42 protein-coding genes and 1 pseudogene (2 of these 43 only partly in view) are annotated in these 57,671 nt (G+C 51.2%); 22 read left to right on the top strand and 21 right to left on the bottom strand.

All coding sequences use genetic code 11. The features are described 5' to 3' along the window. Nucleotides 1-1,072, bottom strand: the 5' portion of a protein-coding gene (locus HH215_RS22210; protein WP_169281888.1) for an alkaline phosphatase family protein. The gene continues 83 nt to the left of window position 1, outside the view; 1,072 of the gene's 1,155 nt are visible here — the first part of the coding sequence; the start codon lies at nt 1,070-1,072; its stop codon lies off the left edge, out of view. Next, entirely contained in the window at nt 1,069-2,157 is a 1,089-nt protein-coding gene (locus HH215_RS22205) for an ABC transporter ATP-binding protein (RefSeq protein WP_169281887.1), read from the bottom strand. Before HH215_RS22205 ends, HH215_RS22210 begins: the two co-directional genes overlap by 4 nt. Before the next feature lie 193 nt (nt 2,158-2,350). Between HH215_RS22205 and HH215_RS22200 the strand changes: the two genes are divergently transcribed. Further along, nucleotides 2,351-2,896 carry a GbsR/MarR family transcriptional regulator gene (locus HH215_RS22200; protein ID WP_169281886.1) on the top strand — a complete coding sequence of 182 codons (546 nt, stop codon included), beginning with the start codon at nt 2,351-2,353 and terminating at the stop codon, nt 2,894-2,896. A 93-nt stretch (nt 2,897-2,989) separates the two neighbouring features. Here HH215_RS22200 and HH215_RS22195 read toward each other — a convergent pair whose 3' ends face one another. The 5 genes from HH215_RS22195 to pdxR (HH215_RS22175) form a co-directional block, all read right to left on the bottom strand. Next, on the bottom strand, nt 2,990-3,667 hold the full coding sequence (locus HH215_RS22195) for an ABC transporter ATP-binding protein (protein WP_169281885.1): 678 nt from the start codon (nt 3,665-3,667) through the stop codon (nt 2,990-2,992). Nucleotide 3,668: 1 nt separating this feature from the next. After that, nucleotides 3,669-4,703 (bottom strand): ABC transporter permease, encoded by a 1,035-nt coding sequence (locus HH215_RS22190; RefSeq protein ID WP_169281884.1) that lies wholly within the window; start codon nt 4,701-4,703, stop codon nt 3,669-3,671. Between the two features lie 200 nt (nt 4,704-4,903). Further along, on the bottom strand, nt 4,904-6,031 hold the full coding sequence (gene nspC, locus HH215_RS22185) for a carboxynorspermidine decarboxylase (RefSeq protein WP_169281883.1): 1,128 nt from the start codon (nt 6,029-6,031) through the stop codon (nt 4,904-4,906). Between the two features lies 1 nt (nt 6,032). Beyond that, nucleotides 6,033-7,271, bottom strand: a complete 1,239-nt coding sequence (locus HH215_RS22180) for a saccharopine dehydrogenase family protein (RefSeq protein ID WP_169281882.1) — start codon at nt 7,269-7,271, stop codon at nt 6,033-6,035. Between the two features lie 589 nt (nt 7,272-7,860). Further along, nucleotides 7,861-9,291: a MocR-like pyridoxine biosynthesis transcription factor PdxR gene (pdxR, locus tag HH215_RS22175; protein WP_169281881.1), complete on the bottom strand. Its 1,431-nt coding sequence runs from the start codon at nt 9,289-9,291 to the stop codon at nt 7,861-7,863. 204 nt (nt 9,292-9,495) lie between these two features. On the opposite strand from pdxR (HH215_RS22175), the gene HH215_RS22170 reads away from it, so the two are divergent. Together HH215_RS22170 and HH215_RS22165 are read left to right on the top strand one after the other, a co-directional pair. After that, a complete protein-coding gene (locus HH215_RS22170) occupies nt 9,496-10,044 on the top strand; it encodes a pyridoxamine 5'-phosphate oxidase family protein (RefSeq protein ID WP_169281880.1) in 549 nt (182 codons plus the stop codon). A 284-nt stretch (nt 10,045-10,328) separates the two neighbouring features. After that, nucleotides 10,329-14,972: pseudogene (locus HH215_RS22165) on the top strand (S-layer homology domain-containing protein); the annotation flags it as partial. A gap of 18 nt (nt 14,973-14,990) precedes the next feature. On the opposite strand, the gene HH215_RS36895 reads toward HH215_RS22165, so the two are convergent. The 3 genes from HH215_RS36895 to HH215_RS22155 all read right to left on the bottom strand — a co-directional run bounded on the left by HH215_RS36895 (nt 14,991) and on the right by HH215_RS22155 (nt 17,589). Continuing rightward, a complete protein-coding gene (locus HH215_RS36895) occupies nt 14,991-15,905 on the bottom strand; it encodes a DUF1796 family putative cysteine peptidase (RefSeq protein ID WP_310735495.1) in 915 nt (304 codons plus the stop codon). 129 nt (nt 15,906-16,034) lie between these two features. After that, nucleotides 16,035-16,784: an SDR family NAD(P)-dependent oxidoreductase gene (locus tag HH215_RS22160; RefSeq protein WP_169284524.1), complete on the bottom strand. Its 750-nt coding sequence runs from the start codon at nt 16,782-16,784 to the stop codon at nt 16,035-16,037. Nucleotides 16,785-16,833: 49 nt separating this feature from the next. Further along, the gene (locus HH215_RS22155) at nt 16,834-17,589 is read right to left on the bottom strand and encodes an SDR family NAD(P)-dependent oxidoreductase (protein ID WP_169281878.1); all 756 of its coding nucleotides are present in this window, start codon (nt 17,587-17,589) and stop codon (nt 16,834-16,836) included. Nucleotides 17,590-17,741: 152 nt separating this feature from the next. Here HH215_RS22155 and HH215_RS22150 point away from each other — a divergent pair, with 152 nt between their 5' ends. The 4 genes from HH215_RS22150 (at nt 17,742) to HH215_RS22135 (ending at nt 22,684) form a co-directional block, all read left to right on the top strand. Further along, nucleotides 17,742-19,016, top strand: coding sequence for a helix-turn-helix domain-containing protein (locus tag HH215_RS22150; RefSeq protein ID WP_169281877.1), 1,275 nt, complete (start codon nt 17,742-17,744; stop codon nt 19,014-19,016). Nucleotides 19,017-19,429: 413 nt separating this feature from the next. Then, nucleotides 19,430-19,945 carry a hypothetical protein gene (locus tag HH215_RS22145; protein ID WP_169281876.1) on the top strand — a complete coding sequence of 172 codons (516 nt, stop codon included), beginning with the start codon at nt 19,430-19,432 and terminating at the stop codon, nt 19,943-19,945. 22 nt (nt 19,946-19,967) lie between these two features. Continuing rightward, nucleotides 19,968-20,498, top strand: a complete 531-nt coding sequence (locus HH215_RS22140; protein ID WP_169281875.1) for a GNAT family N-acetyltransferase — start codon at nt 19,968-19,970, stop codon at nt 20,496-20,498. Between the two features lie 38 nt (nt 20,499-20,536). Next, nucleotides 20,537-22,684 (top strand): ABC transporter transmembrane domain-containing protein, encoded by a 2,148-nt coding sequence (locus tag HH215_RS22135; protein WP_169281874.1) that lies wholly within the window; start codon nt 20,537-20,539, stop codon nt 22,682-22,684. Nucleotides 22,685-22,864: 180 nt separating this feature from the next. On the opposite strand, the gene HH215_RS22130 is transcribed toward HH215_RS22135, so the two are convergent. Beyond that, nucleotides 22,865-23,416 (bottom strand): GNAT family N-acetyltransferase, encoded by a 552-nt coding sequence (locus tag HH215_RS22130; protein WP_169281873.1) that lies wholly within the window; start codon nt 23,414-23,416, stop codon nt 22,865-22,867. 112 nt (nt 23,417-23,528) lie between these two features. On the opposite strand from HH215_RS22130, the gene pdxR (HH215_RS22125) reads away from it, so the two are divergent. The 5 genes from pdxR (HH215_RS22125) (at nt 23,529) to HH215_RS22105 (ending at nt 35,368) form a co-directional block, all read left to right on the top strand. Beyond that, complete coding sequence (gene pdxR / locus HH215_RS22125; protein ID WP_169281872.1) at nt 23,529-24,959, top strand: MocR-like pyridoxine biosynthesis transcription factor PdxR; 1,431 nt, start codon at nt 23,529-23,531, stop codon at nt 24,957-24,959. A 228-nt stretch (nt 24,960-25,187) separates the two neighbouring features. Next, nucleotides 25,188-27,614, top strand: coding sequence for an RNA polymerase recycling motor HelD (gene helD, locus HH215_RS22120; RefSeq protein WP_169281871.1), 2,427 nt, complete (start codon nt 25,188-25,190; stop codon nt 27,612-27,614). 119 nt (nt 27,615-27,733) lie between these two features. Continuing rightward, entirely contained in the window at nt 27,734-28,186 is a 453-nt protein-coding gene (locus HH215_RS22115) for a helix-turn-helix domain-containing protein (protein WP_169284523.1), read from the top strand. A 512-nt stretch (nt 28,187-28,698) separates the two neighbouring features. Beyond that, entirely contained in the window at nt 28,699-34,569 is a 5,871-nt protein-coding gene (locus tag HH215_RS22110) for a DUF7601 domain-containing protein (protein ID WP_169281870.1), read from the top strand. A gap of 19 nt (nt 34,570-34,588) precedes the next feature. Continuing rightward, nucleotides 34,589-35,368 carry a class B sortase gene (locus HH215_RS22105; protein WP_169281869.1) on the top strand — a complete coding sequence of 260 codons (780 nt, stop codon included), beginning with the start codon at nt 34,589-34,591 and terminating at the stop codon, nt 35,366-35,368. A gap of 121 nt (nt 35,369-35,489) precedes the next feature. Here the strand turns inward: HH215_RS22105 and HH215_RS22100 are convergent, their stop codons facing one another. Further along, nucleotides 35,490-35,897 (bottom strand): transposase, encoded by a 408-nt coding sequence (locus HH215_RS22100; RefSeq protein ID WP_169281868.1) that lies wholly within the window; start codon nt 35,895-35,897, stop codon nt 35,490-35,492. A gap of 198 nt (nt 35,898-36,095) precedes the next feature. Here HH215_RS22100 and HH215_RS22095 point away from each other — a divergent pair, with 198 nt between their 5' ends. Further along, entirely contained in the window at nt 36,096-37,547 is a 1,452-nt protein-coding gene (locus HH215_RS22095; RefSeq protein ID WP_169281867.1) for a DHA2 family efflux MFS transporter permease subunit, read from the top strand. 105 nt (nt 37,548-37,652) lie between these two features. Here the strand turns inward: HH215_RS22095 and HH215_RS22090 are convergent, their stop codons facing one another. Continuing rightward, complete coding sequence (locus tag HH215_RS22090; protein WP_169281866.1) at nt 37,653-38,264, bottom strand: TetR/AcrR family transcriptional regulator; 612 nt, start codon at nt 38,262-38,264, stop codon at nt 37,653-37,655. Nucleotides 38,265-38,492: 228 nt separating this feature from the next. On the opposite strand from HH215_RS22090, the gene HH215_RS22085 reads away from it, so the two are divergent. Next, complete coding sequence (locus tag HH215_RS22085) at nt 38,493-39,983, top strand: DHA2 family efflux MFS transporter permease subunit (protein WP_169281865.1); 1,491 nt, start codon at nt 38,493-38,495, stop codon at nt 39,981-39,983. A 332-nt stretch (nt 39,984-40,315) separates the two neighbouring features. On the opposite strand, the gene HH215_RS22080 is transcribed toward HH215_RS22085, so the two are convergent. Next, complete coding sequence (locus HH215_RS22080) at nt 40,316-40,468, bottom strand: hypothetical protein (protein WP_169281864.1); 153 nt, start codon at nt 40,466-40,468, stop codon at nt 40,316-40,318. A 173-nt stretch (nt 40,469-40,641) separates the two neighbouring features. Between HH215_RS22080 and HH215_RS22075 the strand changes: the two genes are divergently transcribed. From HH215_RS22075 to HH215_RS22065, 3 genes are all read left to right on the top strand, one after another. Beyond that, nucleotides 40,642-42,732, top strand: coding sequence for an alpha/beta hydrolase fold domain-containing protein (locus tag HH215_RS22075; protein ID WP_169281863.1), 2,091 nt, complete (start codon nt 40,642-40,644; stop codon nt 42,730-42,732). Nucleotides 42,733-42,857: 125 nt separating this feature from the next. After that, the gene (locus HH215_RS22070; protein WP_169281862.1) at nt 42,858-43,718 is read left to right on the top strand and encodes an NAD-dependent epimerase/dehydratase family protein; all 861 of its coding nucleotides are present in this window, start codon (nt 42,858-42,860) and stop codon (nt 43,716-43,718) included. A gap of 24 nt (nt 43,719-43,742) precedes the next feature. Next, nucleotides 43,743-44,642 (top strand): DMT family transporter, encoded by a 900-nt coding sequence (locus HH215_RS22065; RefSeq protein WP_169281861.1) that lies wholly within the window; start codon nt 43,743-43,745, stop codon nt 44,640-44,642. 477 nt (nt 44,643-45,119) lie between these two features. On the opposite strand, the gene HH215_RS22060 is transcribed toward HH215_RS22065, so the two are convergent. The 5 genes from HH215_RS22060 to HH215_RS36475 all read right to left on the bottom strand — a co-directional run bounded on the left by HH215_RS22060 (nt 45,120) and on the right by HH215_RS36475 (nt 51,389). Further along, nucleotides 45,120-46,148, bottom strand: a complete 1,029-nt coding sequence (locus HH215_RS22060; RefSeq protein WP_169281860.1) for an NADH:flavin oxidoreductase/NADH oxidase — start codon at nt 46,146-46,148, stop codon at nt 45,120-45,122. A gap of 44 nt (nt 46,149-46,192) precedes the next feature. Further along, nucleotides 46,193-46,912, bottom strand: coding sequence for a 3-ketoacyl-ACP reductase (locus tag HH215_RS22055; RefSeq protein WP_169281859.1), 720 nt, complete (start codon nt 46,910-46,912; stop codon nt 46,193-46,195). A 385-nt stretch (nt 46,913-47,297) separates the two neighbouring features. Next, entirely contained in the window at nt 47,298-48,281 is a 984-nt protein-coding gene (locus HH215_RS22050; protein WP_169281858.1) for a GNAT family N-acetyltransferase, read from the bottom strand. A gap of 13 nt (nt 48,282-48,294) precedes the next feature. Next, a complete protein-coding gene (locus HH215_RS36480; RefSeq protein WP_254450596.1) occupies nt 48,295-49,641 on the bottom strand; it encodes an ATP-binding protein in 1,347 nt (448 codons plus the stop codon). Continuing rightward, nucleotides 49,524-51,389, bottom strand: a complete 1,866-nt coding sequence (locus HH215_RS36475; RefSeq protein WP_254450183.1) for a sensor histidine kinase — start codon at nt 51,387-51,389, stop codon at nt 49,524-49,526. Before HH215_RS36475 ends, HH215_RS36480 begins: the two co-directional genes overlap by 118 nt. A 147-nt stretch (nt 51,390-51,536) precedes the next feature. Between HH215_RS36475 and HH215_RS22040 the strand changes: the two genes are divergently transcribed. The 5 genes from HH215_RS22040 to HH215_RS22020 all read left to right on the top strand — a co-directional run bounded on the left by HH215_RS22040 (nt 51,537) and on the right by HH215_RS22020 (nt 55,070). Next, complete coding sequence (locus HH215_RS22040) at nt 51,537-52,040, top strand: MerR family transcriptional regulator (RefSeq protein ID WP_169281857.1); 504 nt, start codon at nt 51,537-51,539, stop codon at nt 52,038-52,040. Continuing rightward, a complete protein-coding gene (locus tag HH215_RS22035; RefSeq protein WP_169281856.1) occupies nt 52,041-52,484 on the top strand; it encodes an SRPBCC family protein in 444 nt (147 codons plus the stop codon). Between the two features lie 2 nt (nt 52,485-52,486). Further along, complete coding sequence (locus tag HH215_RS22030; RefSeq protein ID WP_169281855.1) at nt 52,487-52,930, top strand: SRPBCC family protein; 444 nt, start codon at nt 52,487-52,489, stop codon at nt 52,928-52,930. A gap of 239 nt (nt 52,931-53,169) precedes the next feature. Continuing rightward, the gene (gene rbsK / locus HH215_RS22025) at nt 53,170-54,129 is read left to right on the top strand and encodes a ribokinase (RefSeq protein ID WP_217362235.1); all 960 of its coding nucleotides are present in this window, start codon (nt 53,170-53,172) and stop codon (nt 54,127-54,129) included. Then, the gene (locus tag HH215_RS22020; protein ID WP_169281854.1) at nt 54,126-55,070 is read left to right on the top strand and encodes a nucleoside hydrolase; all 945 of its coding nucleotides are present in this window, start codon (nt 54,126-54,128) and stop codon (nt 55,068-55,070) included. The genes rbsK and HH215_RS22020 overlap by 4 nt, the downstream gene beginning before the upstream one ends. 70 nt (nt 55,071-55,140) lie before the next feature. On the opposite strand, the gene HH215_RS22015 is transcribed toward HH215_RS22020, so the two are convergent. Beyond that, nucleotides 55,141-56,706, bottom strand: coding sequence for a response regulator (locus HH215_RS22015; protein WP_169281853.1), 1,566 nt, complete (start codon nt 56,704-56,706; stop codon nt 55,141-55,143). Between the two features lie 2 nt (nt 56,707-56,708). Further along, nucleotides 56,709-57,671, bottom strand: partial view of a sensor histidine kinase gene (locus HH215_RS22010; RefSeq protein WP_169281852.1) — the 3' portion only. It continues 879 nt past the right edge of the window; 963 of the gene's 1,842 nt are visible here — the last part of the coding sequence; its start codon lies beyond the right edge, outside the window; it ends in the stop codon at nt 56,709-56,711.

Raw genomic sequence — 57,671 nt, 5'->3', positions numbered from 1 at the left:
CAATGTTCTCTAAACGCGCTTCTTCAATGGTTGTGCTTCGATTGATCTGGTAACCTGTGCATACCATGAATCCGTTCATTTCATCCACGTTAGAAGGGTGATACCCGTGTAAGCTCTTCATAGTCCGATATTTGGGCTGCTCCGGGGGAACGATATCTTCACCGCATACCGTAGCGTTCAAATCCAGGATTCCGATCGGCTGATATTCCGAACTAGATGCTCCTTCCAGCTCATAGAAATGATTCACTTCAGGAAATTGGCCGAAATAATCCATGATTTCTCTGTTTTGACGATTGTCTAACGTGCTGTAAAACAGCAACGATCCGCTTCCGTCCCCGACAAATCGAATTTGATCGTTTAATAAGTTTTCCCGCCAGCGACTTTGCTCCAAAATCTCATTGGGATAGAAGAACGTTTCAACATCGCTTTGGCCATGGTCGGAAAAGATAAACAAGTTGTAGGATCGCTGATTTTTCTTTAACAAGGCATCTATTCGACCGATATATTCCAACAGTCTCTCAACGTAAAGGGTTGCCTCTAAAGAGTCTTTCCCATGTTTATGAGACAGCGCATCGTAACCGACAAATCTTGAAGCAATAAAATCATAGGCGCCGGATTCGATTGCCTTGATCGTTTTATGCAAAGCCAAGTCATCGATTTGGTCTATCGCCTCGGCGTTTAGAAGCTGTTTTTTGCTGCTGGATTCCGTAACCAAATGATGAATATAAGGATTGCCGGAAGTTAGTGGCCAGTGGATACAGCAACTCGTTAATCCATGCGCGGCCAGCGAACGAAATAAGGTTTTCTTGTGCAGCTCCTCATTGCAAATGAGCTCGTGATCGCCGTACAGCGATATTCTTTCTATCGTTCGGAAATGGGACAACATATTATCGATTACGAAATGTTTATCATGGTTGCTTCCGGTTATTGCCGTAGCATGAGCGTTGAATGTAACCGACGGAAACGTGGTGACCAGTTTGTGGCAAATTGAAAAGTTATTCTCTATAAATGCCTTGGAATAGCGTTCAAAGAGGGTATAGCTCAAACCGTCCAGCGAGATCAGAACGTTCATGGAAGCCTCCTTACGTTTTTCTGAGTCGTTTTGTCGAATACGATGACATGGTTTGGCTTCATCCCGACGTTAAGCTTCTGTCCCTTCGCGTAAGTTTCCGTAAAGCTTTTTTTCACTAAAAAGTCGCGCGTCTTGTACTTCAAGTGCAGTAATACATCCGTACCTATAATTTCAGTGAACAAAATTTCCATTTCTAATGCATTCGAATTGTCGTCTGCAAGGAAACAATGTTCGGGTCTGATTCCGGCTACAATTTCGGGGTGATCCTGCATGACCTGAATCGGCAAGTTCGTTTCTAGCAATACTCCCTCTATATCCAAGTAGGTCTGTCCATTTCGCTCAATCAGACGAGCATCCAAGTAATTGATGGGAGGCGAACTGATAAAATTGGCGACGAACATATCCACGGGGCACTCGAGGATATCCATCGGGGTTCCGATTTGCCTGAACGCTCCCTCGGCCATAATGGCGATTCGATCCCCAAGCGTGACGGCCTCCACCTGGTCGTGAGTGACATAGATAAACGTAGAATTCAAACGTTCGTGAAGCTTTTTAATTTCGATTCTCATTTCGTTTCTTAATTTCGCATCCAGATTGGATAAGGGCTCGTCCATCAAGAAGACTTTCGGCTCTTTAACGATGGCTCTGCCGATCGCAACCCGCTGTTTTTGACCGCCGGATAATTCGCTGGGGAATCGTTTCAACAAGGGAGTGATTTGCAGAATATCGGCCGCCGTCTTGATCCGTTGTTCTCTTTCGTTTTTCTTCACCTTTTTTATTTTCAAACCGTAAGCCATATTCTCGAATACCGTCATATGCGGATACAAAGCATAGTTTTGGAAAACCATCGCCACCCCCCGATCCTTAGGCTCCATATCGTTGATGCAAACGTCCCCGACATAGACTTGACCTTGCGTAATGTCTTCGATGCCGGCTATCATTCTCAGCAAAGTGGATTTTCCGCATCCGGAGGGGCCCAGCAGAACCAGAAATTCTTTATCTTTAATGTCAAGATTGATTTGATCCAAAGTGTGTTTATCGTTCGTATATTTTTTGGACAATGATTTCAAAGTGATACTCGACATAATAAACATCCCTCATTTTTTAATATTCAATTTCTTTTGAATATTTGGTATGATCGTCGTATAAATTCGCGATAACTGCATTACGTACAAAAAAACTTGTACATTCAATGTAAATCATATGTGTTAATTGGGTGTTAACCTAAAATGCCGTATTTGTAAATCTGATCATACAATTGAAAAAGGACGTGTCCGAATGAGGCAGATGGCTACTCAAGCTCAAGAAGAATCCCCGCGGCGCATCATCGAATTGCGCGACCAGGTCATCGACGCTATCGCGAGAACGATGGATCTTTACGGCGCCAATTATTCTTTTGGCAAGCTGTACGGCATTATGTTTTTCGAGGATAGACCGATGACTCTGGAGGATATGAAGGACCATATGCACATGAGCAAGAGCAACATGAGCTATGCCATTCGGTCGTTGCTGGACTCCAGAATGGTTACGAAGTTGGAGGAAAAGAAGGATCGGAAGGATCAGTACGTGGCGGAGACCGACTTTTTCCAGACGTTCCATGTTTTCTTTACCATGAAACTCCAGAGGGAAATCGATGTCATGCTCGAGGCGATTAATCAGGTGATTCCCGAGCTTTCCGAAATCGCGCTTGCGGAGGAAACGAGCGATGCCGAGAGGCAGGAATGTCTGCGGGATCTTCATAAGTTGCGCCACGGCGTCAATTATTACACATGGCTTACGCAGTTCGTGAACCGGCTGCGGGACGGAGAGTTTCTGGATCGGTAAAACTGCGGCAAGTGATAACACTTTAGCTTGCATAAGCGCGCCTTGCCCTTCACGCCAAAAGAAGCACCTTCAGAATGAAGGTGCTTCTTTTGGTTAATTAATAATTAATCCATCCTTCATCGTGATGACGTGGTCAGCATATGAGAGCATTTCTTCATCATGCGTCACGAGTAAGGTTGTAATGTTTAATTCTTTCGTCAATTTACGGATGAGCGTCATGACATCCTTGGATCTGGTGGAGTCTAGACTTGCAGTAGGCTCATCGGCAAATAGCATTTTTGGCTTGTGGATGATGGCACGACCAATCGCGACCCGCTGTTTCTCCCCACCGGACAATGAGGATGGATAGGCGTTTTTGCGATGCTCCATGCCGATTGCTTTGAGGATCTTCATGACTTCTTCTTTTTGCTCGCGTTTACTCATCTTGGTCTCCGACACATTCAACATCAGCATAAGCTGATCTTCTACGGTAAGGAAGGGCACGAGATGAGAGGATTGAAAAATAAATCCGAACTGACTGGCGCGTATTTTACGAATCTCTTCTTGCGTCATGTCGATCATGTTCTTTCCCTCGAAAATAACCTGTCCGCCGGATGCGCGCTGAAGGCCAGCCGCGATCGTTAGAAGCGTGCTTTTACCAGATCCCGAAGCACCTACGAGAGCCGTTATTTCCCCTTGTTGTTGGGAAAGATTGACCCCGTTTAAGACTTGTTCGTCGACTTCGCCGTTCGTAAACGTTTTTCGGACGTCTTGTATCGTGAAGGTAGTCATATTAGACATCTCCTTGCTGTATGGCTTGTAGCGGCTCGACTTTGCGAATTTGCAGACCGGAAAGCGATGCGCCGATAAATCCAATGATTATGAATAGGATCGACAATTGAATGGTAGTCCCCATCGTGAGACTAAAAGGCATGCCTTCCGGTGCGATCGAATTAAAGCCCTGACTGAGCGCAATGGATAATACAAGCGCGATCGCGGTGATGAAGAACATTTGAGTCCACATCATACGGAATAAAGTACTTGTTTTTACGCCGATTGCTTTCAAGATCCCGTACAGTCCGATCTTCTGGACATTCATCATATAGAAGAAAATCGCAAACAACATGCCGCTAATGGCGACTAAGAACCAAATAATCATGTTAAGGGACATTTGTTCGGCACTATAGCTCGCAATCGTGTTCAGTAGCTGATTTTTTGAAAAAGATTGTAATCCGTCAATAGACTGAGGTTGATCCTGCGTTGGGATGAAAAGCAATTGCATCGTATTCACGCGGTACATTTCTTTATAGTTATCCATGTGGATAAAAGCAACGGGCGCGTGGCTGTATTTCTTCTGGTCCGCAAATCCGATGACTTTAAGTTCACCGCTGAACTGATTGTTCGTTAATACGTCTCCGACTTGAATGCCATCTTTCTCTAAGGAACGATCTAAGACGATTTCTCCTGGCTTCACGTTCTCGAACAATTTAGATTCGGTTGAAGTCACGAAGGCAACTCCATGCTGTTTGTCCTCCGCATCGTTCACGAATCCCATCTGAATGGAAAGTGCCGCTGCATCCTTATGTTCCTGTAACACGCGTTCTTGTACGCTTGGATCTATTTTGGAAAGAGTATAGGTTTCATCCGCTTTTTCATTCATATAGAAATGACCGGAGGGTAGATTCTTGATTAAAGCCGCGTTATCTTGCGATAAACCATTGGCGAGTCCCGATATGATAAAGGTCAAAAAACTAACTAAAAAAATGATGGAGCCTAAAATAACAAACTTCGCTTTGCTTTTCTTGATTTCTTTCCATGCCATATTCATGACTGCACCTCCCTTTCTCTGTTGCACTTTGAGTATGCAGTCGCAATATGAACGGATGATGAACGGAGCATTACAGGCTCATCATCACCGTTATTATGATGCCGCAGAAACGAATTACAAATGACGCCTATGCGGATACCGGTTGAGTACCGGTGCCAGCATAGGCGTCATGAAGGGTGAGGGATGAAACCTCTATTATTCTAAGCTAGTCGCGTCTTAAAATCCTGATAGCCGAATTGGCGGACCACGTTGCAATCGCCGTCTTTGCTTTGAACGGCAATGGCCGGCAGCGCCATACCGTTAAATGTGTTGGTCTTCACCATGGAATAGATCGCCATATCTCCGAACACGATACGATCGCCGCACTTTAACGGTTGATCGAACGAATAGTCCCCGATTACATCTCCCGTGAGGCAGGTTTGGCCTGTCAGTCGATAAGTAAACGGCTTCTCTCCGGGATCTCCCGACTCCAGAACGGGGGGACGATACGGCATTTCCAATACGTCCGGCATATGACAAGTCGCGGAGGTATCGAGAATTGCGATATCGATTCCGTTCTTATGAAGATCCAGCACGGAGGTGATGAGGTAACCCGCGTTGAGCGCTACGGCTTCCCCTGGTTCCACATAAACCTCTAGACCATATTTTTCTTGCATCCGCTTAATACAAGCTTCGAGGGTGGAGAGATCATAATCGTCTCTCGTGATATGGTGGCCGCCGCCAAAGTTGATCCATTCCATCTGCGGCAGCCACTCTCCGAACCTCTCTTCGACCGCGCGCAGCGTCGTTTCCAAGTCGTCGGAATTCTGCTGGCAGAGGGTGTGGAAGTGCAGTCCTGATACGCCGTCCAGCAAGTCCGGGCGGAAATCCTCCCGTTTGACCCCGAACCGGGAGCCGGGCGAACACGGATCGTAGATCTCGTGGCCGACCTGGGTCGAGCATTCCGGGTTGATGCGCACGCCGATCTTCCGGCCGGCTTGAAGAGCCTTGTCTTTAAACTTCTCTAACTGCGAGAAGGAATTAAAAATGATATGGTCGCAGATGGAGATGATTTCATCGATCTCGTCTTCCCGATAGGCGGGGGCAAAGACGTGGTTTTCTTTGCCCATCTCCTCGTGGCCTAATCGGGCTTCGAATAAGCCGCTAGCTGTCGTGCCGTTCAAGTATTCGCCGATGAGGGGGTAAAAGGTTGTCATAGAGAATGCTTTTTGGGCCAAAATAATCTTTGCTCCCGTTCGCTGCATCACGCCGCTCAGGATTTTAAGATTTTTCTCGATGAGAGCTTCATCGACGACGAAACAAGGCGTTGGCAGTTCGTCAAACCGCATCTTATCGAACCAATGCCGGTTGCTTACGAGCCTCTTGACCATCGTCAACCAGAACAGGATTAAAGTCTTCTACCCACGGAAGTCCCCATTTGTTCAACTCTTCCATGAACGGATCCGGATCGAACTCTTCGACGTTGTATACGCCGGGTTTGTTCCATTTGCCGGTAAGGACCATAGCCGCGCCGATCATGGCTGGAACGCCGGTCGTATAAGAGATCGCTTGCGAGCCCACTTCCCTGTAGCACGCTTGGTGGTCGCAAACATTGTACACGTAGTATGTTTTGTCTTTGCCGTCTTTTTTCCCTTGGAAAATGCAGCCGATATTCGTTTTGCCGACGGTACGCGGCCCCAGCGATGCGGGATCCGGCAACACGGCTTTTAAGAACTGGAGAGGAATGATCTGCTTGCCTTCGAACTCGATCGGCTCGATCGAAGTCATTCCGACGTTCTCCAATGCTCTAAGGTGAGTCAGATAGCTTTGACCGAATGTCATGAAGAAGCGGATACGCTTAAGTCCCGGCATGTTAACCGCAAGGGATTCCAGCTCTTCATGGTAAAGCAAATACATATCCTTCTGGCCAACTTCGGCGAAGTTATATTCGCGCTTGATTTCCATCGGCTTGGTTTCGATCCATTCTCCGTTCTCCCAATATCTGCCGTTGGCGGATACTTCGCGGATATTGATCTCCGGATTGAAATTCGTCGCGAACGGATAGCCGTGATCGCCGCCGTTGCAGTCCAGAATGTCGATGTACTCAATCTCGTCGAAGTAATGCTTGAGCGCGTAAGCCGAGAATACGCCCGTGACGCCCGGATCGAATCCGCTGCCTAGAAGAGCGGTAATCCCGGCTTTCTCGAAGCGTTCGCGGTAATCCCACTGCCATTTGTATTCAAACTTCGCGGTATCTTCCGGCTCGTAGTTAGCCGTGTCCATATAGTGGGTTTTCGTTGCCAGACAGGCATCCATGATGGTCAAATCCTGGTACGGCAACGCCAAGTTCATGACGATATCCGGTTTTACCTCGTTAATTAAAGCGATCAGCTCGTCCACATTATTGGCATCCACTTGGGCTGTCGTAATTTTCGTTTTTCCGCCATCCAGCTGTGCTTTTAACGCATCGCATTTCGATTTGGTCCGGCTCGCGATGCAGATTTCTTCAAAAACCTGGCTGTTTTGAACGCATTTATGGATGGCTACCGATGCCACTCCTCCGCAACCGATGACTAACGCTTTTCCCATTTCTCGATCTCCCTTGCTTTCAGATTTGTTTGAGGGTCCAGATGAATGAGTTTTTACGCACAAAAAAACAAGTCGTAAAAACGCATCATCGCGTATCACACTTGTTTAGATATACATACGAATATTAAACGTCCCCGCAAATGGGACATAGCTTTTGTAAGGAAGCTAAATAATATTCAAAATATATCAGTAACGAATCAGAGTCTAAATAGCAAATAATCACTATGCCACTCTTATTGACCGTTTCACAAGTTGTGTGCGAATGCACTGGTTGTAAAGTAACCAACTCATAAAATTTGAGCTTTTAACTCAATCAATAAGGCAACTTAACGTTGCCAGTCGGCATTTGACCCGGCTGTCCGTATGGCCTTAACTTCCTTATCGGAAGTGGTCAAAAATTATCTGCTTGGAAAGGCTCCGTATATTTTGAATAACTGCTTTCCAATAACGCAATCTCATAATATCACAAACTCTGAATATAGCAATGGGAAATTTTTTTTTTCGACATTTGATTCTCGATGTAAAAGGCTCTCTAGACCGAAAGTCACTTGTCTCGATTGCTTCGAATGAAGCGATTGCGAAGATAACCCTACAAGATCAGCTTCGCGAGACGATGAATCCCCTGGTCGATCGATGCTTCATCTACTTTCGCAAACCCCAGCACCCATCCTTTTCTTTTGCTTTCCAAACAATACGGTCCAAGAGGGTACACGCGTATTCCTTCCCGAAGGGCTAACATTGTCACGGCTTCTTCGTCGTACGACTCTTCGGCTTCAAGCAACATATGCAATCCCGTTTCTACGCCGCTTAGCGTAAAACGCTCCCCTAAACCGCTAGTCATAACAGCCTTTGTCATGGCTTCGTGCCTTCGTCGGTACACATTTTTGACTCTTCTCATATGGCGCATAAAATGCCCGTTCTTGATAAAGTGGGTTAGCGTTAATTGGTCCATAATCGGGAGGTGACGGTAAGTCAGCTCTTGTACCCTGGCTAGTTGAGCGATTGCCTCGCTAGAGCCGACGATTGACGAAATACGAATGCCTGGAGCGATCATTTTGGAGAAACTCATTAGGTACAAGGTATTATTCGGTTCTTGGCTCATTAGAGTTGGAAGCGGCTCCCCGCGATATCGAAATTCACTATCATAATCGTCCTCAATGATCCAAAGTCGTTCTTGAACGGCCTTATGCAGCAATTGTTGCCTGCGCGGTTCCGACATAACGACTCCGGTCGCGCACTGGTGCGAGGGGGTCGCAAAGATCAGTTTGGATTGCGGGTGAATACGCTCAACCACTAGACCGTATTCATCAACGGGAACGGGTACCACATTCATACGTCGATATTTCATCGCCATCCAGGCCGCCGGAAAACCGGGATCTTCTACGGAAACGGTGTCGCCGTCAGCTAAAAGCGATTGTGCGATTAAGTCAATGCTATGTTGAGCTCCCGAGGTTAATAGAATCTGGTTTGTTTGGATATGGATGCCTCGTTCAAGCGATAAATAACGCTGAATTTCCTCGCGTAACGGCGTAAAACCATAGGGATTACCGTAAGCCCAGCTTGATAGATCCATATCGGCGGATGCTTGGAGAAGCGATTGTCGCCAGTTCTTTTGAAATTGTCCATCCAAGTAGGGTTCATGGGGGCTAAAATCAATATCCGCTTTTCGCTGTTCCTTGCCTCTGAACCAGTCATGCAACAGATCTACAGCCGAATCCAACAAGGGAAGCGAGGGGGGAGTGGGACCATTTGTCATGTTTTCATTCGTTGGCTTAGCGACGTGCTTCCAATGACTTACTCGCGTTCCTCCCCGGCGAGAGGTAACCGTGTAGCCTCGACTTAGCAATTCCTCGTAGACGATCTGTATCGTCGAGCGGGAGACCCCTACCATGTGAGCAAGCTCGCGAGAAGGAATCAGCAATTCTCCAGGGGCCCAGATTCCGTTAGTTATATTATGAATCGCTTGATCAAGCAGTTGCTGCCAGATCGGCCTCTTATCATTACGAATTACTTTCATCATCGTATACACCTCAAAATAAAAGCTCCAACCCTAATATGTTTATTATGGATTGCTTTTAAACGTATTTTTTGGATCTTTTAGCACACTCCATTCATTGATATACTACCGAATAACGCTGGTATTCGCAATCTGGCCGTTGCCGCGCTCTAGAAGATTATCGGAGCTAGGGATGAAAACGATAGGAGTGAAGGGAGAGATTTCGAAATGGATTCGGTTCGCTACAAGATCAGAGAGTGCCAGGATCAAGAGAAGATCGAGAGTTTTCTTCACCGAGCGAGAATCGGGTATCTTGGGTTGGTCGACGGAAAGCTGCCCTATGTTGTACCGCTTAATTATGTATGGACCGAGGGGAAACTTTATTTTCACGGAGCCGGAGATGGAAGACGTAATCAAGTCATGAGCGATAATCCGGAGGTATGTTTTACGGTATGCGAGGAATACGGAACCATTACGGATCCGGTACCTGCCAAAACGGATACGGCTTATATGAGCGTAATGATATTCGGACAAGCGGAACCGATCGCGGATTTGGATGAAGCGACTTATGTACTTCAGGAAATGATCAATAAGTATGTCCCCGGTTACTATGACCGCGCCTTGCCCAAGCAACATGTGGAAAGGTATAGGTCGGCTGTATTCGGCGGACCGGTTCAAGTTTGTCGGGTAATTCCTCGCCATATGACGGCAAAAGAAAGTCCTGTTGAAGCAGAAAAAATGTATAGAACGGGCATGAATGCCGGACGAATAATTTAACGACAAGATATCTTTGCGACCCGCGCCATACATGGATAGAATTTCTCGAGTAAGCTGCAGTCTACTCTCTGTGCGTTCACATGGAGTCGAGCTGCGGCTTATTTTTGTTGCGATTCGGGGATGAGGGTCGCCACCCTCGCGCTCTACCTATTTCGGAGTAGATTTCGGCTCGGTTGCGAGGCTAAACGCGTCAAAATACCTCGAAATGAGTATGGTCTTTTGGTCGCGCGCGCATTAACCTAACAGCGTTGAATGCAACCGGGATGAAGATGAACGGTTAACCGATGATCGCTTTTTCTCCTCTCGGGTACCCGATACCAATCGCATTAGACGATTTTACGAACGAAAGGGATAATCCTATGCAAAAACGCAGCATTCCCTCCTTGCTGGCAGCCGTCGCGTTGCTGTTGCCGCTGCTCGGAGCTTTGACGACAGCGGCACCCCTCCGGACGGTTAGCGCGGCTGCTCCCCAAGGCCAATTGATGACCAGCTTCGAAATGGTAATAAATACGGCTTACGCCGGACGAGCTACGCATTATGTATACAGCTCGGGCGGAACGATTCGCGAAGTCTTCGACCTGCCGCCGGCCGCGGCCGATTGGGCTACGCCTTCCAACTTTTACGAGGCAGGCTGGGGACGTAACAGCACCGCGGAAATCTATACCTACAGCCATAACGGCCGTATCCGGCAAACGTCCGACAAAATGAGTATTCCGCCCGACGCTACTTGGGCTACGATATCCTCTTTCGAAATCGACGATACTCCCGGCCAACCGGTCAATAATCCCGTCTTTCGCTACTCGATGAACGGGTCCGACATTCTGACCGCGACTAACGCGATAGATATTCCGCCGAACGCCCAGTGGGCGACGCTCGCTTCCTTCGGAACGGCTTGGGTGGAGATTAGCAACGTGCAGTATACGAACTACAGCCTGAGCCGTCCGATTCCTTCCGTCGTTTCGTTCTCGATCAGCTCGGACGGAGGAAATCCTCAGTACGTCAAACCCGGCGATTCCCTAACGGTAACGCTTGTAACCGATCGCCCCATCATGGCGCCGATCCTGAGGATGGCAGGCCGCACTCTGTTCTCCGAGGGAGGCGGAACCAATTGGCAAGGCGGTCTGTATCTGTTCGATTATAACGTCGACGAAGGCCCGATTCCGGTATCGGCGGAATTCTATTCCATGGAAGGAGCGCCGGGGTCCATCCTTTCGGCGACGACGGACGGCACGTCCTTCGTTCACGACAAGAATGCTCCCTCTCTTTCCTATACGTTATCGCCCGACGGCCCGACGAATCAGGACGTGACCGTACAGATTACGGCGAGCGATGCGGGTAGCGGAATAGAGATAGTCAAAATGGCGGAAGGTTTGCAAGACGCCTCCTATTTCCTGACGGGAGGGATCACGTTCGCGGGCAGCTTCACGGCGGACGAGAACGGAGCCTTCACCGCGTACGCGAGGGATCGCCTCGGTAAAACAACGGTGCTGCCGGTTACGATCGCCAATATCGACCGCGAAGCGCCGACGTTGACGCTGACGCCGAGCACGACCGCGCCGACGAACGCGGATATCGTGGTGACGGCGGAGGCCGCCGACAATGTCGCGATCGGCAAGCGGGCGTGGGCGGAGGGTACGAGGGATGCCGCCTTTTTCAAAGCCGGCAACGGAACTTCGTTCGCGAATGCATTTTCTGTGGCCGAGAACGGGACATATACCGCCTACGTTGAAGATACGGCCGGTAACGAGGCGTTGGCGACGATCGCCGTCTCTAATCTACTGCGTCAGGCACCGACGATTACGTTGACGCCTTACCCAAGCTCTCCGACGAACAGGCCGGTAGCGGTTGTCATCGAAGCCCGTCCTGCAGGAGAGGAAGCCGGCAACTCGTTGATCGAGCTCCGCTGGGCCAAGGGCGAACATGACGTTGCCTTCTTCGCGGGCGGGGGCGGACAAGATGCGCTTGCAGCGGGGGAGTTCGAAGCGGAGGAGAAAGGCTTCTACTCGGTCTATGCGAGGGATGCGGTCGGCAACGAGGCGGTCGAGCGGATTCTGATTTCCAACTTGGATTCGGAGGCGCCGAGGCTAACGCTAACGCCGAGCTCGACGGCGCCGACGAACGATAGCGTGACGATTTTCGTGTCGGCGCAGGACCTCGACAGCGGGATCGAGAGCCTTCTCTGGTCAGCGCAAGCTCCATTGCCGGACGTTCCGTGGCCGTCCGGCGAGGTCGAAGACAACGAATTCACCGTCGAGACTAACGGCACGTATACCGTGATGGCCTCAGACCGGGCCGGGAACGAAACGCTAGAGTCCGTTGAAGTGACGAACATCGACCGCGAAGCGCCGACGTTGACGCTGACGCCGAGCACGACCGCGCCGACGAATGCCGACGTCGCGGTGACGGCCTCGGCGTCCGACAATGTCGCGATCGGCAAGCGTCTTTGGGCGGAAGGAACGAGGGATGCCGCGTACTTCCAAGCCGGCAACGGCGCTTCGTTCACGGATGGTTTTACCGCGACGGCAAACGGGACGTACACGGCCTATGTTGAAGATACGGCCGGCAACGAAACGCTGGCGACGATTGCGGTGTCCAATCTGTACCGCCAGGCGCTGTCTATCGCGCTAACGCCATTCCCGATAGACCTGACGAACGAGCCGGTAACGGTAGGCGTCGAAGTTCATCCCGAAGGGGAGGACGATGGCAATCCGTTGACTGCGCTGCGCTGGACGAAGGGCGAACGGGACGCCGGCTTCTTCGCTGCCGGAGGCGGTCAAGACGCGCTTGCGGCGGGGGAGTTCGATGCGGACGAGAACGGCTTTTATTCGGTGTACGCTCGGGATGCTGCCGGGAATGAGGCGATCGCATCCATCGACATTCTCAATATCGATCGTGAAGCGCCGACGCTGACGTTAACGCCAAGCACGACGGCGCCAACGAACGATAGCGTGACCGTTGCCGTGAACGCGGCGGATGGAGGAAGCGGCATGGAAAGCGTCCGCTGGTCGGCAGCCTCTCCAGTTCCGGATTCCCCGTGGACGTCCAGCGAGGTTATCGATGACGAATTTACCGTTGAGGAGAATGGAACGTATACGGTTGTCGCCACCGACAAGGCGGGCAACGAAACGACCCGGCAGCTAACCGTGGAGAACATTTTCCTTGAAGCGCCGGCGTTGTCGCTGAGTCCGGAGACGACCGAGCCGGCGGGCGGCAAGGTGAACGTATCGGTTCAAGCGGCCGCCCGGGGAGCGGGGAATTCGATTGCCGACCTCCTATGGTCGGCTGGAGAACGGTCGTTGGGGTATTTCCGCGAAGGACTGAGCGAGAATATTACGGCAACCAGGCAGTTCGATGCGGTTGCCAACGGGAAGTACACTGTCTACGTCCGCGATGCCGCCGGCAATGAAGCGCTGGGGACGATCGAGATCGACAATATTCGGCGCACGAATGCCGCGCTTTCCTCGCTCTTCGCGATGATCGGCGAGGAAAAGGAAGAGCTGGCGTTCACTCCCGCTTTCGATCCCGAACAGCAGAACTATACGCTTAAAGTGGGCAAAGAAGTAAGTTCGCTGACGCTGAAAGCCTTGGCAGCGGATGAGGACGCCGCGGTCCTCGTAAACGGCAAGCCGCTTGTCCGCGGGGAGTCGGTTTCGATTCCTTTGAGCTTCGGCGTCAACACGATTCGGATTGTCGTTTCGGCACAGTTTCCATCCGTACAGAGAACCTATACTATCGAAGCTACTCGCGAAAGTCCGCCTTCTACCGGAGGCGCATCCGGTTCGACGTCCACCGGAGGAACTTCCGATTTGCCGGCCCCCGCATTTACCGTGTGGGTGAACGGCAAGCAGGCGAAGGCCGAGTTGAACGAAACCGCCAGCGGCAGCCCGGACGGCAGGCTTACGAAAGAGCTGAATCTGGAAGATGCCGCGGAGATCGCCGCTCTCGCGCGGCAGAGCGGGGATAACGAGCTTCGCATCGGACCGATCGGCGAGTTCGCTTCGCCGATGGACGCAGTCAAGCTCCGGCTGTCGGCGCGAGCGCTGTCCCAGCTGTCGGCGCATAATATCCGACTGACGCTGGACAGCGGCGTTGCCGCTTATGAATTGCCGGCCAGGATTTCGGTTGCGACCGGAGGAGAGCTGGTCGTGGAACTGAAGGCGCTGCGTCAGCCGAAGGATTCCGAGCGTACGCTAAGCGGCGCCGGTTCAGCCGGCGCGGGCGGGTTAAAGGCGATGCTAGTCGGCGTCCCTGCCGAAGTTGCGGCAAATGTCGCAAGCGCGGCATCCGAAGCCTCTTGGCTTGTGCTGCCTTTGCCGAACGGACTCGATTCCGCCGCCCTGCGCAAACTTGCGGTCTTCCTAGAGAACGGAGACGGCTCGAAATCGATCCTGCCCGGTAAGATCCGCTACGACTCGCAAGGCCGCGCGACCGGCATCGCGGTGCGCTCCGGCGCTTCCGGCCGAGCCGCGGCGCTCCAGGCCGAGCCGATCGAAGTCATGTTCGAGCGTTATGTCAGCGGCTATGCCGCCGGCAGATTCGGCCCGGCCCGGCAGGTCACGCGCGCCGAACTGGCCGCCATGCTCGTCAAACTGTCGGCGGCGGACGGCAACGTCCGCACCGGCGACAGCACCGCGGCGATATTCCGCGATGTGCCGCAGGAGCATTGGGCCGCCGCGGCAGTCGCTGAGGCGTCTGCCGCGGGTTGGATGGGCGGAAAGCCGGACGGACGGTTCAGTCCGAACGATCCGCTGACGCGCGCCGAACTGGCCGCGGTGCTCGCGCGGTGGCGCCAAGTGCAGGCCTCCGGCCAGACCCGCTTCCCGGACGCGGTATCTCACTGGGCCGCCGCAGCGATTACCGCCGCCGAGCGTCAGGGCTGGATTACCGGCTACGCGGACGGCAGCTTCCGCCCCGATCAGAGCGTCACGCGGGCCGAAGCGGTCACGCTATTGAACCGAGTGCTCGGCCGTCCGTCCTTGCCGGCCGGCGGCCAAGCTTGGTCCGATGTGCCCGACTCCTTCTGGGCGGCCGGCGCCATCCGCTCCGCTTCGCAGACGTTTGAGGCGCTCCGCTACCTCAGCGGCGAAGTCGAACTGATCCGCAAGTAAAAACATACGGGGACGTCCCCTTCCCGATTTGCATCTGTACGTCCGATGCGCAAAACACGAAACGCAAAAACGCCAAGAATGCGTCTTGGCGTTTTTGCGTTTCGTGTTATCTAAGGGAGCCGTGACTGCTTCAGACTCCCCCGATTTCAGCGTAAACCCGTTCATGATCTGATCCCATGCAAGGTCGGAGCCCCTCCAATCTCTTCCTCTAGGCACCCAAACGGAAGCGACATGCCGAAGTCCCCAATCCCCATGCGTCACCTCGTGGTAGTCATTCGTTTCGTTCACGACCAGCAGCCGGAATTTACCGGGTACGATCTTTCCTAAGGCGGCGTGCAGTCGCTGAGCATCGCTCTTGGAAGTATCGGTTCTAATAAAACAGATCGACCCCTTCTTAGCCGCCGATATCAGAGCTTTAATGCGACGGTCGACTTTTTGCTTGAAATCGGGATAAGTATCTATCCAGTGGTATCGCAAAGGGAAATCATGGTAAGAGATGACTTGATGTCCGTTATCTCCTACGACGTGTTGATCCGCATCGGTACCCAGAACCTGAAGACGGTCGAATTCCATAAACCCTTCAAACCGATTCCGGATTAATCTGGATACGTTTGCAGCGTCGCGCGAGATAAACCAATCCAGCGGACCGGCGAATTTCCTTAGCTGAAGTCTTCTTAACTGATAAGCGGTTTGACAAGTCGAACCCAAGCTAACATAAGCGCCGTAAGCCCCCGCACCGTCCGTCCATTTCATCCGATTCGCTCCCTTGTCGTCGTCTTCCTATTAAGGGCGATACTTCAATCGGTATATGATGGTCCGTTTGGGAGCGTAACGGCGATAGACCCGGTTCACCGCCATCAGGCGGTGAAGTATTTACCGGCTTTACCGCAACATAATAGACCCGCCGTCGACCATTAGCGTCTGACCCGTCATGTAACTGGAGTCGTCGCTCGCCAAGAATACGGCAACCCGTCCGATATCTTGTTCGCAGTCGCCCATCCGTCTCAACGGAACGGAATCGACCATCGCGTGATACTCGGCAGGGAACAGCTCGCTCCACTTCTTCACGCCCGGAGACAAGGCGATCGGACTGATGCAGTTGACGTTAATGCCGTCGGCGCCCCATTCGTTGGCCGCTACTCGCGACAGCCCGCGAATCGCTTCCTTCGCGGAAGCGTAAGCCGCTTGCGTCGGCATGCCGCTAAGTCCCGCGCCGGAGGCGAAGTTAACGACCGATCCTTTCGTTTCTTTAAGATACGGATAGACCAGTTGCATTAAGAAGAAGGTAGGATAAAAGCTGGTATCGAACGAGAGCGCGAGGTCCTCCGGAGTCGTCTCGGCAAACCTCACTTGTTTGGACACATGCGCGTTATTGACGAGAACGTTGATTTTGCCATAGGCTTGCACGGTTTCGTCTACGATGCGCTTAAGCTCGGATCGTTCGGTAATATTCGCTTTAATGAATTTTCCATGGCTGATTTCATTAAGCTCTTGTTCCGTAGCGCGCCCTTGTTCCTCGTTAATGTCTACGATGACGATCTTAGCGCCTTCCTTGGCCATCGCATGAGCAATACCCCTCCCGATGCCGGAGGCGCCGCCGGTAATAATCGCTACCCTATCTTGAAGTTTCATCATGCATCACCCTTCTGTATTGGGAATGGATTTCGGAGGCCAAACTAACTTAGAGCGTGAGCCCGCCGTCAACGAGGACGATGGAGCCCGTCATGTAGCTGGCGCGATCGGATGCGAGGAACGAGACCATCTCCGCGAGCTCATCCGGCTTCGCATAGCGCCCCATGCGCATATTGCCGACTTCCTCCGGCACGTATCCGCCCGACATGAACGCCTGCTCGACGCCCTTCGTGAGAGCCGTCTCAACGCCGCCCGGACAGATGCCGTTGACGCGGATGCCTTGCTTCACGTATTCGATCGCCGCGCCTTTCGTCAGGCCGACAACTGCGTGCTTGCTCGCGGAATAAGCGGAGGCGCTATGCTCGCTCTTAACTCCAGCGGTTGACGCGGTGTTAATGATCGCTCCGCTTCCTTGCTTTTCCATCACTTTTAGAACATATTTCATGCCGAGGAAGACGCCCCGGACATTAACGTTGATCACCCGATCGAACTCGTTCTCGTCTGTGTCGGCGAGCTTCGAGAACTTCTGTACGACGCCGGCGTTATTGAAGAAAATATCGATCCGCCCGTAAGAATCCACTGCCGCGTTGACGTAACGCTGAACATCGTCGCTATTCGATACGTCGGCCTGCACGAAGATCGCTTCGCCGCCTTGCTCTTGAATAAGACGAACGGTCTCCTGGCCAGATGCTTCGTTGAAATCGACGGCAACGATCTTCGCGCCGTAACCTGCCATTTTTAAGCTGCTTGCACGGCCGATGCCGCTTCCTGCTCCTGTTACGATTGCGATTTTATTGTCCAACATATCTGGATCATCCCTTTCCGGAGTGCTAGCAGATATTCTCTGCATGTTCAGTTTAGTACGCGCTCATTGCTTCTAAATTGTATTTATCAACGATTTGTAGTATTTTTTTAACATTGCAAAATGAACCTAAATCGGACCCGATGGAGGTCGGCATGAATAAGCTCTCAGAGCTGGATGTCTTTGGCCGTCTTCTCAATGACGCGCTTCAAATACCTGTTTTTGTCGTCCGTCCGGGAAGGGAGATTGAATCGGAATACGCCGATCATTCGCTTCGCGCGAATCCGTACTTCGCATCGATTCGCGATCAGATCGCCGGTTACGCATTTGCGCTGCATGCGGCTGAGCATCCGATCTATTTTACCCGTTCCCGTTTACAATATTTCTTCGTGAACGCGCTCGACGAAGACCGGTTTGCAGGCACGCTCGTCGTAGGTCCTTTCTTGCATGAGACGCCGCTCGACGGCGGCCAATGGAACGAGATGATAGATACCCTGCATGAGGGAAATCGGAGCCGGCTTCTGGAATTGTACGAAGCGGTTCCGGTGGTACTCCCGGAGCGCGTTCGCGCGATGAGTCTGATGATCCACTATGCGATTCACCGGAAGCTCGCGGATCCATCGGCGGATCTTCCGGCAGACGGCGTGCCGATAGCGGAACCGGTCGCGGAGAGGCAAGCGCCGGACGTAGAGTTGTCCCGAAGCCGCAGCAGCGGCTTGCTTCACGCGAATTTGTCTCACGAACGCGTTCTGCTGCATTACGTGCGCGGCGGGGAGAAGGAACGAATTCGAACCTTCGTCATGGAATCCATGATCGGCGAGGAAGAGTTCGGCGTGCTTGCCAAACGCAGCAAGCTCCGCAGCGAGAAGAATCTGAAGATTACGGGGATCGCGTTAATCTGCCGTGCGGCGATCGAAGGAGGCATGCACGAAGAGGATGCCCTAACGCTGAGCGACTATTACATTCAGAGGCTGGAGGAGACGAATACGCTGTCCGAGGCGGACACGGTCACGGTAGAGGCATTGTTCGATTTCGTCGACCGGGTGGCGGAGGTCCGTCGAGGCCATTACTCGCTAGCCGTTCAAGATTGTCTGAATGAGATCGCCAACCATTTGTACGGCGAAATCACGCTCGATCGGCTGGCGGAGCGCACTCGTCTCAGCCCGAACTACTTGTCCGGTCTGTTCAAGAAGGAGATCGGTTTGACGATATCCGAGTACGTCCAACGCGAACGGATCGAGGAAGCGAAGAAGCTGCTCACGCTGACCGACTATCCGATCGCCGACATCGCGGCATGGCTGAACTTTAACGACCAGAGCTATTTCAACAAGGTGTTCAAGAGATGGCAAGGGATGACGCCGAGAGCTTATCGGCAGTCCGATCGGCGTCCGGGGCGAGTAAGTTCAAAAAAGAACAAAATTTATTTCTAGGGAGAAGCCCATGGCGAGCATATGGTCGAGCTATAGGGAGCAGATCATTCAGCGAATTAATCAATTCAAAAGTGAAGGATACCTCATTATAGGTATATATATGCCGGCTGAAACGTAGTAAAATGTGGAAGTAAGCGTAGGATTTGAAGTATTGCGTTTGTTTGATGCTAGCTAATTTGGTCATTATTAAGAGGAAGGGGTGACATAGATGTTTCCACCAAGAAGCGGATTAAATGACAAAGGCGACCGGAAGCCGTTAAAAATTGTTATGAACCTACTTGCGAGCAGCGAGCAAGCGAGAATAGCGCCTGCGAAATAAGCATTCGATAGGAGTGAGAGCTGCGCCTAAGTCTTTGGACTTTCGGGGCAGCTTTTTCTTGTGGGAGTATAGGCAAGGAGTTGGAATTATTCATATGAGCTATTATTTTCAAGTCTGCAGTTCGGAGAGCTACCAGCAAAAATACCTTATATTTTTATTGGAGCATTATAACGAACTGAATTTACCTTATTCTTTTCCAGTCTCGCTGAGTTTCCTGGCAAGCCCCGTTCTATTAACAAAAGAAGCTTTCTTGTGTTTCAACAATGAGGATGAAGTTGTCGGGGCGTTTAGTTATATTTGCGGAACTGCGGAGAACCAATATACAGATACGCATGTGGTGCAAATTCAAATTATTTTCTTTGTTGAAAAGTACCGACGAAGCCGACTTTTTCTAGAAAGCTTACAATTTCTAGTGCAATATATATCGCAGCTACCTGAGTCTATTGTTGAGCTCCGTTTCTGGGTTCCGGTCCATCTCCGTTTGAATAGACTACTAGCCAAGCTTGCAGTGAGAGCGGCGACATGGGAGACTGCGCAAGGCGTGATCGATGAATATCATGCCGAATTCAAGGAATGGCAAGATTACATAATGAAGTTCGGAAATAAATGAACGATTAGGAGGTGGGCTACTTATGCTTGCTCATTACCGAAATTGCCAAAGTGATGAGGATTATGCCCAGTTCACTTTATATTTTATCCGCAACCGCAAAGACTTTAACCGCCAATTCTCACTTGCAGATGCACTTGTACATGTACTGGAATCCATTCCTAACTCCTGCATTATTTTAATCACGGACAAGATAGGCGCAATGATAGGTTGGGGGCATTATCGCTATCTCAACAGTGAGAATGAGTTCGATCCTGCAGGCGAAATCGTTTTTGTCAATTCGGTCATTGTTCACCCCTCCTATCGCGGCGGCCGCCTCTTTATTCAAGGGTTCCGCTATATGGTACAACAAATCGTCTCAGAGAATGGTGCCGTTAAATATTTTCAATTTTGCGCGCAGATCGACAACCTCTATCTTAATCGACTGTATGCAAAGTTTTCCCGCGTCATTGGACAAAGAGAAGGCTACTATGGAATAGAAAATGTCTATTCCGCGGATATAGGACAACTGCTTCAGTATCTGAATGGAAGCCCTGATCCAAGTAAGGTACACTAGAAAGCGATAACCTTAAGGCTATAGGGGGCGCGATTAACTTGCATTTCTTACGACTTATGCTGCGGCACTTGGCTCCCTATAAATGGCTGTGCGTACTATTAATATTTAGCGTTTGTTTTGAAGTCGCTTATGCCGTAGCTTCACCGCTAAGCCTGAAATATTTGGTAGACGATGCTTTTACTCCGAAGGACTTTCAGGCGTTCCTCTTCATAATGGCACTTTTGTTCGGCGGGGGACTCTTAAACATATTTGTCAGCGCCTGCGGCGATTACACCATTGGAAAGCTGAGCGGCGAAGTTATTCGGAAGCTGAGAGGCGAGCTGTTCGTCCATCTCCAGGGGCAGTCGCTCCCATTCTATCAACGGTATAAAGTCGGAGATCTCGTCACTCGTTTCTCGATGGATATGTCCTCCATCGAGAATGTGATTCGCTTTGCGGGTCCGATGCTTCTGAAGGAGTCATTAAGTACTCTGCTTGGACTCAGTATGCTGTTCGCAATCGAATGGAAGCTCACGCTAGCGATGCTGGCCGGTTCTTCGTTGATGTTCATAGGTCCTTGGTTGCTGCAAGGTCGGGCCGAAATCGTGAATCTGAACTACAAAGAAGCCCAGGAGCGATTCTCTAATACGATTGATGAAATGGTCAAGGGGCACAAAACCATTAAAGGCTTGCATCAGCAACTTAGATTTAGAGAACGGGCCGGTAAACAAATCCAAGATTTGTTTTCGTTCGGATTGAAGCTGCACGTCAACAATTCCTTGATGGAGCGATTGCCCTTAACCGCATTGCTCATTCTAAACGGGACGATGATCGGCTTCGGCGGGTATTTGATATTCCATGACCAAATGACCGTCGGTGGGTTTATGGCCTTCTTTACCTTGTTCATGAGCGTAGGCCAGGCAGGCTCCAACTTATCGTTCCTTATTCCCAAACTTATCGAATCGAAAATAAGCTTCCAACGCATCGAAGAGATATTCGATCAGCAGCCGGCCGTTCCCGAATCGTCCGTCCCCATAGAGCTTCCCGAATCCTTAGATGCTATACGGATGGACCGAGTTACCTTCGGTTATACCGAGGGAACTTATCAATTGCATGACGTCAGCCTGCGTATTGAAAATGGCACGTACGCCGCTTTCGTAGGGCCGAGCGGTTCGGGTAAAAGTACGGCGTTGCAGTTGCTTTCCCGATTCTACGATCCCATGCAAGGGACCGTCTTCATAGACGACTATGATCTGCGCGTCGTAAGCGAGGGTTCCTTACGAAAGCTGTCTACGTTGGTTAGTCAGGATACCTTCTTATTTAACGGGACAATTAAGGATAATCTAATGCTGGATAATAGGGCATTAACGGCTGAGGATATCGTAGAAGCGGCCAAGCAGGCGAGAATCCATGACGCGATAGTCGGTTGGCCTGCGGGATATGATACGATGATTCACAATGAAGGCGCATCTTTATCGGGAGGAGAACGGCAGCGCCTATCGATCGCGAGGGCGCTCTTAAGAGATCCGAAGCTGCTTCTGCTCGACGAGGTAACGTCTGCGCTCGATCCGGTTACGGAAGCCGACATTAATCGGTTACTCCAAGAAATTCGTCACAGCAAAACGATAATTTCAGTCACCCATCGGTTAGCGTCGGTCGTCAACGCCGATGTCATCTATGTCTTCCAAGCGGGTCGAATCGTCGAGTCGGGTAAACACGAGGAGTTATTAAGTCGACAAGGACTCTACTGCAGCCTATGGGAGAAACAGAACGGATTTCAGCTATCCCATGACGGAATGTATGCTACGGTCGATGCGGAGAGGCTCGCTAAACTGCCTTTTTTCGAAGAGATTGCCGCTCCGCTGTTGAAAGACGTTGCCGCGCTATTCTCGACAGAAACGTGCCAAGAGGGAGACTTGGTCGTGCAAGAGAATGAAGAAGGAAATAAATTTTACATCATTGTCCGCGGCAAGTTCGAAGTACTGAAGCATTCGCCCGAGGCGGGGGTGAAGCGGGTAGCCGTTCTGCAAGACGGCGATCACTTTGGCGAAATTGCCTTGTTGAAGGGCATTCCCCGAACCGCTACGGTTAAAGCGATGGGGCCTTCCGTGCTATTATCCGTAAGAAGGGAAGCTTTCCATCAATTGACTTCCGAATATCCAACCATTCTTAGAGCCTTGGAACGCTCATTGAAACTGAGAATGTGAGGCTCTTAATGAGTTATCGATGCGTCCATGAGACTTTTCGAATTCGGGAGCATGGAAAGTCCGAAAGGAAGGCATGAGGAGAAATTAAATCAGGTTTACCGACATTTTAAGCTTGTGGCACGTTAACGCGTATAGAGCTACATCCCTACCCGTTAGGATAGGGATGAATGAGTCTACTGGCTATTTCTTTTCCAATGACCGATACTCGTCCTCCAAAATGCTCATGAGAATGGAATCGTGATATCGATGATTATAGAAAAGCGCCTCGCGCTGGATCCCTTCCCGCTTGAAACCCACCTTCTCGTAAACATGAATCGCGCGCTCGTTATAGGAAAATACATTGAGCTCGATCCGGTGTAGATTGAGAATGCCGAAGCCATAATCCAACATTAGCCGCAGCGCTTCCGTACCATAACCTTTTCCTTGCTGATTATCGCTATTTATGGCAATACGAATGTTCGCATTACGGTTTATCCTATCGATATCTTGGAGCGCAATGTCTCCAATCGGCCTATCGTCGTCGCAAGCGACAATCAGCAGTAGCACGGATGAGCTGTCCTGTGCTTTTCCTTCGATATAGCTGACGATTTGTTCTCGGCTAAAGTGCTTTTGAGTACCGGTGAGTTTCCTAGTGTTTCTGTCGAACAGACCGGCGAAGTACCAATCGGTATCGGCCAGCTCGATCGGCCGTAAATAAACTTGTTTTCCTTCTAAAAAACGTACGGGTTCCATTTTCAATTCCGTCTCCTTTAGTAATTGATCTGTATCCTAATCTATCACCAATCTGTATACTTAAAAATATACAAATCGTTATATTTTCAGATGACAGATTGGACGCGAACTTATGATTTATACGCCTGATTTACACGCCTCTTCGAAGCTCCCCGTTTATGTCGCGCTATATGAGGCTATCAAACGGGATATTATAAGCGGAAAGCTAAGTCCGAATGATCGCTTGCCCTCCATCCGAGCGCTTGCCATGAATTTGTCGATCAGCACGACGCCGGTTGAAACCGCATATCAACAGCTAATCTCCGAGGGATTTGTGGAGAGTCGGCCGAGGCGGGGGTTTTATGTGGCACATTTGCCGGATTCATACGGGAAGCTTACTTTACAAGGCCGTCAGTTCGAGGATATCGGCCTGACTACGTCAGGAATGGCTGACCCTGCTTACTCTTACGATTTCCATATGTCCAAAAACGATTTTTCCTGTTTTCCGGTTAGTATCTGGAGACGATTGTTGAATCATACGCTCCGCGAAGAGTACGAGGAGTTGCTGTACTATGGAGATCCGCAAGGAGAAGCCGGTTTGCGTAAAGAATTGGCGGCTTATCTTTATCGTTTTCGCGGAGTGGTCTGCAGTCAGGAGCAAATCGTCATCGGAGCGGAGCAGCACTTGCTCATGAATTACCTCGCGGCAATGATGAGGAATCTCTCGCAGGGTATAGCCGTGGAGAATCCATGTTATCCGCTCATTCCTTCTACGTTTCAAGCGCAAGGGTACGAGTTATTCCACGTAACCGAAGCGGATAAGGGAATATCGATTTCGCGTCTCCAATGCACGCCTGCCCGCATCGTTGCGGTATCCCCCTCCCATCAGTTTCCTGGCGGACGAGTGATGCCGTTTAATGAACGGTTAGAGTTATTGGAGTGGGCGAAGGAAAGCCAAGCTTATATTCTTGAAGACGACTACGGGGGCGAGCTCCGTTACCACGGGCAGCCGGTTCCTGCTCTACAAGGTCTTGATTCGACCGCGAACGTCATTTATATCGGAGGCTTCTCGCAAATCCTTGCGCCGGATTTATGTATCCATTACATGGTTCTGCCGGAGGTATTGTTAGAACCGTTTCACGATACCAGGAGAAGATTAATGTTCGAACTTTCTTCTTCCCGGGTTTATCAGCGCACTCTTCAGCGATTTATGGAGCAGGGCTACTTTGAAAAGCATGTCCGTAAAGTAAGAAATCTGTATCGCAAAAAAAACCGCAAGCTGGCCGAGGCACTGGAAGCTCGATTCCGGGGGATAGGAGAGGTGATCAATGCAGAGGCCGGTCTGCATCTCGTTCTCAAGCTGCACTCTTCAACATCGGAGCAAGAAATGGTCGATGCGGTTAAGCCTTACGGGATCCGAGTTGCTTCTGGTACCCCGTTCTACGCGGGCGGCAACCCACCAAGCGAGCAGAGAAAATTCATAATCGGCTTTGGCGGCATAAAGTCTGAAAGGATAGAGGAGGGCGTTAGTCGGTTGAGGGAGTTATGGAATCCATATTTGTAAGTGAACAAAAAGAAGAACCGGCATAGAGCTCCGGTTCTTCTTTTCTGTATATAAATGATTGCAAGTAAGCAATCATCGTGATATGATTGGAAAACCACTGCCAGAAATTTTTGTTTCAAAACAGAGTTACTGCATCCTATCTATATTACTATCATAACATGCGGATTCATGGTTGTCAAACGTTAGGTAGCTTCTTTATACATGATCGAAGAGGAGAGTGTCGCAAAGATGATAAACGCGAAGGATTGGCAGCAGGAACAAGAGCGATTAGACCTGGTTACGGAACAATTGCGATCGACAATCGCCGGACTAGAGCCGGAGGTGGCCGGGCTGCGCGATCAGGCGACGGACATTCGCAAACGGTTCTGGGAGGAAGTTACGGTCAATACGAGCACGCACGAAGATTTCGAAGAAACCTTCTATAGCATAAAGCAGCAAGAAGCGATTTTGTCCGAACGGGAGCGAAGCCACAAATTACGGATGCAGCGATGGAAAAACATGAAGCGGCTGCTGCCTTCCCCGTACTTCGGGCGCTTCGACTTTCAAGAAGACGGCTTGAGCTTGAGCGAGCAAATTTACATCGGCGTATCGTCCTTCGTCGGCGAAGACGGCCTGAGCTTCCTAGTGTATGACTGGCGTACGCCGATAGCAAGTCTGTACTACGATTATTCCCCGGGAGAGGCCGCTTATGAAACGCCGGGCGGACAAATCGCGGGTACGATGAAGCTGAAGCGGCAATACCAGATCCGAGACGGTCAGCTCCGGAATGTGTTCGATACGAGCATAACGATCGGCGACGAATTGCTTCAGCAGGTGCTTGGCAAGGGCGCGGATGCGCAGATGAAGAGCATCGTGGCGACTATCCAGAAGGAGCAAAACGCCATCATCCGCAACGACAAGAGCCGCATGCTCATTGTGCAGGGCGCGGCCGGAAGCGGAAAGACGTCCGCGGCTCTTCAGCGCGTAGCGTACTTGTTGTACAAACACCGCGATAGGCTCAGGGCGGATCAGATCGTTCTATTTTCCCCTAATCCGATGTTTAACAGTTATGTATCGACGGTCCTTCCCGAGCTCGGCGAGGAGAACATGCAGCAGACGACCTTTCAGGAATACCTTGCGTATTGGCTAGGATCCGCGTTTCGTCTAGAAGACCCGTTCGAGCAGATCGAATATGTGCTGACGGCGGGATCGACGCAAGATTATGAAGCGCGACTGAGCGGAATTCAATATAAGGCGTCGGAAGCTTATCTGTTAGCTCTCCAAAGCTATGCGTCGTGGCTGGGGAAGGAAGGCATGCTATTCCGCGCGATCCGTTTCCGAGATCGCGAGTTAATTACGGCGGAGCAAATGAAGTCGCAATTTTACGGCTATGACAGTAACGTCCGCTTGGCTAACCGCGTCATTCTGCTGCGGGAATGGCTGCTTCAAGAGCTGACCTCGCTGGAGCGTAAGGAACGGGAGGCGCTTTGGGTTCAAGACGAACTCGATTACCTCGATAACGAGCAATATGCGGAAGCTTACGGCGAGCTGCTCAAGAAGGTTCAACGGGAAGACGCAGTCTTCGATTTTACTTCGGAATACGTGGAAGCTTATGGAGATTTTCGCGGGAAGGAGCAGGGCGAAGAGAATGTCTTCGACTTTGCCGGCCAGGAAGAAGAGTTGCTGCGCCGTATGATCGTGAAGGAGAGCTTCAAGCCGCTGAGGAAGGACGTGAAGCGATTCGAGTTCATAGATACGATCGGGCTGTACGATCAATTGTTCGATGAGGATGCGACTTTTCGTCAAATGCCGAACGAATCCGAGGTGCCGGAACGTTGGTCGGAAATCTGTAAGCAAACGAAAGAAAAGCTGGGTAAACTCGAATTATTCTATGAGGATGCGACCCCGTTCCTGTACCTGAAGGAACTCATCGAAGGCATTCGGACGAACACGGAGGTGCGGCATCTCTTCGTCGACGAAGGCCAGGATTATTCGCCGTTCCAATACGCGTTTCTCAAACGGCTGTTTCCTCGAGCCCGCATGACGGTGCTCGGAGATTTCGGCCAAGCGATCTTCCCCCAAGCAACGAATTTGCACGAGGCGGATTCGCCTTTGATCCGGCTATACGGAGAAGACGAAACGAACCTGATTCGCCTCGTCCGAAGTTACCGTTCGACTCGCGAGATTGTGGAGTTTACGAGGTCGCTGCTGCCGGGCGAACATATTGTGCCCTTCGATAGGGGCGGAAGGAAGCCGTACCTCTCGAAGGTTGGCAGCGGCGAAGAGCGGACGGCGCGAATAATCAAGGATCTTGCGGCGCTGGAAGCCGAAGGTTTCGACTCCATCGCCATCATTACGAAAACCGCAGCCGAAAGCCGCGAGGCTTATGAAGCATTAACGTCGCAAGGGTGCGAGGGACTGCGGCTCATTACGAAAGAAACGATTACCTTCGAGAAGGGGGCGGCGGTGATGCCTGCCTATCTCGCCAAGGGCGTCGAGTTCGACGCCGTGCTGATCTACGATGCTTCTTCTCAAGCCTACAACCGGGAAAGCGAACGCAAGCTCTTCTACACCGCATGCACGCGAGCGATGCATCGTCTTCTGCTGTATGCGACAGGAGAATGGACGCCTTATATCCGGGCGTTGGATACAACTTTGTTTGAAGTAGAGCAATAAAGGGATAGGATAGGGACGGCAACTTGAGGTTGCGGGGTAATGCAACCAAAGCTATCTTTACTTTTCAAGGCGGGTATAACCATAATCGGGTATAGAACGCAGGAAGGTGATTGCTGAAAATGATATTCGGAGAGAAGTTAAAAAACGAGCGAAAGAACAAAGGATGGTCCCAAGAAGAATTGGCTGAAAAGCTTTTCGTAAGCCGACAATCCGTCTCGAAATGGGAGAACGGCCAGAACTATCCGAGCATCGAGATCATTATTAAAGTGAGCGATCTCTTCGGCGTAACCATTGATGAATTATTAAGGAGCGATGAGGAGCTGACCAAGAAGGTGATAAGCGATGGCAAGAAGTTGGCCTATCCGAGATTAAAAGGATTTTTCGATGTTTTGTTTTTAGCCGGTGTTATTCTGCTAGCGGTAAAACTGGGAATCCTCCTTCTGAACAAAATAACTCCTCTGGACATTACATTGATCGGTGGAAAGTTTTTATGGAATTTTGGACCGTTGATTTTAATGGTCGGCGCAGGAATCGGTTCCGGTATCCTTAAAGAAAAGTATAAACAGGACTAATGGATGACCGCTATATAGGATGAACAAGGAGGCTTATACGGTTAAAGGAAGGTCTCCTTAGCATTTTGGCTGTTTGTCTTTATTTATTAAGAAGAATCGTTACAGAGCTCGGCGTTTTAGCTTTCGCAGAAAATCCGCTTGGTCTATGAACAATATCCGATCTTGCTTATCGAACCTCCGAAGCGTTGCTTCGGGGGTTTTTGACGATTCCAGAAAGTATTATCCTTTTTCGTTGTTCCGGTGAAGCGTTAACGACTGGATTGTTCGGCCTTTTTGGAGCGGGGGGAGCTTATCAGATTCTGTATAGATTTGGGTGGTAGACTGACAATAAACTGCGGAATAATGCCGTTTTTTGTCTATTTTTGGGCTATTGAAGGCGAAAAAGCGAAGGAGAGGATGAAGTGATAATAGTAAGAAAGGGCTGTGTGAGATTTAGTGCGGTACCGATGCATCAGCTTTATCTACAAAATTTACAAAATAATTTTCAAGCATAGATTGGAGTTGTTTAGAGCGTGAGAGGAAAAAGAATCTTGTACAAGTCGGTGTTGTCCTTTTGCTTGGCGATTTTGCTGGCTTTGCAGACTGTGACGTTTACTGCTTCGGCGAATCAGCCGGAAGAGCCCGAATTTACGGCTCCCGAGTCGTCGGTAACCGAATCGGTGTATGGTGACCCGGAGGGTGCTCTTATCATGCCGTTGGCGGCGGTGCCAGCGGATAAAACTGCGGTGTTCTTAGGGGCTAATCCAACCTTTCCGCTGGAAGTGAAGCAAAATAACGCAGTTGTTGCCCCGAATGGCACCATCCAGGGCCGACAGCCATTTACACTTAAGTCGGAAGGCCTCAAGGTGCCGGTAAATGGCGATGATTCTAATCCGACTAATGCCAATCCCAACCTGTACATTCAACAGGGTGACTGGATCGAACTGAAGAGAATAGAACTCTTCCATGATGTGGTATTACCGACGGATACTAAGACTTTAATGGCACAGACGGAAACGGGCTCGAAAAAACTTGGCTCGGTTTATTTTACTCCGAACAGCATTAAGATTGTATTTGACGGAGATGAAGGTTTTTTCAATGGTGTTGGAAGAGCGGTTACGTTCGGCTTTGAAACCACCGCTAATTCGGACCTGACAGGATTAAATTACGGCGAGTCAAAGCCGATCACGATTTTCGGGGGAGTTTACCAGCTCAAAAACCCTGACGTCACGGCGGCGTACGGCATCACATTGACCTCGCCGGGAATGGTCAAGTGGGATCAGTATAGTTATCGCGGAATTCAAGCCGCACAACTTGTCGAGGGAGCGATTACTTGGCAGTCAACCGTATCTGCTTTCGATGAGTTTGATAGAACGATCAAGCTGCCGCTCGACGGGAAGAAGTTTTTTACGGACCCTGCATCTTATAATACGGGTTTTGGTAATGTCCGCGGCATTTATGTGCCTAATTCCTTCAAGGTCAACGAGATAGCGGTAGAACCGGATATCGACGCCAACGGTAAGCTCAGCTATATTTTCCCGGCGAATACCGGCGTAGATCCGAAGGTTGAGTTTAAGACGTGGATTCCGAAGGAAGCTTACTATTACGAGCATCGGAATCCTCCGAGCAATCTTGGTCGCAGCTATCGGGACATGCTTGGCAAAGTGGAACTGAGACATGACAGCGATAAGCTGGCGGAGGCAGGCCAGGAGATTTCTTTTGCCCCGGATTGGATTCAGGCCTCCGCCTCGTACGACCATCCGAACGAAACCATTACATGGACAGTCGTCGTGAATCAATATAACAAACAAGGTTTGAATAACTTTGCCATTACTAATGTACTGCCTTCAGGGCTGGAGTTTATTTCGGCCACATGGCAGACATGGACGAACAACGTGCCATCTGCAGTACAAGAGATTACTCCGGATGGAAACAGCGTTTACTCCTTCGGGGATATTGACGGTAAAGTTCAGCTGATCATTAAGTCCAAGGTGAAAAGCGGCTCGAACTTCAGAATCGACCCTCGTGCCAACTGGAAGTTGGATACTCCCGGCGGCTTACAGAACAACGATGTAATAACCGGTACAAGACCGAACGCGGTGACCGACGAGGCAATCGTCGCCATCGGCGCGCACGCTTTTACAAAGGGCGGCTCCGTTTCGATGGAAGATTTCAGCCTCGGCGGAGTCACGTGGACAGTCAGCCTGACGCCGCAATATGCTTTGCCAAATGCGGTGGTATACGACGTGCTGGTGCATGGCGGAAATCTGAACGTCCTGAAAAACGCCGTGGACGCAACCGGCGAGGTGAGCGCGGAAACGATTGCGAAAATCAAAGCCGGAGTAAGTAACGCGCAGCTTTGGAAGCAGTATCATAAAGGTACCCTCAAAAGCGCGAACGCCTTGACCTTGAAGGCTATTCCTTTGACAGTGAACGGTGAAGTGGTGGCGGATTTGATCCAAGCGACCGGATACACCACCGACAAGGCCGCATCCTTCAGCTTCCGTGCACTGGAGACCAACACGGACATCCTCTTCAGACAGGATATCAATGTAGAGAAAGCGCGCGAGAATCGGGCGTTGCTCTTTGACGGCGAAAAAGTAATACCGGCAGAAAACAGCGTCAATCTTCACTTGCGTATGCTGAACAAGGATATGCTCTTTGCATCGAAGCCGTTGAAGGCAGATGGTACGCTTGAAGACTTTAAAACAAATAACATTAACGACTATATTAGAAACGATAGCAATGAAGCATGGACGATTTCTGCCTATGACCGGACGACCAAGACGGTGACCTTCCGCCTGTCGGTGAATATGCCGGGATACAACACGGAAGAAATGGCTAAGGACGGCGGTAGCCGAGTCATCACGAATGTGAAGCTCGTGGATACTCTGCCGGCGGATTGGGAGTTCGTTCCGTTTTCCGATGGGAAGGCTTTTGAACTCTGGAAAGGCTCTTCGAGCAATGGTCCGGGCACGGAATACGGGATTAGAAACGATGCTATATCACTTATTGAGCCCGGTACTAATGCCCATGTAGTCAGCTTCTCTCCTAACGGAAACATAGGTACTTTCACCTTTTCTAAGCTGGAAAGTCCTTACGTCATTCTGGTGAAGGCAAGGCCTTCCAATTCGGCATTGGAGAAGTACTTAGAGGAATACACGACAAACGGAACAACGAAGCAAGTCATGTATAACAAAGCAGACCTTCATATGACATGGGGCGGAGTGGAGAAGACCGTCACCGAACAGCGCAAGGTTATCGTGCCTGTTCAGGCGCTGGGCAAGTCGGTAACAAAGCCGTTTAAGGGCGTGCTGGAATGGACGGTGAATTATTATCCGCCTTATAACATGGAGAATGGCGTTTATTTGCAAGACACTATTGGGGCGGGTATGAACCTGCGCAAGGATGGTAGCGGCAAGCTCGTGCTGACGGCGCCAAGCATGGCGGTCTACCGTGCTAAGCTGACCGCGAGCGGCGCTCTGGAAAGGGACGGCGCAGCGCTGAACCTCAGCGATCCTAATAGTGAGGTTCAGGCGGAAGCCGAACCGGGCGACGGCGGTACGACAGTTCTGAAATTCACTTTGACCGATCCGAATAAGTTCTATCAGTTCGTATACCAGACCGAGGTTGACCCTTCCAAAGCGAGAGCTGGCGACAAGATGGGCAACGAGGTCAAGCTGATGGGCGACGACAAGCTGAAATCGGTCAGCGCCAGAAGCGAGAGCACGCTGGATAGCGCGGACGTAGCAGGTGCGTCCAGCTCCAATGCTTTGCTGCCGCTGAAAAAAGTGGACCCTTACGGCAATTCTCTTCAAGGCGTGGAATATACGCTTTACAAGAAGGACAGCGGTGCGCAAGCGGCCAAAGGAACCACGGATGCAGGCGGCAAACTCAATCTGCTTTTCCCAGACCCGGGTTATTACGAATTGAAGGAGACCGCCATTGATCCGGATACGCGGTTACCGATCACCCATGTATACCAGGTGTATGTAGGGAATACGCCGGGTAAGCCGATCTGGGTGGACGGCGTCAAGGTAGATTCGAATAATCCGCTCGTTGTCCCTACGCCTGCCACGGGCAAGCTGACGATCAGCAATCTGGTGACTGGCAACGGCGGGGACAAGAACAAAGACTTTACGTACAGGATCGTCTTTGACGGGGTGGGCAAGGATGGCAGTTATAAAACCACGCTGCCTGACGGTACGATCGGTTCGATCAAGTCCGGCGATACCTTCGTTCTAAAGGACGGCCAAACGCTGGTAATTCCGAAGCTGATTGAAGGCCTGACCTATACGGTGACCCAGGATGGCTATGCCGGCGACAACTATGTCACCGCACCGAACGTTTATTTGTACGAAGGAATCGTAGAAAAGGATGGAAACCACAAGGCGGACTTCGTCAATGATCGGACCGTCAACAAACTGACGATCGGCAACACGGTCATGGGCAACGGCGGCGATAAGAACAAGGAGTTCGAGTACACCGTCGTCTTCGATGAGGTAGGCAAGGATGGTAGCTACGCGTATACGAAGTCGGACGGCACGACGAATACGCCGGGTACGATCAAGTCCGGCGGTACCTTTAAGCTCAAGCATGGAGAGACGCTGGAAATCGCGGGTCTGCCTAAGGATCTGAAATACACGGTGACTCAGAACAACTACGAAGATGAGGAGTACGTGACCACTCCTAAGGAACTTAACTATTCCGGAGTCATGACAGGCAAGGATGAGGTTGCTCGGTTCACGAACGTGCGAGTCGTGAAGGGCGGCCTGCTCATCGGCAACACGGTTAAAGGCAAGGACGACGACAAGAATAAGCTGTTCAAGTACACGATTACCTTCACGGGCGAGGGAGCGACCGAATTCTACAGCTACGAGAAGTCGGACGGAAGCATAAGCACGATCGCAAGCGGAGACACCTTCGAACTTACGGATGGTCAGACGTTCCTCGTGCAAGGACTTCCGACGTATCTCCAATATAAAGTGACCCAGAACGATTACACGGAAGACGGCTATGTGACCGATCCCGTAAGCCTCGTTCGTACAGGCACTATTCCGGAGAAAACAGTGGCCGAAGCCCGCTTTGTCAATACCCGCCCGTATCTGGAAGGCGTGCTGCGCGACAACAACACGGGAGAAGTCATTCGGAATGCATCTATCACGGTAACCGACGTGAAGACAGGCGAGAAACAGACGATCCAGACGGACGAGAACGGTGAATATTCGGTCCCTGCCAAGGCGGATACCGACTATACGATCACGTATACGAAGGTCTATCAGGTAGGCGGGCAGGACGTCCCTATCGAGTTCACGCAAAAAGCAAACGTGGACGGCGGCGTGACGGACGAGACCGTTCCGGCGGACATTACGGCGGTAGGGATCGTTATGTTCAAGCAGTCGGATAGAACAATAGCGTTATTCGACAATTCGTTTACTAGCCATATGTATATTTATTTGAAGGATGAAAACGGAAATTACATTCAAGAGAACGGCCATCCCAAGGCATTTCCGATGGGGCCGAACGGTACCTTCTCCGTGGAAGGGCTGAGCGAGCAGAAGTATACCATGGAAGTTCGCTATAAAGCCGATACCGGCGAGGAACTGCTCTTCAAAGTGACTCAACTGGACGTGAAGGCAAACGGAGAGCTGAACATTTCCGAGGAATTGGTCGACCCATACGGTACCGTTTACGATGCAATCAAGGGGATAACCACGGGGCAAATCGAGGGAGCCAAAGTTACGCTGTATTATGCGGATACGCCACGGAATAGAGCCAACGGGCGCATTCCGGGTACGAAAGTAACGCTTCCTCCGGTTCCGAATTTTCCGCCGCACGACAACATGAGCCCGGAGCAGGATAGCGACGCCAATGGCTTCTATGCGTACATGGTATTCCCGGAAACGGATTACTATTTAATTGTAACGATGCCCGGGTATGACACGTACACGAGTCCAATGATCTCTGTCGATTTCGATATCGTCAGACATGACGTTCCAATGCAACCGAGTAGCCGCGGCGGCAACCCACCTGTTGACAACCTGCCTGGAGGCAACCCACCTGACGGTGAAGACAACGAAACCGACGGCGGCAACCAGCCTGGCGGCGACAACAACGGAACCGACAACGGCAACCAGCCTGGCGGCGATAACAATGGAACCGACAACGGCAACCCACCTGGCGGTGGCGACAACGGAACCGACAACGGCAATCCGCCTGACGGCAACAACGGAAACGGTGACGGTGACGGTATTGATGCCCGACCGCCTGAAGATGACGATCTGGACGATGTTCCGAAGACGGGAGACAGCGGCGCATCTTCGACCTTCTACATGGCGCTGGCTCTGATGGCCTTGATCGGACTAAGAATCGCTATGCCATTCAGAAAGAAGAAGATCAACTAATGCGGGGAGGCGATAAGAGATGACAAAAACAAAAAAAATTCTTATCGCCTTTTCCGTCCTTCTGCTGGTCTTTGCTGTGGCAGGCCTTGCACGGAATCTCATACGGGATTATCAAGACCAGAAGCAGATCGAAGAGCTGGCACTGCAGTTGGAGGAGATAAGATTGGATGCGGGCGGGGATGCGCGGACACCCCCGCTTTCTATCAAGCAGGCGAATAAGCCGGCGATACTTCCCGAGTTTCAAGAGCTTTACGAGCGAAACACGGACATGATCGGTTGGCTGACCATCGATAACACCCGAATCGACTTTCCGGTCATGCAGAATCCGCAGGACGGGGAGTACTATCTCAATCATGACTTCGATAAGAAGAAAAACAAAAACGGACTTCCCTTTTTGGACGCGCAGAACCGAATAGACGATTCGGATATTTTGTTGCTTCACGGCCATAACATGAAAAGCGGCCTGATGTTTGCGGATCTGCTGAATTACAAACAAGAAAGCTACTATAAAGAGCATTCTTCGATCCGGTTGGACACCCTTTACGAGAAGGCGGAATACGAGATTGTGGCCGTTATTCTCTCGGAGGTATTTCGCAAATCGGACGACGTATTTAAGTATTATCAGGTTGAGAAAGTAGGTTCGCCCGCCGAGTTCGATTCCTATGTTCAAAACATTAGAAAACTCGCCCTTTATGATACGGGTGTAACCGCCGAGTACGGTGACCGGCTTATCGTACTGTCTACGTGCGAATACTCTACCGAGAACGGTCGGTTAGCTGTAGTCGCCCGCAAACGTTAATAACCACCTGATTGATTACTCGTATCCAGTGTACCGCTAACAACCATTGCCGACTTTCATAGTCGTCGATGGTTGTTTTTCTCTATGTCCGACCCATTGCGGCAATGTACGCCCGTAAACTTCACAAAGCGGGTGCGTTTGCGATGCATTCCGGGCTCGCTAAGGCTTTACGGATTTTTCTCACCATCGTCCATGCCGTTTCATAGTTGATTTCCAACTCGTTCGCGATCGCTGCCGTAGTTACGTCGTTATCCTGACCGACGATATAAATCGCCGCGAACCAAACGGTGATATCGGTTCTCGTCTTCTCGAAAATGGTGCCGACGGTGAGCGATGTCTGGTTTCCGCAATTTTTGCATTCATAGAACGGGTGGTTGCGAGTCTTTAGAGTATAGCAATCGTCGTGTTGGCATCTGGAACACCGATAACCTTCGGGCCACTTCGTTTTGTAAAGATAGTCGAAGCAAGACTCTTCCGTAAGGAAATGCTTTTGATATTGCGCGAGGGTAATAGCAGGTTGAGTAGCCAAATCTCTCATCTCCCGAACGTACGTTTGGCTAGATTATATCAAACGAATGTTCGATTTTCTAGCGTCCAATCCCGATTATCCGTCCTGAGCTAAGCCGATATACAATTTTTCCTATTTCCATATAATGAGTGGATATAGGATCGAGCTGACTTATTGGGACTAACAATGGGGCTACGACTTCGAGGAGGGGGAAAGAGGATGGATACGGCAATTGCGGGAAGAGGAGCTCCAACTACGGATTTAAGAGAGGTAAAGAAAGGGCCAATCGTTGCCGCATTGATTATTGGCGCGTTTGTCTCCCTCTTGAACGAAACGTTGTTGAATATCGCTTATCCGGAGCTGATGAAGCAATTCGCGGTAACGGCTTCGACCGTTCAATGGTTGTCTACCGGTTATATGCTTGTCATCGGCATTCTCGTTCCGGTAACGGCATTGCTTCAGCAATGGTTTACGACGAGGCAAATGTTTTTGTCCGCTATGACGATCTTTCTGTCGGGGACGATGGTTTGCGCGTTGGCTCCTTGGTTCGGCATGCTTTTAACCGGAAGGATCATTCAGGCACTGGGTACGGGGCTCATGTTACCGGTATTGATGACTACGATTCTCGTGATTTTCCCGCCGGAAAAAAGGGGAGGAGCGATGGGGCTGATCGGTCTTGTTATCATGTTCGCTCCGGCCATCGGACCGACGCTATCGGGCTTGATTATCGACTCGTTGTCGTGGCGGTGGCTATTTTATTTAGTCCTTCCGCTCGGGGCGTTTTCTATTGTTTTTGCGGGCATCTATCTGAAAAACGTATCCGAATTGAAGAAACCCAGAGTCGATATTGCGTCTATTCTGCTTTCATGCATCGGCTTCGGAGGAGTCGTGTACGGGTTCAGCAAAGCGGGGATAAGCTCTTGGTCGGAACCGGAGGTGTACGGGACGATCTTCGCGGGGAGCGTAGCGCTTATATTGTTCATTTGGCGTCAATTGGTCGTCAAGGAGCCCATACTTGAGCTTCGGGTTTTCAAATACCCTCTGTTCTCGCTCGCCATGGTGCTCATTTTCCTGCTAATGATGATGATATTCGCCGCTATGATCATCCTTCCGTTATATTTTCAGACCGTATTGCTCATGACGGCTTTCGGCTCGGGGTTAGCTTTGATGCCTGGCGGTATCCTCAACGGCATTATGGCGCCGATTTCGGGCAAGCTGTTCGATAAATTCGGTCCGAGGGTTCTGGTTATTCCGGGTCTGGTTCTGGTTGCTTTGTCTACCGGGCTGTTCATTGGAGTGGGAAGCGATACGAGCGCTGGGGTTGTCATTGTCCTTCATATTGTTTTGCTAACGGGATTCTCGATGGCAATGATGCCAGCGCAAACGACGGGGCTTAATCAACTGCCTCGTCATCTATACCCGCACGGAACGGCAATCCTTAATACGCTGCAGCAAGTGGCCGGCGCAATGGGTACCGCTTTGTTCATCAGTATTATGTCTTCCGGAACGAAATCTTATAAGAATGCGTCCGAGGACCCGAATTCTCAGGCCGAAGCGGTGAACGGATTTGTCGCAGGCATGCAAGACGCCTTTATTACCGGCTTCGTTCTTTCTTTAGTCGCCTTGGCAATCGGTTTCTTTATCAAGCGGGCGAAGGCGAAAGAGGAATGACATAATGAGGCGACAATGCCGAGAGTAACTTATTATATCGAGAATGGTTCTATGAAGGCGCATGCATACGCATGCGCCTTCACTAAGTTATTGGCTTCTATTTGCTCATTTCGGATCTTTGAGTTGGTCGTATCTAAATGTGAAAGGAGCCAGCAGGGAAAGCTGCTTCGCTAGGAACAGCGGCGTATAAGGCATATCATTGCGAAGCCAACAGATAATCGTGCCGATGAAGGCGGAGGAGCCGTACCAGATTGCAATATCCCTCTGAACGCTCACCCCCGAAACGGATAAGGGATTTTCTCGATTCTCTGTTCTGCTGGAGATAAAATCGGCCATCAGCTTACGAAGGCGTTCGTTAAAGACGGGGATGCGTTTGGAAGCGAGCAGCACCTTGTAAAATTTTGAATTTTCCGCGATGTGCTCCAGCATTTGGACGAACATGGACCAATCAACGTCCGACGTACGAGAAGGATTCGGAACAGCACTATAGATAGCTTGAATTTCGCTAACCATGTCATCCGCCATCTTCTCCAGCATATCCGGAATATCCTGATAATGCAGATAGAAAGTGACGCGGTTTATCGTAGCTCGCTCCGTAATGCGATTCACCGTTATTTTTTCAAGGTCAGTCTCCTCGAGCAAGTCGATAAAAGCATCCCGAATCAATTGGCGCGTACGAAGGATACGTGGATCCGTGCGCTTGGAAGCTGTTGGCATGTCCTCTCAATTCCTTTCCCATTAATTACTGTGCGACAACGTGGCCCTAATCTGTCGTTTATTCTCCGCTTAGACTCCAGATTTCGCTCGGATGTAAACTAATAAACGTTTTTCAGATTACTGTTGTTTGTGAAATCGAGCTTAAATGAAATATAATCTTAAACATCGAGTTTATTATACTACAAAGTGTTAATTAGTTCAGCTTAAAAATTGAAAGGATTGAGCATCATGAGTAATCACTCGGCTTTTGACAGTAGCTCCATTAAGAAAGGTCCCCTGTTGTTCGTCATGATTCTGGGAGCGTTCATCGCCGTTCTGAATCAGACCATTATGAGCGTGGCAATGCCGGAACTAATGGTCGACTTTGACATTGCGGCGTCTACGGCTCAATGGCTGACAACCGGCTACATGTTGGTCAACGGAGTTCTTATTCCGATCACCGCGTTTCTCATGCAACGTTTTACGACCCGCGAGCTTTTCCAGACTTCCATGATTATTTTTCTCCTTGGAACGATTGTTTCGGCAGTCGCGCCTAACTTCGACATTTTGCTGACGGGCCGCTTGATTCAAGCTGCTGGAGCCGGTATTATCATGCCGTTGCTGATGAACGTCGTCTTGACCATTTTCCCTCCCGACAAACGCGGTGCCGCTATGGGAATGGTCGGTTTCGCCATTATTTTCGCCCCGGCTATCGGGCCTACGCTTGCCGGATATATTATGGAGCATTATTCCTGGCGTACGATGTTCTACGGAATGATTCCATTTGTCGTTATTGTTATAGCCGTCGCGTTTATTTATTTGAAAAACGCGTCCGAACGAAGCTATCCTAAAATTGATATTGTGGGCGTTATCCTCTCGACGATCGGATTCGGCGCCGTTCTTTACGGCTTCAGCAGCGCGGGAAGCAAAGGTTGGTCTAGCACGGAAGTGATCGTGTCTATTGTGGCTGGCGTTGTCGCCCTGATCTTGTTCACGTGGAGACAACTGGTTTCCAAGAGCCCTCTTCTCGATCTCAGAGCGTTTAAATACAGCATGTTCTCCCTGACGACCGTTATTAATATTGTGGTTACGATGGTCATGTATGCGGATATGATGCTGCTTCCGCTGTATTTGCAAAGCGCACGCGGATATACGGCCATGGAGTCCGGACTGCTGATGCTCCCCGGGGCGCTTCTGATGGGGATCATGATGCCGATAACCGGGAAGCTATTCGACCGGTTCGGAGCGAAATGGTTGTCTATTATCGGTATGGCGATTACGATCTTGACCACGATCGGATTCGTTAATCTGACCGATTCCACCAGCTATACGTATTTGGTTCTGATGTCCACGGGCCGACGCTTCGGTATGGCGATGTTCTTGATGCCGATCACGACGGCCGGTCTGAACCAATTGCCGGCAAGACTGAACGCGCATGGTACGGCCATCTCCAACACCATCAAACAGGTGGCCGGCGGGATAGGTACCGCTTTGCTCGTCACGGTGATGACGACCAGCACGAAGGGCCATCTTCAGGATACGATCGCCGCGGGCGGCACGGGGACTAAGGAGCATATGTTGATGGAGGCGACTATCCAGGGGATCAATGATGCGTACCTGGTTATCATCGGAATCGGATTAGTCGGTTTGCTGCTTTCCTTCTTCATTAAACGTACGGGGAATGCGGAGGAAGCCGAAACCGGGAAAGCTCCGAATCCTTCTAGAGTTAGGGAAGCGTAAGAAGCGGATATTGAAGAGTTAAACGAGCAAGGGGGATTCTCTAAATAGAGGATCCCCCTTGCGTTATGCATAGCTTTTGTTCAAGTTGCGAACTTAAGCGGTCATTCCGCCATCGATGACAATTTCCGCGCCGGTGATAAAGCTGGATTCTTCGGAACTTGGGACAAGATCCGATTCAATTAGGATGGGCTCGTTCCGAGACGAATAAAGGCTCGCAAGCGTCCAAAATGTTTATTCAACGGTTCCTGCATCATTTTCATATCAATAGATTGAAATAATAGAATCTTTAGTGCGGAAGGGGCCGTACCGTCGTCGGTACAGCCCCTTTCGCGTTATTCTTCGTTAGCCGAATCGTTTTGTTCGAAGGCATCGGCGGCTTCTTCCGCGGAAAACTCCGTGTCGTCCTCTCCCGGAACGGGCAGTTTGTTCAGAGGAGTCGTCTGTACTTCGGCTTTCGATTGCTGATCTTGATTATTGTTGTTCATAGGGATTCCCTCCGTCATATAAGTTTGCACAAGGGTTAGGATGTCTCGAATGGAAAATTTTATACAACGGAAGAAAACGCGATGTTGACCTTTATTCCATATTATGGAACTATGTAATTAGATTGGAGATGCTGTTAAATCGTATTGCAGTCATTTGAGAGGATGGTTGTGTAATGCGTAATAGAGGGGCGTTCTATTTCTTCGTTTGTTTGATTGTTTTGGCGGTTGCGGCGATCTTCTACTCGCAGGGGAGCGGGAAAGAAGCCAAGAATGAGCAAACGGATGTACAGCCGGCTACGGTTTCTTCAGTCCCGGTACAAGCGAAGACGGACGACCTTAGATTTCTAGAGTCGCAATTTACGGTTAAAGCGCATGAAGATCTCATCTATGGGACGAAAGAGAATTTCCGGATGGAGCAAGAGAATCTTGCGCTTGATCTTTACGAGCCTGAGAACGATGCCTTGCCGATGCGCCCGGTCGTTGTTTTCTTTCATGGCGGAGGTTTCAGCGCGGGCGACAAAAGGGATGCGGCGAAAATATCGAACGAATGGGCCAGTCGAGGGTATGTGGTTCTATCCGCGAACTATCGTCTCCGCGATGAGCCTTTCCAGGATTTCGGCGGAACGTTGAACGACGCGATGGATGATGTGAAGAGTGTGTTGGATTGGATCAAAGAGTACCAAAGCGAGTATCGTATGGATCATAACCGGATAGCTATCGGAGGCGATTCTGCAGGGGGATCGTTGGCGATAAACTTTGCCAACGAGTTTCTAAGGGATGGCAATCGGAACCAGTACGGCATCTTTGCCATTATCGATATCTATGGCCCGATGTTCGAGAATGTTAAGAATGCTAAGTTTCCGCCAATGATTCTGATTCACGGTACGAAAGATAACACGGTTCCTTATCAATCGAGCGAGAGGTTATCCGGTATTTTACGGGATCAAGGGGTGTATTACGACTTTCTGACGATGGAAGGCGTAGGCCATAACTATACGAATTCGAAATACTGGGATTCGATAGTCGCTTCAACTTCTCACTTCATGCGCAATACGATGGATAGGTCCGATAAAACGTATTTAACGGAGACTTCAGGATTGCGCGCATCGGCAGGAGATTCCGTGGTGGTTCGGCTTAAACGGCAGCCAACCCAAACGGATGTTAAGGGTCAAATCAATATGCAGCTTCCGGAGGGTTGGAAACTTGCGAGCGACTCTGCATTCGAACCTAAGTCGGATATTGAGCTGAGCGTTAAGGTGCCGGACAATGCGGTTTCGGGAATTTACCCTATCGTAATGACGCCGAAGTCGGAACAGGAAACGTCCAAGATGACTTCCATTTCAGCCTACGTGAAGGTTGTAGATCCGCTGAGTATCACTTTCAATACCTACTATGACGTTAATTCGAAGCAAATTCATACCCAAGCCGTGGTTCTAAACTCATCCCTATCCGATCAAACCGGGCAACTTCATATCAAGCGCCAGTCGGCGGATGGTGTCCAAGACGATCAATTTGCCATTGATTCGTTGACTTCCGGACAGACGCAAACGATAGAATTGCCTTTTTATATGGAAGATCGTCCTACCGTAAGTTTTGCCAAACCAAATGGGGATTTTGCCTTAGAAACCACGGATTCAAAAAACGTGCTTCTCTCCTTGCCGCAGAAAAGAGAAATTCAAATCGACGGTTCGCTGGAGGAGTGGAAGGATCAAACTACGTTTGCATTGAACCAAGAGGAGCAGGTACAAATTCCGGACTGGAACGGAGTCGAAGATCTAGGGGGAACCGGATATATTTCTTGGGACGAGAATAACGTGTACATCGGTTTGGAAATGACGGACGACAAACACGTGCAACAGAATACGGGAGGAGACATTTGGCAAGGAGACAGCATGCAGTTTGCATTCAGCATGATCGATTCGGACGGCAAGGCAACGGGTACCAACGAAATCGGGGTCGCCCTCCATCAGGACGGATCGATGGCGAATTGGCGATGGGCTGCGCCGCAAGGAATTGATATGGGCGAGGTTATTTTGCTGGATCAAGCGATTTCGCGGTCGGGCAACAAAACCGTCTATGAAGTTGCCGTCCCATGGGTGGAGCTCGGCATTTTCGAAGTGTCTACCGGTATGCATCTGAAGTTCTCTCTGCTCTGCAATGACAATGACGACGGAATAAGGCGAGGATGGATAGAGTATAATGGCGGGATCGGTTACAAGGATGAGGAAGCGTTCGGGGACCTCTTCTTGATAAGCAATCCTTGAACGTTCTAGGGAAATCCGCAGCGGCGAAGGGACGAACCGATTTGATTGTTTACCGAATAAACGAAGTCTGCTAATCTATACCTGTCGTTCGTTCGAGCATCCAAGATAGGGAGGTTAAGATTTCGATGACTAATAAAGCAAAGAAAGTAGTCGTAACCGGCGGTAGCGGGATGTTGGGCCGCTGGGTCGTCAAGCATTTGGTCGAACATGGGTATGAGGTGCTAAACGTCGATACGCGCCAACCGGAGGAGCCGTTGTGCCCTACGCTTATCGTGGATCTTGAAGATTTGGGTCAAACTTACGGCGCGCTGGCGGGTGCGGATGCCGTCGTACACATGGCTGCGATTCCGAGAGCGGGTATGGTGCCGCCGGAAGTGACTTTCCGCAACAACGTAATGTCAACTTATCATGTTTTGGAAGCGGCTTCGGGACTCGGGATCAAGAAAGCGGTTATCGCCTCCAGCGAATCCTCGTACGGGATTTGCTTCGCTGTCCATCCGTTCGGTCCGCAATACGTCCCGATGGATGAAGCGCATCCGCAACTGCCGCAGGACAGCTACGGTTTGTCCAAGGTCGTGGGCGAGTTGACCGCGGATATGTTCTACCGCAGATCAGGCATTCAAATCGTGTCGCTGCGTCTAGGCAACGTGATTCCGCCGGAGTGGTACGAACGATTCCCGTCGTGGATCAATAACCCGGAGGAGCGCGAACGGATTCTGTGGAGCTACATCGATACTCGCGACGCGGCCGAAGCGTGCCGTCTTGCGATTGAAGCGGAAGGACTCGGCTCCGTTGCGCTGAATCTCGGATCGAACGAGACCAGCATGGCCGTTCCAAGCCGCGAGCTGATGGCCGCGCGGTATCCGGAAGTGACCGATTTCCGCGCACCGCTCGAGGGGCATGAAGCGTTGCTCAATAGCGAGAAAGCAATGAAGCTGCTCGGCTGGGAACCGAAATACAAGTGGCGCGAGCAGCTCGGTAATTAATCGAAGCGAAGAAGGTGTACCTTCTTGAGTTATATTCTGCTCCTGCTAGCGACGTTGGCATGGAGCTTTGTCGGGGTACTTGTCAAAACCGCGTCGACGATGGTGGACAGCTCCATCATTTCGTTCGCTCGTTTCTTTTTCGGCGTCATCTGTCTGGTCATCTATTTGTTTATCCGCGATGGTAAAGTTCAGATCCGTTTGGGGATGAAATGGATATGGATAGGCGCGATCGGGAAAGCGGCTAACTATGTGGCGGAGAACATAGCGTTAAAAATCGGATACTCCTACGGCAACATTCTCGTTCAACCTGTTCAGACCGTCGTTCTTATGCTTGCGGCTGGCCTGTTGTTTAAGGAGAAAATATCGACCCGCGGTTGGATGGCCGCCGCATTCTGCGTTGCCGGAGTTATCGTTGTCGGTTGGAACGGTACGCCGCTTAACGAGCTTGCGCAAGGCGGCGGCCTGACGACGCTGTTGTTCACGCTTGCGGGTATCGGCGCTGCCGTACACGTATTAAGCCAGCGGATGCTCCTTAAGACGATGGACAACGGCAACATGAACTTATCCGTCTTCTTAATGAGTACATTAATCGTCGTCGTTCCGATTCCGATCCAATCTCATGGATTTATCGGCCCGATAACGGTGTGGGCGTGGGGGGCTCTGGTGCTGCTTGGCGTCATTACGGGCCTTAGCTTTTTCTGGTTCGCGGAAGCGATCAAGCGGGTGCCCTTAGCGGTCGTGGCGATTGTCGGCAACTGTACCGTCCTTTTTACGATATTATGGTCTTATTTGTTTTTCCGAGACCCTATCACTATCTACATTATCGGCGGTACGTTAATCTTCGTGGCAGGGATCTTAATGTTGAACTTTCCGATGCCGCGGCGAAACGTCAAGAAGCCTTCCGCGTACGTGCATTCCAAGTAGCGGTTGAAGCGGCCTTCGTCCTGAATTCCAAAGTAAAAAATGGAAGCGACCGCACTCACTAACATTTAAGTGTAAAAGTTACACTTAGGTGTTGGTGAGTTCTACTCGAATAATGAACGAGATGTAAAATATGCAACTAGTTTGAACGTTTTGCTCGAATTGAGACTATGAACCGCCAATTAGTTGTATATTTTCCACTTAGATGTTGAAGGTGCAGAGTTTCGAGGAATCTAAGTGTATCTTATACACTTAGTGCCTTGGGATAGACGAACATTCCTGGTCAGGCGACCGAATCGTAGAGGATTTTTCCCGACCCGTAGATCGTACGTTCCTCTCCATCATAAGATATGACACGTTATTTTCTATTATAGTGGATCGCCCTCCTCATGGTCATCGACTCCAACGGGATGAACTACGAAAAGACCGTTTAAGCCTGCGATAGGCATTAAACGGTCTTTTGGTTATTTTGCGAGTCATTCAATAAGCGCGTTTGTATTGGACCGGAATGCGGTCCGGTTCATTGCGAAGCGCAATGGCCGCATGAGTAGCCCAATACGGATCGCGTAGCAAACCCCGGGCAATCGCGACGAAGTCTGCATCTTCGCTGCCGATAACGGATTCCGCAAGCGCCGGATCCTCGAGCATCCCGACCGCGATGACGGGTACATTGACCGCTGCGCGGATTTCGCGCGCGAACGGGACTTGATAACCCGGGTAGTTGCCCGGCTTCCTCTCTCCGGCGGGTCCTTCCCCGCCTGAACTAACGTGGAACGCATCCACGCCTGCGGCATGGTAGGCTTTGGATAACTCGATGGCATGATCGATATCGTATCCGCCATCGGCATATTCGACCGCGGAGATGCGGAAGAGGAGCGGCATATCCGCCGGCATTGCTTTTTTGACGGCTTGAATGACTTCTACGCCGAAGCGGGCAAAATCTTGGCCGTAGATATCGTCTCTTTGGTTGGTTAGCGGCGATTGGAATTGATGGATTAAGTAGCCGTGAGCTCCATGAAGCTCGATCGTATCTACGCCGGCCTCGACGGCACGGCGAGCCGCCTCGGCGAATTGTTGGACGACGTTCCGAACTTCTTCGGTCGTAAGGGCGCGCGGCATTTTGTACGTGGAGCCTGGGAATGGGATCGCGGATGGGGCAACGGGTATGGCCGCGTCTTCCGCTTTGCGTCCGGCATGAGCGATTTGAACCCCGATTTTGCCGTTATGCGAGTGGACGCCGTCGATGATTCGGGCGAATGCCGGAATCTGCTCATCCGACCACAAGCCTAGGTCGAAATCCGTAATTCGGCCATCGGGATCCACATCCGTCATCTCCATGATAATGAGTCCTGTTCCGCCAATCGCGCGGCTGAGATAGTGAACATAATGCCATTCGTTCGGCTTTCCGTCCTTGGCCTTGACGGAATACTGGCACATGGGCGCCATGACGACGCGATTACTGAGGTGCAAGCCCTTCAGATCATACGAAGAGAACAATTTCTGACGCATAGTCATCACCTCTGTAGAAGGTATTTTTTAGCTTTAGCTCATGGTTATTGCGGGTTCGTTGTCCAGATTCCGGCCGTTTTCAGGAAAACGCGTTGCGGTAATTTCAATGCGGCCAAGATGAGCTCGGCTACGTCTTCCGCTTGCATCATTCGATCCTCGTCGCCGATAGGCAGTCCGGTTTTGACGGCTAATTCCGTATTCACGGTAGACGGCGTAAGCGCGGTGACGCGGATGTTCGACTTGCGAACCTCCTGCATAAGCGATTCCGTTAGTCCGATAACGGCGAACTTCGAGGCGCAATAGGCGGAGCCGGTGGCAAAGCCTCGTTCTCCTGCCGTCGAGGCGATGTTAATGATACTTCCGCTCTTCTGATTCAAGAGGGTTGGCAGCGCGGCGCGAGTTACGTAATAAGTGCCCATCAGGTTGGTTTGAATGATTTGTTCCCAGTGATCCGGATCCATATCGGCCACCGTGCCGAACTGAGCGGTTCCGGCATTATTGATCACAATATCAAGGGAGCCCAATTCGCCGATTAGCTTTTTCACTGCGCCTTCCGCTTCCGATCTGTTCGAAATATCGGCAGGGGCGATGCTTACCTTGATGCCGTAGGAGCTTGTCAATTGTTGTTGAAGGGATTCGAGGTCGGAACGGCTCCGTGCAAGCAATCCGAGATTAACGCCCTCTTTGGCCAAGGCAATGGCAGTCGCTTTACCGATTCCTTTTCCGGCTCCCGTAATGATCGCAGTACTATTGTGTAAGGTCATGTCAATCTCTCCTTATTTCTCTATTCATGAAAACGACCCTAAGGTGTCTTCGTTGCAACCGTAGGTTGTCCCACTATTATTAAGGATAATTCAACTAATCGCAAGTTGCTACCTAAAAGTAAGTTAGTATCTATATGCATGTTAGGAAATGTGGTAGAAATCTGCTTCCAATAGGGGGTCTGCGGACAGAGAATCCGTTATTTCACCGTTAGGGTGACCTAAGCAGAAACTATAAATCCATTGAATTTCCATCAGCCGGTTGAGCGACCGAATGATGCATATCCTCGATCGGACGGCAGGCAGGCATTCTAATCTGGAATAACGGCGAAACCATGACGAAGGCACCCGGGAGGGTGCCTTTTGTCGAGCTTGATGTGAAGAGCCCCTAAAGCTCGCGAACCATTTTATAATTTCCCGGCTCCGCCCGGAATCCGAGTAAATCGCGGTTGATCCGCAGCATCGGGACGTTCATCGAGTCGTTGTGCGTTTTCATATACGGGGCTCCGCTCGCAAGCGCGGATCGTATTCCGAGCAACTTCAAGGCGAGAGCGATCCGACGTCCGCGATATTCCAGCAAAACCCCGGTGTAATCATGATACATGGCTTGCGTTTGCTCGTTATGCAGCAAGGTGACGACACCTATGTAACGGTCTCCGTCTTTGGCGATATGGATCCACTCGGGACGGAAGCCCGGCTGATCGAGGCTCCATTTTCTCCATTCCTCGAACCAAGGGTAATCTCCGGTGTGGCCCGGGATATCGAAGTGAGTGACTTTATATAACTCATGGAGTTTTCTCTCGTTTTCTTCGCCGGGCTCCTCCGACAACGTAACGAAACGTATGCCGCTGCGCTCCGCTTCGGCAATAGAGGCGCTTAGTTTCTCGTCGAATTTAAACGATCCCAAATCCAGCACGGATTCGAAGGTATGGCGTTCCTTGACGTAGCCGCGGTGCTCCGCAAAAGCGATCGACGGTTCATCCGATTCCCGCATGTGCTCGATGAGACGCGAGGCTTTGACTTCCATCGCCCATTCCAGCAGCACGGCATATAATGCCTGGCCTATTCCAATGCCTCGGAGCTCCGGCTGTACGACAAGATTATGAATCAAGGTCCCGGCTTCCGTCCAAGGCGCTCTCCATGCGATCGCGTAGGCTACCACTTGGCCATGCTCGTCTTCGGCGACCCATTTTGGACGATCCCATCCCATTAGCTTGCCTTCTTCGTCGTAATGCAATTGGCCTGGAGGAATTTTTTCCTCGTCTGCCCGGAGCTGATCGGCTGTCGTAGGCTCCGACCAAACCAGATTGAGTAGCGGTGCCACGGCGGCATAGTCATCCGGGTGACGCAGCTTGCGAATCGAATAATTCATATCTCCGGCTCCTCTACGGTTTGTATAGCTTAGCAACGGTGAACGAGACCGAGGTTCCGAAACCCAATCGACTCTCGACTTTCAGGCCGCTGCCGCCAAACTGTTTTAATCGCCGATCGGTATTCAGCAGTCCGATTCCGGAACGCCCGGTCGTCCGTCTGTCCAAGATATGCTCGAGCGTTCCTTCATCGATTCCTACGCCGTTATCGGAGATGCGAATCTCGACTTCCCCGCCGAGATCGGTAATTCGAATTCGGACTTCCCCGCCCGCGTTCCTCTTTAATAGGCCATGCGTAACGGCATTATCGACAAGAGGCTGAATCGTTAACGGAGGAATGAAGACGTTCACGCCATCCACGCCGGCATCGACTTCCCAAACGGCCTGAAGTCTTTCCTCGAAGCGCTCTTTTTGGATATACAAGTAAGAACGGATGAGCTTAAGTTCTCGATCAAGAGGTACCGCTCGGTCGGAATTCCGAAAATCGATGCCAAGCCTGTAATAATGGGTTAGTTCCTCGACGAGAATATCCATTTTGTTCGTGTCGATCTTGCTAAGAGCGGATACCGCATTAAACGTATTGATCATAAAATGGGGCTTGATCTGAGCTTGCAGCAATGCCGCTTCCATCCGTAATCGTTCGTTCACCGATTTCCTCAGATTCGTTAACGCTCTGACCCTGATCCTAAGCTCGGTCGCATTCACCGGCTTGGTGACGTAGTCGTTGGCGCCGGACAGAAACCCGGCCTCGATGTCCTTATCCTGATTGCTCGCCGTCAAGAGCAGCACGGGGAGCTCCGAGATGGAAAACCGCTCGCGAATTCGCGCGGTCAGTTCGTACCCGGACATGATCGGCATGGTAACATCGGAAATGACCAAATCCCAATCGTCGGTTTCCAATAGCGTAAGAGCTTCTTGGCCGTTGATCGCCGGAACGACTTCATAGATCTCGTCCGCGAAAATCGTTCTGAGAACATTCAGGTTAACGGGATCGTCATCGACGGCCAGCAATCGAATTCGGTCGGGAGGCGGGTTATGAATCTGTTCGGAATAAGGTTCCGTCAGGTTGTCGCCCGTATTGTCGCCTTCAGACGAGATAGCGGTCGCCGCTATTAGAGATGTCGCCGAGGGTTCGGCGCCCCCTTCGGCGAGTCTTAATGTAAATGAGAATACGGAGCCTTCATTCGGGTTGGAGCGGACCGTCAGAGTTCCCCCATGCAATTCGACTAATTGTTTGCATATGCTCAGCCCCAGTCCGAATCCGCCCTTAGCGCAGCCCCGTCCGACGAGGCTTGCTCGTAAGGCTCGAATACTCTGCCCAGCATCTCCGCATCCATTCCGATGCCCGTATCCGCAACGGATACGCAAGCCCATCCATCCAAAACTTTCGCATCTACCGTTACCTCGCCGGCATTCGAGTATTTCACGGCGTTGTGCAAGAGATTGAACAGGATTTGATTCAGTCTGTTCTCGTCGGCGTGAACAAGAGGGAAGTCGCCCGGTATCCGGTTAATCAGGCGGATCTGTTTGCCTTCCGTCATAAAGCGAAGCGTATCGATGACGCTTGATGTTATGCCATGCGCGGATGCGCCGATGAGATTGAGGCTGATCCGGTTTTCCTTCAATCGGGCCATATCCAGCAGATCGTTCAAGATATACGACATTCGCCGCCCGACTTGGACGAGCATCTTCAGGTCGTTGGCGCTTTTCCCGTCAATCTTGCCTAACTCTCTCTCCGATACCGATTGCGAAATGTTAATCATGCCGTGCAGAGGATTACGCAATTCATGGGCGACGGTAGACAGGAAATCGTCTTTTTGCTTGTCCGCCTGCCGAAGCGTATCTGCCAATCGATGAGATTGCTCCGATAATCGGAAGAAGCGCTTGAACCAGAATGCCGAAAAACAAATCATCGCGATGATGAGATCGAAAGGATAGGAGATCATCTCGATGCGGAACGTATTGAGAATGAAAAGCCATATTAAGCTGTTGATCGCCGCGATGGCAGCCAAGAGCAAGAAAATGTTGTTCTTGTCTATTCTGGACGTCGATCTGTACAGCATGACCGGCATCCCAAGGCACGGGATGAACATGAGAATGAAATACAAGCCTTCCAATGACAGTACCGCGGGTAACGGCAAGACTAATACGGATAAAAACGCTATGCCGCATACTAGCTCATATGCCAGAGAAAGGCGGCGCCGCAGCCATATCGGCAACTTATCTTTGATTAACTGATGCAGCAGGTATCCTCCTAATAGGAGAGCGAGATAAATGAACTTCAGCCCCCACTCTAACGTGAAAGGAACCCATGTATACAATAATCTATCGCCGTCCATCAGCGTCGCGAGAATAATGCATGCGATCATAAGGGAGAAATAAATAAGTTTCTTGTCCCGGCCTCCCACCAAATATAAGATAAAGCCGTACAGAACGTGAATCGCATAAGCGACGCAAGCTACCCAAACCATATCTCTGGAAAAGCCCAAGTCGGCTCTAAGTGTGTTTTCCGGTCCGAAATGAATCGAACGCAAGATTCCTCCATTGCGGGGGTTATCGAAATTCGCGACTTGGATGACGAGTTCGATCTTGCTCTCGTCCTTCAAAGTAAAGTACGCCGTATAAGGAACGTCTAACGGCATATAGTTCTCTTTGCTCGCGGCAGGTTGTCCGGAACGGCCGATGGACCGTTCGTTGATATATACTTCCGATGAGCTCATACTGGTCGGTACGCGGATGCCGTAGGAATTTTCTTTGTCGGGATCCACGAGAATCGTTAAACGATAAGTGCCGAAGCCGTATTTATCGTTGCCGTAGGGCCGATCATCGAACGTCCAACTGCTCGGAACCTGAATCCATCCGCTCGGAGAAAGCGTATCGGACGAAGATCGTCCATCCGGATAAAAGAGCTTACCGGGGTAGAACTCCCATTCCCCGTCTAGCGGAAGGGAATGATCGGTCAGAGAATCCCAGCCCCGCAAGTCCAATACGCCCTCAATCGCAACCGGAGAATGGGAAGCCGAGTTATATTGCAGCCACACCAAACGGAATCCCATTAACGCTGCCAAGAACAGCGCTGAAATTATCCATATTTTACTTGTTTTCATCATATCTCTTATTTCGACATGAACGGAAGTATTCCTCTTGAGACCGGGGATCCGATCCTCTCGAAGAGATTTCGCTTGCACCTTACGTAACGTAAGGTTTTATAATAAGGCTACCGGTATATCGTTAGCGCCACAGAACGGAGATGGTGAATGAAGAGACAATGGAAGGTCGGGGACCTCGCCAAGCTGACGGGGATAACCGTACGAACCTTGCGCTTTTACGATCAAATCGGGTTGTTCTCCCCATCCGCTCAGACGGAATCCGGCCATAGGCTGTACAGTGAGACGGACTTGTCGCGCTTACACCAGATCCTATCGCTTAAGGAGCTGGGTTTATCTCTCGAGGAGATTAAGTCGGCTTTAGCCGGCGGGCGGATCAGTCCGCTTGAGATCGTGAACTTGCAGATCGGCCGAATTAAAGAGCAGATCAAGCAGCAGCAGAAACGGTTGGAACAGCTCGGACATGTATCCAAGTTATTGCAGGGCAAAGCGCGATTAACGGTTGAAGATTTCGCAAGCCTCTTGCAAGCGATGAAAATGGAATTCGAGAAGCCCGTCCTTGAAAGGCAAGCGAGTTGGGAAAGAAATTTGGATCTATTGGGAGATTATCTTGCCGAAGAAAGCGGAATACCGAACCCTAAGGAGGAAAAATAAATGAACGAACGATTCGTCAAGCATGCGACTTTCACTGTCGAGAGGACTTACGCCGCTTCGCCGGAGCGGGTTTACCGCGCTTGGGCCGACCCGGCTACCAAAGCCAAATGGTTCTCGAAGGCGGACATCTTCGAATTTCGGGTCGGAGGACGCGAATACAGCAGCGGCGGGCCGCCGGAAGGGCCGATCTTTACCTTCGACGCCAGCTATCAGGAACTGGTTCCGGATCGGCGCATCGTCTATACGTACTCCTTGGATTCGGGGGACACGCGCATCTCCGTCTCTATCTCGACAGTCGAGCTTATCGAGGTGGAGGGCGGCACTAAGCTGATTTTCACGGAGCAGGGCGCGTTCTTCGACGGACACGATACGCCGGAAATACGGGAACACGGTACAAACGTCATGATGGATGAACTAGGCAAGGTAGTCGAAGGGGAGATATAAGAATGTCGGCAGGCGAGAATGAGATCGTAACTTCGCGCGTGTTCGATTTTCCGCGGGAGCTCGCGTTTCGGGCATGGACAACCCCCGAATGGCTAGCCCGATGGTGGGGACCGGAAGGCTTCACGAATACGTTTCACGAGTGCGATATGAGGCCGGGCGGAACTTGGCGGCTCACTATGCACGGACCGAATGGCGTGGATTACCCGAATCATAGCGTCTTTGTTGAGATCGTGCCGTCGGAACGGATCGTCCTTGATCATCTATCCGGTCACGAGTTTCGGGTCGTGGCTACCTTCGAGGGCTTGGATGAAAGTCGCACCCGGGTTACCTTTCGTCAACGGTTCAAACTTAAAGAAGAGTTCGAAGAAGCCAAGACGTACTGCATCGAAGCCAACGAACAGAACTTCGACCGGCTTGGCAAGCTGCTGTCGGAGTTGGCCTCCTAGCTCTACCCCATATAGACCGTTGAAGCCAATGAATGGCTCCGAACGGTCTATTTGTTATTTTCCAACGGCTTCGGGTGACGGGGTAGAGCTATTGGACGGCGGCAAGCGCCAAAGCTCGGAAGCGTAAGTAGGTGATTGATCGCCTTCTCGTCGACCTTGGGAAATTGTACCGCAAGTCCTTAAAATAGTAGACCCCCGTTCTTCTATAATGGGGGCTGTAAACGCCAAGAGCCAATTCCATGAGAAAGAGCGTGACAGCCTTAATGAAATCCATATGCGTAATCGGAAGTTTGAACGTGGATATGGTCGCGGCCGTCGAACGTTTCCCGCAACCCGGGGAGACGTTGACGGCGGACGGGTACTCTATTTACTTCGGGGGCAAGGGGGGCAATCAGGCGATTGCTCTGGGTAAGTTAGGGGCCAACGTGAAGATGGTAGGGAAGGTAGGAGATGACATTCACGGGCACGATTACATTCGTCACCTGAGGATGAACGGAGTCGATGTCAGCGGAATTCATACGGAGAAAGGCGCGGCGACGGGAACGGCCATGATCTGGGTCGACAGGCAAGGGGAGAACCAGATCGTCGTCTCTCCCGGCGCGAACGGCTGCATGCAGACTTCCGATATCGACGCGATGTGGGAGGAACTCGTCCAATCGGATCTTTTTCTGTTCCAGTTGGAGATTCCCATCGGCACCGTAGCTTATGCGGTCAAACGGCTGAAGCAAGCGGGAAAGACGATCGTCCTCGACCCCGCGCCGGCTTCCCAATTGCCCGAAGCCATCTTCCGATATATCGACTACATGACGCCGAACGAGACGGAGGTCCGATATTACGCGGGCAAGCAAGACCGTTACGTCTACCAGTTAAAAGAAGCGGCCGGGTCGCTTATACGAAGAGGCGTCGGGACGGTGATCGCCAAAGCGGGCGAGAACGGCGCATACCTGATCCGGGATGCGGAGCTGTCCCATATCGACGCTTATCCGACCCAGGCGATCGATACGACTGGAGCCGGAGATTCCTTCAATGCCGGCTTCGCGTATGCGCTCGCTTCGGGCTTCGAGGTTAACGAAGCCGTTCGAATCGGCAACGCGGTGGGCGCGTTGTCCGTTCGGCAAGTCGGCGCGCAATCGGCGATGCCGACCAGGGAAGAATTGGATCGTTTTCTGGAAACTTATCGACGGGGGATAAAGCAATGACCGAGAGCATGGGATACCGACCGACGCCGGGGACGCCGGTTCCGATTCTATTGGATACGGATATCGGCCCCGATTGCGACGATGCGGGAGCGGTGGCCGTCTTGCACACGCTTGAAAGAATGAGGAAAGTTCAAATCGTAGGCATGACGCACTGCACTTCAAGCCGCTGGGGAGCCGGCTGTCTCGACGCGCTGAACGGTTATTTCGGTAGGGGCGATATTCCCGTAGGCACCTTAAAACGGCTTGCCGGTTTCCTCGATGACGACGAGATCTACGGAAAATACAACAAGGGAGTCGCGCAGGGTTATCCGAACCGATATGCGGGTACGGAAGAGGCGCCCGACGCAATCGATCTGTATCGCGAGCTGCTATCGAAGGCGGAAGACGATACGATCGTCTTCGTGGCGATTGGACCGCTCGTCAACCTGATGCACTTGCTCCGGTCCGGCCCCGATCGCCATTCCGGCTTGTCCGGTGCGGAGCTGGTCGCGCGCAAAGCGCGGCATCTCGTCGCCATGGGCGGCCGTTTCCCCGACGGCAAGGAGTGGAATTTCGAGATGCATCCGGAAGCGGCAGCCTATGTCGTAGGACATTGGCCTACGGGCATCACGTTTACCGGCTACGAGATCGGCGCGGAGATTCGTACCGGCCGCCGGCTTCATATGGATACGCCGGACGACCATCCCGTGAGGAGAAGTTATGTATGGTATGGCGGGGAAGGCGGCGTTCGCGAGAGCTGGGATCTGACGGCCGTCCTGTACGCGGCGGAAGGCTCGAGCGACTATTGGGATGTGGTTCGCGGCCGCGCCGAGGTCGATCCCGTGAGCGGAGCTAACCGATGGGAGCCGCATCCTGAAGGGCGGCATGGTTATTTGACGCGGAAGATGGATCCGGAGCAGATCGTGGAGTTGCTCGACGATCTACTCGTACGGCTACCTTGAATATTCGGAAGATAAGAGAGACCGCATACCGCCTAAATGGCCGTGATGCGGTCTCTTATCATCTCATCTGCTATACGCTGATCTGCCGTTGTCGATAGTCGGCCGGAGTGAAGCCGGTTTCCTTCTTGAACACTTTGTAGAAATACTTCGTATTCTCGTAGCCGATCATGACGGAGATCCGATCGATGCGATATTTGGTCGTGAGCAGAAGATGTTTGGCCCGTTCCATGCGGATTCGGCGCAAATAATCTTGGAACGTCTCGCCCATCTTCTCCTTGAACATCACGCTCAGGTAGACGGGGTGAAGAAAGAAACGATCCGCGATTTCTTCCAACGTCAACTGCTGCGCGTAATGACGGTCGATGTATTGTTTGATCTGCTGCGATAGCACCGCCGCTTTGGCCGTTCGGCCGGGCACTTGACCGACGACGTCCCGCACGAACTGCAGGAAGCGCTGCTCCAGCGATTCGGCATGGAGGATATGGCCAAGAAGCGGCGGCATTTCAAGCCGCGCATCCGGAGAGATTCCGTGAACGGAGCCGAGATGCTCGACGATGCGATGGTACAGCGTTCGGCAGATCCGCTTAACCGCTCGCATCGTAAAGCTTTCGTCGATCCTGAAAGCGGCGAACAAGTCTTCGACGATCCGTACGGCTTGCGTTTCGTTGCCTTCTTCCATCTCGTAGAGGAAATCCTCGATGAGCGGCCAGCGCCATTCCGTCCCGTTCGCGGCGGTCTCGTCGAGGCCGACTCGTTCCGGCGGCATCTTATGGATGCCGGACATTCGACCGAATGGCCGAGATTCGAGCAGCGATAAGGCGCTCCGGTAGGCGCGAGGTAAAGCTTGCACCGAGTCGCATTCGCCGCTGACGGCGGCGATCGTCTCGGCCTTTCTGGCGTAATCGGCCAGACAGACGTTGACTTTCGTAGCCGCTGCCTGTCTGCTGGACAACGCATCCGAGCTGATAAGAATAATGATTCCCGGCATATCGGGATGGGGGAATCGCAAGCAGCCTTCCGGTAATCTCGCGTCTTCCTTGCCGAGATACGATCCGCCGGATTTGTTCTCCGGAAAGTCCGGCTCCAAGAGAACGGCAACGGCGAAGGAATTCGCCGAGAACAGGCCGCGCAGCGGTTCGGAAGAATAGGACTCCGAACGGGGAAACGCGTCATCTTCGGAAGGCCGGCAAAGCCATGCGGCGAAACGCACCAGATCGAGCTCGAGCTCGATCCCCATCGCGTTCCTCCGATTCAGCCGAGCATGTTCGATCCGGTCGATCGCTTTCGCCAGAGCTTGGCGAAGCTCCTCGTCGTCGAACGGCTTCAGAATATAGCCGGCGACGCTGGAAGTGATCGCCTCCCGCGTATACTCGAAATCCGAATAGCCGCTGACGACGATAAGCTGCGCTCCGGAGCACTGTTTGGTTACGGCATGCAAGAACGACACGCCGTCCATGACCGGCATGCGCATATCGGTTAGAATGATATCGGGACGTTCCCGCACGACCAGAGCCAAACCTTCCTCGCCGTCTTCGGCTTCTCCCACCCAGGCGAGGGGGAGACCGAGCGTAGATATTTTTTTGACGATCGCTTTGCGGATGAGCGTCTCGTCATCGATGACCACGTATCTGTACATAGCTATGACGCTCCCTTCAGAAGGTTATCGTTTGAAATGGCACGGTTGGCAAGAAAATCTCCTTGGTTCAGCAGAGTCGCGGGAAGCCGGATTCGGACGGTCGTGCCCAGATTCTCGGTACTGTCCACCTCGATGCCGTAGGGAGGGCCGTAATACAAAGCGATTCGTGCATGGACGTTGTACAATCCGATGGAACGGGAGTCGTTCTTGCCGGGAAGGAGCTCTTCGAGTTCGGCCGGGCGTCCCAGCATGTCCCGTACTTCCGTAAGCCGTTCCGGAGGAATTCCGACCCCGTCGTCCCGAACTTCCACGCTAATGCCGCCATCCTGTTCCCAGGCGCGGATGCGTACGATGCCATGGCCTTTCTTCTTCTCGATGCCGTGATAGACGGCGTTCTCCACGATCGGCTGGAGAATCAGCTTCAGCATGGGGAATGTTTCGAGCTTCTCCGGGATCTCCGTTTCCAGACGAATTTTATCCCCGTAACGAAAGGATTGGATCGTCATGTAATTGTAGACGTGGCCAAGCTCCTCCTTGAGCATGACCAAGTCCCGGTTGATCTTGATGCTGTACCGGAACATGTCGCCTAGCGCCTTGGACATGGCCGACAGGCTGTGAACTTCCTCGAGTACCGCGATGCTGTTCATCGTAGCCAGCGTGTTAAACAGGAAGTGGGAGTTGATCTGCGCTTCAAGCGCTTTCATTTTGGAAGACATTGCGATAAATTGATTGTGGTACCGCTCGCGGATCAGCGTATCGATCTCCTGCAGCATGATGAAGTAGCGATTGTACAGAATGCCGATCTCATCCGTTCTGCGTTCGTAGCGCTCGAGACGGGGCGGAAATTGCCCGGTCTGGTAACGCTTCATCATCTGGGCGATGAGGTTGACCGGCTTGGAGAACGCATTCGCGATCCAGAGGGATAGACCGACCGCCAGTATGGCCCAACAGACGCCAAGCCACAA

The sequence above is a fragment of the Cohnella herbarum genome, assembly GCF_012849095.1.
In the GTDB taxonomy this organism is placed as follows: domain Bacteria; phylum Bacillota; class Bacilli; order Paenibacillales; family Paenibacillaceae; genus Cohnella; species Cohnella herbarum.
The sequence above is the reverse complement of the archived record's forward strand: the minus strand, read 5'-3'. Positions and strand labels throughout refer to the sequence as shown.

Excerpts from the sequence above, each read along its gene's own strand:
- HH215_RS22205 (WP_169281887.1), bottom strand. The coding sequence starts at position 2,157 with ATGTCGAGTATCACTTTGAAATCATTGTCCAAAAAATATACGAACGAT.
- HH215_RS22200 (WP_169281886.1), top strand. The coding sequence starts at position 2,351 with ATGAGGCAGATGGCTACTCAAGCTCAAGAAGAATCCCCGCGGCGCATC.
- HH215_RS22195 (WP_169281885.1), bottom strand. The coding sequence starts at position 3,667 with ATGACTACCTTCACGATACAAGACGTCCGAAAAACGTTTACGAACGGC.
- HH215_RS22190 (WP_169281884.1), bottom strand. The coding sequence starts at position 4,703 with ATGAATATGGCATGGAAAGAAATCAAGAAAAGCAAAGCGAAGTTTGTT.
- nspC (WP_169281883.1), bottom strand. The coding sequence starts at position 6,031 with ATGCGGTTTGACGAACTGCCAACGCCTTGTTTCGTCGTCGATGAAGCT.
- HH215_RS22180 (WP_169281882.1), bottom strand. The coding sequence starts at position 7,271 with ATGGGAAAAGCGTTAGTCATCGGTTGCGGAGGAGTGGCATCGGTAGCC.
- pdxR (WP_169281881.1), bottom strand. The coding sequence starts at position 9,291 with ATGATGAAAGTAATTCGTAATGATAAGAGGCCGATCTGGCAGCAACTG.
- HH215_RS22170 (WP_169281880.1), top strand. The coding sequence starts at position 9,496 with ATGGATTCGGTTCGCTACAAGATCAGAGAGTGCCAGGATCAAGAGAAG.
- HH215_RS36895 (WP_310735495.1), bottom strand. The coding sequence starts at position 15,905 with ATGAAATGGACGGACGGTGCGGGGGCTTACGGCGCTTATGTTAGCTTG.
- HH215_RS22160 (WP_169284524.1), bottom strand. The coding sequence starts at position 16,784 with ATGAAACTTCAAGATAGGGTAGCGATTATTACCGGCGGCGCCTCCGGC.
- HH215_RS22155 (WP_169281878.1), bottom strand. The coding sequence starts at position 17,589 with ATGTTGGACAATAAAATCGCAATCGTAACAGGAGCAGGAAGCGGCATC.
- HH215_RS22150 (WP_169281877.1), top strand. The coding sequence starts at position 17,742 with ATGAATAAGCTCTCAGAGCTGGATGTCTTTGGCCGTCTTCTCAATGAC.
- HH215_RS22145 (WP_169281876.1), top strand. The coding sequence starts at position 19,430 with ATGAGCTATTATTTTCAAGTCTGCAGTTCGGAGAGCTACCAGCAAAAA.
- HH215_RS22140 (WP_169281875.1), top strand. The coding sequence starts at position 19,968 with ATGCTTGCTCATTACCGAAATTGCCAAAGTGATGAGGATTATGCCCAG.
- HH215_RS22130 (WP_169281873.1), bottom strand. The coding sequence starts at position 23,416 with ATGGAACCCGTACGTTTTTTAGAAGGAAAACAAGTTTATTTACGGCCG.
- pdxR (WP_169281872.1), top strand. The coding sequence starts at position 23,529 with ATGATTTATACGCCTGATTTACACGCCTCTTCGAAGCTCCCCGTTTAT.
- helD (WP_169281871.1), top strand. The coding sequence starts at position 25,188 with ATGATAAACGCGAAGGATTGGCAGCAGGAACAAGAGCGATTAGACCTG.
- HH215_RS22115 (WP_169284523.1), top strand. The coding sequence starts at position 27,734 with ATGATATTCGGAGAGAAGTTAAAAAACGAGCGAAAGAACAAAGGATGG.
- HH215_RS22105 (WP_169281869.1), top strand. The coding sequence starts at position 34,589 with ATGACAAAAACAAAAAAAATTCTTATCGCCTTTTCCGTCCTTCTGCTG.
- HH215_RS22095 (WP_169281867.1), top strand. The coding sequence starts at position 36,096 with ATGGATACGGCAATTGCGGGAAGAGGAGCTCCAACTACGGATTTAAGA.
- HH215_RS22090 (WP_169281866.1), bottom strand. The coding sequence starts at position 38,264 with ATGCCAACAGCTTCCAAGCGCACGGATCCACGTATCCTTCGTACGCGC.
- HH215_RS22085 (WP_169281865.1), top strand. The coding sequence starts at position 38,493 with ATGAGTAATCACTCGGCTTTTGACAGTAGCTCCATTAAGAAAGGTCCC.
- HH215_RS22080 (WP_169281864.1), bottom strand. The coding sequence starts at position 40,468 with ATGAACAACAATAATCAAGATCAGCAATCGAAAGCCGAAGTACAGACG.
- HH215_RS22075 (WP_169281863.1), top strand. The coding sequence starts at position 40,642 with ATGCGTAATAGAGGGGCGTTCTATTTCTTCGTTTGTTTGATTGTTTTG.
- HH215_RS22070 (WP_169281862.1), top strand. The coding sequence starts at position 42,858 with ATGACTAATAAAGCAAAGAAAGTAGTCGTAACCGGCGGTAGCGGGATG.
- HH215_RS22060 (WP_169281860.1), bottom strand. The coding sequence starts at position 46,148 with ATGCGTCAGAAATTGTTCTCTTCGTATGATCTGAAGGGCTTGCACCTC.
- HH215_RS22055 (WP_169281859.1), bottom strand. The coding sequence starts at position 46,912 with ATGACCTTACACAATAGTACTGCGATCATTACGGGAGCCGGAAAAGGA.
- HH215_RS22050 (WP_169281858.1), bottom strand. The coding sequence starts at position 48,281 with ATGAATTATTCGATTCGCAAGCTGCGTCACCCGGATGACTATGCCGCC.
- HH215_RS36475 (WP_254450183.1), bottom strand. The coding sequence starts at position 51,389 with ATGATGAAAACAAGTAAAATATGGATAATTTCAGCGCTGTTCTTGGCA.
- HH215_RS22040 (WP_169281857.1), top strand. The coding sequence starts at position 51,537 with ATGAAGAGACAATGGAAGGTCGGGGACCTCGCCAAGCTGACGGGGATA.
- HH215_RS22035 (WP_169281856.1), top strand. The coding sequence starts at position 52,041 with ATGAACGAACGATTCGTCAAGCATGCGACTTTCACTGTCGAGAGGACT.
- HH215_RS22030 (WP_169281855.1), top strand. The coding sequence starts at position 52,487 with ATGTCGGCAGGCGAGAATGAGATCGTAACTTCGCGCGTGTTCGATTTT.
- rbsK (WP_217362235.1), top strand. The coding sequence starts at position 53,170 with ATGAGAAAGAGCGTGACAGCCTTAATGAAATCCATATGCGTAATCGGA.
- HH215_RS22020 (WP_169281854.1), top strand. The coding sequence starts at position 54,126 with ATGACCGAGAGCATGGGATACCGACCGACGCCGGGGACGCCGGTTCCG.
- HH215_RS22015 (WP_169281853.1), bottom strand. The coding sequence starts at position 56,706 with ATGTACAGATACGTGGTCATCGATGACGAGACGCTCATCCGCAAAGCG.